We start from the raw sequence: 46,103 nt of genomic DNA, 5'->3' as shown, positions 1-46,103 counted from the left end.
TAACGATGCAGAGCCCCAATTCGCAAAACTGCTCCTGCGGAGCGTTCCTTTTGCTCATTGAGGCTTGCTCGCCAAAGAACTATTGCCATATGCTCTTACGAATGCTAGCATCTGATAATCCCAGTAACGATGCAGAGCCCCAATTCGCAAAACTGCTCCTGCGGAGCGTTCCTTTTGCTCATTGAGGCTTGCTCGCCAAAGAACTATTGTCATATGCTCTTACGAATGCTAGCATTCGACGAGCATCCGGCAAGGTTCATGGCTCTGCATCGTTACAACTTTACATAAATTTTACATTCACTGGTAACGAATTTTACATAAGCAAGATAAAGTGTAGATAGAAACCAAAAATGTAAAGTATGTTATGCAAAATGAGAGGATTAGAGTATGAGCTTTTTTGATTTACTGAAGATGGTAGGAGGACTTGCATTATTCCTGTATGGAATGAATCTGTTGGGTGACGGACTGTCCCGGGCATCTGGCGGACGATTAGAACGCATTCTGGAGAAACTGACCAACAACCCGTTAAAGGCAGTGCTCATGGGTGCGGTGGTCACCGGTGTGATCCAGTCCTCCTCCGCTACCACTGTTATGGTAGTCGGATTTGTCAATTCCGGTATTATGAGTCTGAAACAGGCAGTAGGTATCATCATGGGTGCCAACATCGGTACCACGGTGACCTCCTGGATCTTAAGTCTGACGGGCATTGAGAGCGATGCTTTCTGGATCCGTATGCTCAAGCCCAGTTCTTTTTCGCCGATTCTGGCAATCGTGGGTGTGGGTATTTTACTGTTTTCCCATAAAGACAAATTAAAAAATGCGGCAACCATCCTGGCGGGCTTTGCAATTCTGATGTTTGGCATGGATTCCATGAGCGCAGCAGTTTCACCGCTGGCAGAGGTACCGGAGTTTACCAATCTGCTGATCGAGTTCCAAAATCCCGTATTCGGTGTGCTGGCAGGACTCATTCTCACAGCGGTGATCCAGTCTTCTTCCGCATCCGTAGGTATTTTGCAGGCACTGTGCATGACTGGAGCGGTAAGCTTTGGCGCAGCAGTTCCCATTATCATGGGACAGAATATCGGTACCTGTGTTACCGCCATGATCTCCGGTATCGGTGCTTCCCGCAATGCAAAACGTGCGGCTCTGATTCATCTGTATTTTAATATTATCGGAACGATCCTGTTCCTTGGAGTGTTCTATACGGTCAATGCCATTCATCCATTTGCTTTTCTGGGAGAAGTGGCAACACCTTTTGGAATCGCAGTAGTTCACAGCTGCTTCAATATCGCGGCTACGCTGGTATTGCTTCCCTTCTCCAATGGTCTGGTGAAGCTGGCCTGCCTGACGCTGCCGACCCATGAGGACGTGAAGGAAATGTCCGAGACAGACAAGACTTTAAGCTTACTGGATGTACGTTTCCTGGAGAAGCCTGCCTATGCCGTAGAGCAGAGCAGACTGGTGGCTTCTGTGATGGCGGATAAGTCCAGGGAAGCCATGGATCTGGCTATGGAGCTGCTGCATAATTTCGATGAGGCGAAAGCAGAGCAGGTGGCACAGATGGAGACGGATGTGGACCGCTTCGAGGATGAACTGGGAACCTATCTGGTGAAATTGAGTTCCAAACAGCTTTCCAATAAGGATAGTGAGACTTTAAATACGATTCTGCACTGCATCGGCGATTTTGAGAGAATTTCCGATCATGCCCGCAACATCAAGGAAGCGGCACAGGAGATGCATGACAAGCAGCTGGTATTCTCCGAGAAGGCGCAGGAGGAACTGAAGGTATTCGAGAGAGCGGTACACGATGTGCTGGATCTTACCATGACCAGTTTTAAGAACGGAGATCTGAATCTGGCAAGACAGGTGGAGCCGTTGGAGGAAGTCATCGATGGACTGAGCCTGGATGTGAAGCAGCGCCATGTACGCAGACTCCGTAAGGGAAAATGTACCATTGAACTGGGCTTCATCTTATCCGATGTCATTACGAACTTTGAGCGTGTCAGCGACCACTGCTCCAATATTGCAGTCTGTCTGGTACAGGTGAATGAGGATGAATTCGATACCCACGCTTACCTGGATGAACTGCGCCAGGAAGATAACAAGGACTTCCAGAGCAAAGTGCTGGCATGCCGTGAGAAATACCAGTTACCGCCCACAAAGCAGGAACGTCTTGCGGAAAAGAATGCAAAACTGCTTGCGGAGTGAGGATTTACCGAGGTATAGTTAAGAAGAGAAAGCACAGTCAGAGAGGAGTGCTGTGAGATGGCTTTGATCTATGTAGTAGAGGATGACAAAAATATTCAGGAGATCGAGACCTTTGCCCTGGCCAATGTGGGCTATGATGTAAAAGGTTTTGATTCCGCCATGGATTTCTATGAGGCGCTGAATGATACCACACCGGATCTGATTTTATTAGACATCATGCTGCCGGACGAGGATGGTCTGAGCATTGTGAAAAAGCTGCGTACCAGACAGGACACGGTGCTGGTGCCGGTGATCATGGTCACGGCGAAGACCACGGAGATCGACAAGGTCAAGGGACTGGATCTGGGGGCAGATGATTATATTACGAAGCCCTTCGGTGTCATGGAACTGATTTCCCGGGTAAAGGCAATGCTCAGGAGAAGTCAGAAGAGTCAGGAAAAAGATAAGGTGCTGAAGCTGGGGAACATTGTGCTGGACCGAGAGAAACATTCTGTCACGGTAGGCAAGGAGCCTGTGGAGTTGACCTACAAAGAATATGAGCTGTTAAAGCTTCTGATGACCAATGCGGGCATTGTGACCACCAGAGAACTGATCCTGGACCGCGTCTGGGGAATCGATTTTGAGGGAGAATCCCGGACGTTGGACATGCATATCAAGACGCTGCGGCAGAAACTGAAGGAAGAGGGCAGTCTGATCAAGACCGTGCGTAATGTGGGATACATTATGAACGGCGAGAAAGCGTAACAGAAGATGAAGAAAAAGATTAACAAAATGATGATCCTCATTGCCACGGTAACGATTTTGCTTACCATGGTACTGATCACAGTCGTGTATTATGATCTGTTCCGCAGACAGGTGCTGGAGGATCTGAAAAGCTATGGTTCCCTGTTAAAAAGCTGTTCTTCGGTAGAAGAGATCAAGGAAAACGGAGTGCCGGTGGAATCGGATCTGCGATTGACGCTGATCGGCAGTGACGGACAGGTATTGTATGATAATGAGGCAGATTCTGTGGCCATGGGGAATCACGCTTCCCGTCCGGAGATTCAGGAAGCCATGCGGGACGGCGAAGGTGAAGCAGTCCGGAATTCCGAGACCTTGTCCCAGTCCACCTTTTATTATGCCATCCGTCTGGAAGATGGCAGCATCCTGCGACTGTCCAAGGATGCCAGAAGCATTTACAGCATTTTCAGTCAGGCGCTGCCCATGATGGTGGGGATCTTTGTGGTGCTGCTGGTGCTGTGCATGGTGGCGGCCAGAGTGCTGACCACGAAGCTGGTGGCTCCCATTGAGAAGCTGGCACAGAATATCGGGGAATGTACAGAGATGCAGACCTATGAGGAACTGACACCGTTCATGACCATGATCCGCAAACAGCATGAGGACATTATGAAAAATGCCAGAATGCGTCAGGAATTCAGTGCAAATGTGTCCCATGAACTGAAGACCCCGTTGACATCCATTTCCGGCTATGCGGAGCTGATCGAGACCGGCATGGCTTCGGAGCAGGATACGGTGCGTTTTGCTCACGGGATTCATAACAGCGCAAATCGTCTACTTACATTGATCAATGATATTATTCGTTTGTCGGAGCTGGACGGAACGGAAGAGGAAGCGGATACGGAGCTTTTGAATCTTCATGAAATGGCGCAGAATTGTGTGGAAATGCTGAAAATGAGTGCAGAGAAACACAAGGTGACCATAGCGCTGAACGGCACGGAATGCTATGTGACGGCCAATCGCCAGATGATGGAAGAACTTTTATATAATCTGTGTGATAACGCAATCCGGTATAACAATCCGGGAGGAAGTGTGGATGTGCAGACCTATGCCAGAGAGGGGCATACCTATCTGGTGGTAAAAGACACCGGCATCGGCATCTCCAAGGAGCATCAGGAGAGGATCTTCGAGCGCTTCTACCGTGTGGACAAGAGCCGCTCCAAATCCACCGGCGGCACGGGACTGGGCCTTGCTATCGTAAAACATATCATCGCCAAGAGCCACGCTGAACTGGAACTGGAAAGTGAACCCGGAAAAGGAACGACGATACGGGTGATTTTCTGAGAACTTCGAGTTCAAATTTTCTAAGACTTCATTCGAGAGAGTGGAGTCTTTTTTACGCATGATATTCCGCCAGCAGCTGTTTCGCATAAGCAACACAGTCTCTGTGCAGAGCAAATTTTTTGCCATCGCACATGATGACTTTGCGGAAGCCCAGCTTCTCCATGTATCTGCCGTTAAGGATCGTCTTGACGGTGGGAGCGAAGAAGGTAGGGTGATTCTCTATCTGAGAGAACAAATTGATAGCGGTGGTGGCTACTTTTACGGTGCGGCCGTCCTTCAGGGTGACGATGACATTCCGGCCTTCTTCTTCGGCGTAGAGGATGTCCGGTTCGGTGACATAGACGGTATCTTCATCCTCTCGAAGCTCTATGAGAGGAACTGCCTTAGACATAATATCCAGAGCATGGTCAATACTCTGTCCCAGTTCCGCTACTTTGATGGGCTTGTCCAGAAAAATAACATTTTCCGGATAGGACTGTGCTCTGTAATTGATCTTGGAACAGCACAGCACGATGGGTGCGTTGACCCCCTGGGCAATCAGCGCATTTGCCACTTCTGTACCGGTGATGCCTTCCGTCAGACACATATCAATATAGAAGGCATCGTATTGCATGGGATTGGACAGCAGTGAGGTAGAATTACCGAAAGAATCGGTATAAATGATACCCGTAGACGCTGCTCTTTTGTCGGATTCCCGCTTTAACAGACGCTCCAGCTGCTTTCTGTCGGCTACATTATCATCACACACTGCTATATGCATATCGATACCTCCCGGACTTTATCTCATATAAAGATGCCAGGGTCAAAAGGTCTAAGCCCACATGAGCTTGCTCATAGGTGGGTGAAAGACCTTAGGACCCGCCCCGATATGAGCATAAAAGTGGGATGATAATCCCACGATATGCGAATATTGGGTAGGATTGTGGGAGTGCGTAGCACGGAACAATCCGTAGGCATCAAAGTCGGGGGCTTTTGACCCCGACATCATATAAAAGAAGTATAGCATATTTCCTATTTGAATAAAAGGGCAAAAAGCAGTACCTGTACCACCAGGATCGCCGGCATTCCGTACTTGAAATACCAGTGCTTCGTCTTATGACGGAAGTGCTGCATTCCCAGAATACATCCCAGACTGCCACCCAAAAGCGCCGTGAAAAAAAGAGAAGCCTCCGAGATGCGCCAGGCACCCCGGATGGCTCTTTTTTTATCGACACCCATGATCACATATCCTACAACATTGATGATCACCAGATACAGGATCACCACAGTAATTATAGTCTGTGCAGTTATCATAGACACCTCATTGTTTTAATTCTTAGTTACCAAGTTTCTTCTCGTTCTCCTGTAACTTCATGGCACGAACCTTCAGAGACAGACCGAACAGATTGATGAAGCCTTCTGCATCGTGATGATCGTACAGATCACCGGTGGTGAAGGAAGCCAGGTTCTCATTGTACAGAGAGTAAGGAGAAGTGGTTCCGGCCTTGATGATGTTGCCCTTGTAGAGCTTGAACTTTACTTCACCGGTCACATATTCCTGGGTTTTCTCGATGAATGCCTGCTCTGCCTCACGAAGAGGAGTGAACCATTTGCCTTCGTATACCAGACTGGCGAATTTTGCACCCATTTCCTTCTCGAATGCATAGGTATCGCGATCCAGGATCAGCTCTTCCAGCTGCTGGTGAGCCTCCATCAGGATGGTACCGCCGGGAGTCTCATAGACACCACGGGACTTCATGCCAACGACACGGTTCTCTACGATATCTACGATACCGATACCGTGCTTGCCGCCCAGCTTGTTCAGGGTACGGATGATATCGGAGACCTTCATCTTCTCACCGTTAACGGAAGTGGGAACACCCTTTTCAAAGGTCATGGTCACATATTCACCCTCATCGGGAGCCTTCTCGGGAGTCACACCAAGTACCAGCAGATGCTCGTAGTTAGGCTCGTTGCCGGGATCTTCCAGTTCCAGACCTTCGTGGCTGATGTGCCAGATGTTACGGTCACGGCTGTAGGAAGAATCGGTGGAGAAAGGAAGATGAATGCCATGAGCCTTGCAGTATTCGATCTCGGATTCACGGGAGTCCATGTTCCATTTGTCGCTTCTCCAGGGAGCAATGATCTTGATATCGGGAGCCAGAGCCTTGATGCCCAGCTCGAAACGGATCTGGTCGTTACCTTTACCGGTTGCACCGTGGCAGATGGCTACAGCGCCTTCTTTTCTGGCAATCTCTACCAGTTTCTTGGCGATCAGGGGTCTTGCCATGGAAGTACCTAACAGATACTTGTTCTCGTATACGGCATGAGCCTGTACACAGGGAACAATATAATCATCACAGAATTCATCGATAACGTCTTCAATATACAGCTTGGAAGCGCCGCAAGCCTTTGCTCTCTCTTCCAGACCGTCCAGCTCCTCTGCCTGTCCGCAGTTTACGCAGACGCAGATAACTTCATAGTCAAAATTCTCCTTCAGCCAGGGAATGATAGCGGTAGTATCCAGACCGCCGGAATAAGCCAAAACTACTTTTTCCTTCATGATAAAATCCTCCGTTTTATAGTGTGTATGATGCCAGGGGCAAAAGCCCTGAAAATGCGATGTGCAAAGCACGAAGCAATCTGTAAGTATCAGATGCCAGGATCGTGTGTTACGCTCTGACAATTACTATACAACATTATAATCGCAAAAGCAAGCAGAAAAGTTGCATAAATAAATCAAAAATATGAATAAAACAAATTAAAATATGCACATAAATGCATAGAATGAAAAATATACAGTATATTTATGCATAAAATATGCTATCTGATGCATAGTACGGTAACGACCATATAAGATGCGCCGGAATCGTCAAAAGTCAGTCGCTGATCTTTTCAATTCCGGAGATATCACTGTCGATCATCAGAGAGTAGTTCGTATAATAGACCACGAAGCCAGGCTTGGCACCGGCCGGCTTTTTGACCTGTTTTTTCTGGACATAGTCGATCTCCACCTTTTCCTGCTCCCTGCCCTTAGAATAGTAGGCAGCAAGCCGGCCGGCCTCTTCAAAAGTCCGGTCCGGCAGTTCCTTCCCTTCGGTCTTTACCACTACATGGGAGCCGGGAATACCTTTGGCATGGAACCACCAGTCATTTCCGTTGGCGAATTTGAAGGTCAGTTCATCGTTCTGGAAATTATTTTTTCCCACATAAATATGAAATCCGTCGCTGCTCAGATAATGGAAGGGCTTGCTGGTGATCTTTGCTTTTTTCGTGCCGCCCTTTCTGCGGATGTAGCCGCTCTGGGTCAGTTCCTCCTTGATCTCCACCAGATCTTCCTCTTTCAGGGCGATATCCAGGGCCGTGCTGATGGTCTCCAAGTGGTCGATCTCTTCTTTTACCTGAGTAGTCAGTTCGGACAATGCTTCATAAGTACGCTTTAGCTTTCCGTATTTGTCAAAATATTTCTTCGCATTTTCCGTAGCGGAAAGAGTAGGATCCAGGGGGATCGTCACCGGTTCGTTGGTATAGTAATTTACCGCCGTGAGAGATTTGTCACCGGGCTTTGCACTGTAACCGTAAGTATTCAACAGTTCTCCGTAGATCCGGTATTTTTCCCGCTTCTCCGTATCCTTCATCTGGGCCAGCTGCAGATCGTATTTTTTAATATCCCGTTCCAGAGCGGTCTGCACGATACGGCGCAGGTCAGAAGATTTCTGACGGATCCTGGTCAGGGTATTTTTCTCCGCATAAAAATGCTCCAACAGGGCGGACATGGAGGTGTAGGATTCCAGATGATCCGCTCCGGTGCTGTACATGGTCAGGGGAACCGCCGCGTATTCCACGGGGCGGGTGCCGGTGTAAGCGATGCAGGGGGAGAAAGTTTCTTCCTTGATAGAAGTGACCATTTTGGAGAAAACTTCATACAGGGCATGATGATTCTCTGCCGTCAATGCCGCGGTAGGGCGTTCCCCGTCGATGCCTGCCTCGTGGCACAGTTCCTGTGCCAGTACCGGGGAGATACCGGTGAAGCTTCCGTAGATTGCCTTGAAGACCGATTGAGGCTTGGCGGCAAGGGTTTCCCGGAAAGTAGTCTCGTCGCAGGTCAGGGCATCCAGTTTATCCTGGGTGTGGGCGATGAAGTAGGGCTTGCCGGGCAGGACTTCCCGGACACTGCTGACTGCGGCGGATACCCGCTTGATACTGTCGATGATGGTATTGTCATCGTTGCAGAAGATCAGGTTGCTGTGTTTGCCCATCAGCTCCATGACCAGCGTCTTGTGGCGCAGATCCCCCATTTCATCCAGATGCTCAATATCGATATGCACGATACGCTCCAGCCCCGGCTGGGAAATGTTCACGATACGGCCGTTCTGTAAGTGCTTGCGCAGCAGCATACAGAAGTTGGGGGCCGTCATGGGACTGGGTTTGTTGCTCTCCGTCAGATAGATCAGGGGCAGGGAAGCGCTGGCGGACAGAAGCAGTCTCTTTTGTCCGGTGGGCTGCTTGATGGTCAACAGCAGTTCGTCGTTTTCCGGCTGGGCGATCTTATATAATCGTCCGCCGATGAGTTCTTTTTTTAATTCTGATATTACACAGGCAATGGTAACGCCGTCAAAAGCCATAATTTCCTCATTTCTGCTCTTTGAATCCGGGAAAAACAGAACATAAAGAGCCACAAAATAGATATGCTGCAAACGAAAGCACAGCATAGTTATTGTAACAGATTTTTATAGGAAAGAAAAGTATGCGGAAAACAGAATGAATATTATTCCACCATAATGCATAAAACCATAAAAATAGTATGAATATATGCATAAATATACACAACAATCCGAGAAATGTGCATAAAAATGAAAAAAGTAGTAGACATTTAGACAAAAAGTGGTATCATGGTGTCAGGGTCAAAAGGTCGAAAAGCCGTTCATGCTTGCATGATAAGGCTTTTGAACTTGTGACCCGCTAAACATGAGGAAGTAGCGATTTGCGTAGCAAATCAGCGGATTCCGAATGTTTACAGAATTGCGTGAGCAGCTTGCTGCGAAGCAATTCGTTGACACAAGTATGGCGGCGACAGAAGCAATTCGTTGACACAAGTATCGCGGTGACAGAAATAAAAAACGATGACATAAACAAGAGAGGTAGAAAAATGATCAGAGTAGGAATCATCGGAGCAACCGGTTATGCCGGAGGAGAACTGGTAAGGATCCTGTTAAACCACAAGGATGCCAAAATCGTATGGTACGGTTCCCGAAGCTATATAGATAAGAAGTATTATCAGGTATACCAGAACATGTTCCAGCTGGTGGAGGATATCTGCAAGGATGACAATCTGGAAGAACTGGCGAAGCAGGTAGATGTGATCTTTACCGCAACCCCTCAGGGATTTCTGGCGGGCCTTTTGACAGAGGAGATTCTCTCTCAGGTGAAGATCGTGGATCTGTCTGCTGATTACCGGATCAAGGATGTGGCCACCTATGAAAAATGGTACGGCATCGAGCACAAATCTCCTCAGTTCATTGAGGAAGCAGTATACGGACTCTGCGAGATCAATCGTGACAAGATCACGGAGAAGACCAGATTGGTAGCCAACCCCGGCTGCTACACTACCTGTTCGATCCTGACGGCCTATCCCATGGTCAAGGAAGGCATGATTGATGTGAACACCCTGATCGTGGATGCCAAGTCCGGTACCTCCGGTGCAGGAAGAGGCGCCAAGGTGCCCAACCTGTTCTGCGAAGTGAACGAGAACATGAAAGCCTACGGAGTGGCAAGCCACAGACATACCCCCGAGATCGAGGAGCAGTTAGGCTATGCGGGCAACTGCCAGGTGACCATTAATTTTACCCCGCACCTCGTACCCATGAACAGAGGAATTCTGGCAACCGAGTATGCAACACTGAAGAGAAAACCGGACGGTACACTTCCTACCTATGAGGAAGTAAAAGCTGTCTATGATAAATATTATGCAAACGAGAAATTCGTCCGTGTGCTGGATAAGGGCAGCTGCCCCGAGACCAAGTGGGTGGAAGGCAGCAACTACGTGGACATCAATTTTGTCATTGATGAGCGTACCGGCCGTATCATTATGATGGGTGCACTGGATAACCTCGTAAAGGGTGCCGCAGGACAGGCGGTACAGAACATGAACCTGCTGTTCGGGCTTCCTGAGAGCGAAGGCCTGGAGCTGGTTCCCTGCTTCCCTTAAAGCAGCTACGGAAAGGATTAGAAAGGATAAAATACATACATGAACAAACAGTTTACGATCAAACCCATGACCATAGAAGATTATGACGGTCTGCATGCCCTCTGGATGACCATTCACGGTTTCGGTATCCGGAGCATCGATGATTCCAGAGAAGGTGTGGAACGTTTTATCAACCGGAATCCCGGCACCAGTGTGGTAGCCATCGGGGAGGATGGAGTCGTAGTGGGCGGCATCCTCTGCGGCCATGACGGACGACGAGGCTGTCTGTACCATGTATGTGTCAGAGAAGATTACCGAAGACTTGGCATTGGCAAAGCCATGGTCGTCCACTGCATGAATGCTCTGAAAGCGGAACATATCAACAAGGTCAGCCTGATCGCTTTTACCCAGAATGACATCGGAAACGCTTTCTGGAAATGCATTGGATGGACAAAGCGGGAAGACTTGAACTACTACGACTTTACTTTGAATGAAGAGAACATTACGGCGTTTAATAAATAGATGCCAGGATTGTGGAAGTGCGTAGCACGAAGCAATCCGTAGGCATCAAAGTCGGGGGCTTTTGACCCAGACATCATAAATAAAACGGAAGCGAAAGGAGATTATTCCAACATGAAACAGATCCAGGGCGGTGTGACCGCAGCAAAAGGCTTTGAGGCAGCAGGTGTGGAGGCTGCCATTAAATATCAGAATCGTAAGGATATGGCACTGATCGTAAGTAAGGCACCTTGTACCGTAGCTGGTACATTTACCTCCAATGTGGTAAAGGCGGCTCCTGTACTGTGGGATAAGCAGATCGTGGAACATTCTGCATTTGCACAGGCAGTGGTAGTCAATTCGGGAATCGCCAATGCCTGCACCGGCAAACAGGGGCTGGACTGCTGTGAAGCAGAAGCAAAATGTGCCGGAGAACTGTTGGGCGTGCCCACCGATGCCGTACTGGTTGCATCCACCGGTGTCATCGGTATGCAGATTCCCGTAGACAAGATCACCGCTGGCATCGAGAAACTGGTGGCAGCCAAGGCAGATACTCTGGAGGCTGGCTCCGATGCAGCCCATGCCATTATGACCACCGATACCATTTCCAAAGAGATCGCCATCGAGACACAGATCGGTGGCAAGACTGTGACTCTGGGCGGTATGTGCAAGGGTTCCGGTATGATCCATCCGAATATGTGCACGATGTTAGGTTTTGTAACCACAGATGTGAAAATTTCCAAGGAGATGCTGCAGAAGTGCGTCAGCGCAGATGTAGTGGATTCCTTCAACATGATCTCCGTGGATGGAGATACTTCCACCAATGATACACTGCTGGTGCTGGCCAACGGCATGGCTGGCAACGAGGAGATTACCGCAGAGGGCGAGGATTACGACAACTTCTGCAAGGCACTGCATGAGATCACCACATTCCTGGCAAAGAAAATGGCAGGAGATGGCGAAGGCGCCACAGCACTGTTCGAGACCAAAGTAATAAATGCAGTCAGCAAGGAAGATGCCAGAACTCTGGCAAAATCCGTGATCTGTTCTTCTCTGACCAAGGCAGCTATCTTCGGACATGATGCCAACTGGGGACGTATCCTCTGTGCACTGGGTTATTCCGGAGCCAAATTCGACCCGGAAAATGTGGATCTGTATTTTGAGAGCAAGAGCGGCAAGATTCATATCTTCGGTAATGGTGTGGCATGTGATTACAGCGAGGAAGAGGCCACGAAGATCCTCTCCGATCCGGAAGTTACCGCACTGGTGGATATGCATATGGGTGAGGCAGAAGCTACCGCATGGGGCTGTGATTTAAGCTATGATTATGTGAAGATCAATGCGGACTATCGTTCCTAAAAAAGAACGACCGGAAAGATAAATGACAGGCGGATCACGGTATCTGCGGAAATGAGGATAAAAATGGAAAAAGATATGGAACAGGTAATGAAAAAAGCAGAGGTGCTGATCGAGGCGCTTCCTTACATACAGAAATTCAACCGTAAGATCATCGTGGTAAAATACGGCGGCAGCGCCATGAGCAATGAGGAACTGCAGAAAAACGTCATCAAGGACGTAACGCTGTTGAAACTGGTAGGTTTCAAGCCCATCATCGTTCACGGCGGCGGTAAGGAGATCAGCCGCTGGGTCGGCAAGGTCGGAAAAGAGGCAAAGTTCGTCAACGGTCTGCGTGTCACCGATGAGGAGACCATGGAGATCGCGGAAATGGTACTGAACAAGGTAAATAAGAGCCTTGTGACCATGGTGGAAGAGCTGGGCGTGAAAGCAGTAGGTGTCAGCGGTAAAGACGGCGGCCTGCTTCAGGTAGAGAAAAAATATTCCGACGGTCAGGACATCGGGTATGTGGGTGAGATCACCGGCGTGAATCCGGATATTCTCTTTGACATGCTGGAGAAGGATTACCTGCCCATCATCGCTCCCATTGGACTGGACAAGGATTATCACACCTACAATATCAATGCGGATGATGCGGCCTGCGCTATCGCAAAAGCAGTACATGCGGAGAAACTGGCATTTCTGACGGATATCGAGGGATTGTACAAGGACATCAATGACAAGTCCACATTTATTTCCAGATTGACAGCTTCCGAGGCAGAGGGACTGATCCACGACGGTTACATCGGCGGTGGTATGCTGCCGAAGCTGAACAACTGTACTTCTGCGATCCGCAACGGTGTAAACCGTGTGCATATTCTGGATGGACGTCTGGCACACTGCCTGTTGTTGGAGATCTTCACCAATCAGGGTATCGGAACTGCGATCGTATCCGATGAGGAGTGAAAAAAGTGTGCAGAATAAGCCTGGCAGCTTATTCCGCACCCGGCTATTTGTGCCGCAGGCGTCACAAAGTAGCCATTATCGCAAAACCAAATTAGAAATTTGGTTTGCGTTTCCTTGACGAAAAGAACGTCTGCGGAATGGAGAGGAAAAATGAGCGACACCATGAAAGAATATATTGCAGAGGCGGAAAAAGACCTGCTGCATACCTATAACCGGTATCAGATCGTTCTGGATAAGGGCGAAGGCGTACATCTGTATGACACCGATGGGAAAAAATATCTGGATTTCGTAGCGGGAATCGCTGTATTTGCCCTGGGCTATCAGAACAAGGCATACAACGATGCGCTGAAAGCACAGATCGACAAGGTGATCCACACCTCCAATTATTATTACAACGTGCCTGCCATCGAGGCGGCTCGTAAGATCAAAAAAGTATCCGGCATGGATCGTGTCTTTTTCACCAATTCCGGTGCGGAAGCAGTGGAAGGTGCCATTAAGGCTGCCAGAAAATATGCGTATCTGAAGGATGGCTGTACCGACCATGAGATCATTGCCATGAATCACTCCTTCCACGGCAGAACCATGGGAGCTTTGTCAGTAACGGGCAACCCCAAGTATCGTGAGGCGTTCCAGCCCATGATCGGACATATCAAATTTGCAGAACTGAATGATTTCCAGAGTGTGCTGGATCAGGTGACAGACAAGACCTGTGCCATCATTATGGAGACTGTACAGGGCGAGGGCGGACTGCGTCCCGCTAATGAAGAATTCTTAAAACAGGTTCGTGATCTGTGCGATGAGCGGGATATCCTGCTGATTCTGGATGAGATCCAGTGCGGCATGGGACGTACCGGTTACATGTATGCATGGCAGCGTTTCGGCGTGAAGCCGGACATCATGACTTCTGCCAAGGCACTGGGCTGCGGTGTACCGGTAGGTGCATTTATGATGACGGAGAAAGTAGCACAGCATTCTCTGACAGCGGGAGATCACGGAACCACCTACGGCGGTAACCCCTTAGCCTGCGCAGCAGTGGAAAAAGTGCTTGATTTATTCGAAGAGGACCATATAATAGAACATGTGAGAGAGGTGGCTCCCTATCTGGAACAGCGTCTGAACGAACTGGCAGACAAGTATGACTGTATCAAAGAACGCCGTGGTGTGGGACTGATGCAGGGACTGGTATTTGACCATCCGGTAGGAGACATTATTAACAGAGCATTGGAGAAGGGATTAATTCTGATCAATGCCGGTGCGGACATTATCCGCTTCGTACCGCCTCTCGTGATTACCCGGGAAAATGTGGACGAAATGATTGCTATTTTGGACACCTGTATCGAATAAGAGGTTTAGGTGAATTTATGTTTTTGAAAAAAAGAATTATCGCTACAGCAGCTGTGATAGCCATGGCTGCTGCAGCTGTTTACGGAAGTACGCAGGAGATGAGTCAGACACAGGAGAGCGGAAGCGGACTGCAGCTGTTTCGAGGAAAGGAGACAATCTATTGCTGGTATTCCGATGAGGCATTGTCCGGTTATATCAATGCGGCAGCAGTATCCTTCGGAGAACAGAACAATGGAGTCCGTGTGATTCCCGTACTTACTTCTGACAGTGAATATCTGGAAGCTATCAATCAGGAGACCCTGCATTCCGATCAGATACCGGATATCTACCTGTTGAGCAGTGACTCTCTGGAAAAGGCTTATCTGGCAGGACTGGCATCGAAAGTGCCTGACACTGTGGGAATCTGCAATACAGACCATTTTTCCCAGGCGGCTCTGTCTGCGGTAACCTATGATCAGAAGCTGATCGGTTACCCGGTTTATTTTGATACCAGTGCGTTGGTATATAATGAAGATTATCTTCGAACCTGGGCAACCCAGCAGGCGGAGAAAGAACTGGCGGGAAGCAGTGAGAATGATGAACCCATAGGGGAAGGAGAAGAGATCATCGAGGAAGATTCTCTTCCGGAAGACCAGACCACGGAACAGGTGACAGCGGATGAGGCAGCGGTAAATGCGCTGGCAGAGCAGTATTTCGCGGAAGCACTTCCCTCCACAGTGGATGATCTGCTGAATATTGCAGATACCTTTGATGCACCGGAAGGTGTGGAAGGTGTCATGAAATGGGACGTGAACAATATTTTCTACAACTACTGGATCGTAGGCAACTACATGATCGTAGGCGGTGATCCCGGGGATGACAGAAATGATATTGATATCAATAATCCGGAGACCATTCAGTGTCTGGAAGTGTACAAGGCACTGAACCAGTTCTTCTTTATTGAATCCGATACGGTGACTTATGATTCTGTGATCCAGGACTTTATCGATGGCAAGACCATGTTCACCATCGGAACCACGGATGTGGTCAAACGGCTGGAAGAGGCAAAAGCGGACGGCAGCCTTGCATTTAATTACGGAATTGCCCGTATGCCGGATGTCAGCGCCGAACTGCAGAGCAGATCTTTGTCTGTTACGGGAGCGGCAGTCATCAACGGCTATTCGGAACACAAGGAACTGGCGGACTGCTTCGCAGCGTATCTGGCAGAAGGATATGCGGACGGCCTGTATGAACGCTCCGGCAAAATGCCGGCAAGTCTTCAGGCGGCAGAGAATGCAGACAACGGTGCACTTATGATCTTTGCCGATGAGTATGCGGACAGTGTGTCATTGCCGAAGATGCTAGAGACGGGAAATTTCTGGATGCAGCTGGAAGTACTGTTTTCCAAGGTATGGAACGGTGACGACGTGACTACTCTGGTACAGCAGCTGGACGAGACCATAGCCGGACAGGTAGGTGGTACAGAGAACTAAAACCGTTACAATAAAATATGAATGAACGAACCGGTCACAGGATAGACTACTACTAAAAAGAAAAGGTGGTAGAATTCTATGATCGGTTTTTTGATTGCTTTAGTTTCCGGTGCGCTGATGAGCATCCAGGGAGTGTTCAACACCCAGGTGACGAAATCCACCGGCATCTGGACCGCCAGTGCATTTGTGCAGTTTACAGCATTGCTGGTATGTCTGGGGGCATGGCTGTGTACGGAGCGGACTTCATTCTTGAAGATAGCGCAGGTGGAGCCCAGATATATGCTTTTGGGAGGGGCCATCGGAGCCTTTATCACCTACACTGTGATCCGCAGTATGGATGCCCTGGGACCGGCCAAAGCGGTAATGCTTATTGTGGTCGCTCAGCTTGCTGTAGCATATATTATCGAACTGTTCGGATGGTTCGGTGTGGAGAAGCAGCCCTGGGAGTGGCGGAAAGCCATCGGCATGGCCGTGGCGATTGTGGGTATTGTGATTTTCAAGTGGAAATGATCCAGAGCTATCCGCGTAGCGGCAATTTTGCGAAGGGGTTCTGAATCGTTACCACAAATGCGAAAACGGCTTGTAAATTCCGTGCGATTCCAGTAAAATGAAAGTTAACAGCATAGAGAGGCAATCCCCTGAAATTTTGTGAAGGAATCAGGAAAATGGAAAGGGGACTATGATGTTTTCGATAAGGTTTTTTAAAACAAAATATGCAGGTTTGATCGGAATGTTTTTCAGTCTGGTGATGTTCATGACCGGCTGTCAGAGGAAGGATGAGGCCATTGTGCTGATTCCATCCGGAGAAGATGTGGCGGAATTTCCCTCACTGGAAGCGGTGGAACAGGCAGCGGAGCCTGCAGGCAGCAGCGTGACAGTGCAGGAACCGGCAAAGGCTGAACCGCAGATGATATATGTCTATGTCTGTGGCGCAGTGCGGGATCCCGGAGTCGTGGAAGTGCCGGAGGGCAGCAGAGCGGAGGAAGCCCTGCGACTGGTCGGAGGTATGACAGCGGAGGCGGATCCTTTTTATGTGAATCTGGCGGAAACAGTGACGGATGGTCAGAAGCTGTATTTTCCAACGTTGGAGGAAGCGGAGACTCTGGAAGCCGAGGTAAAAGCGACGGCGGAGGGACTTGTGAATATCAACACGGCATCTGCGGAGGAATTGTGTGCGCTGCCGGGGATCGGAGCTTCCCGGGCGGCAGATATTGTGCGCTATCGGGAGCAAAACGGAGCCTTTCAGACGAAGGAAGACATTATGAAGGTATCCGGGATCAAACAGAACGCGTATGACAAATTGTGTGATAAGATCACGGTACAATGAGGGCTTATGCCGGGACCGTGAAGAGAAAAGTAAGGGATAGAGAGGTTAAGGAAAGATGGCAGGCAAGAAAGTGCTGGTAGTGGATGATGAGAAGCTGATCGTGAAGGGAATCCGTTTCAGTCTGGAACAGGACAACATGGAAGTGGATTGTGCTTATGACGGTGAGGAAGCATTGCAGATGGCGCATAACAAGGAATATGACATCATATTACTGGACGTCATGCTGCCGAAGCTGACCGGCTTTGAGGTCTGCCAGCAGATCCGCGAATTTTCCAATGTACCGGTGATCATGTTGACCGCCAAGGGTGATGACATGGATAAGATCCTGGGACTGGAATACGGCGCGGACGATTACATAACCAAGCCTTTTAACATTCTGGAAGTGAAAGCCCGGATCAAAGCTATCTTCCGCAGAATGGAGCCGAAAAAAGGAACCACAGAGAACACCGGTATTCTGGAAAGCGGCGATATGAAGCTGGATCGTGACGGCAAAAGAGCCTACATCCAGGGCAGGGAGATCGGACTGACGGCCAAGGAGTTCGAAGTGCTGGAACTTCTGATGCTGAATCCCGACAAGGTATACAGCAGGGAGAATTTGTTGAAGCTGGTATGGGGTACGGATTATCCCGGTGATGTGCGTACAGTGGATGTACATATCCGGAGACTGCGTGAGAAGATCGAGTCCAATCCCAGCGAGCCCAGATACGTGCATACCAAATGGGGTGTCGGGTACTACTTTAATAATAAGTGAGACTATGAGAACCGGCAAAGATAAGAGGAAATGATTCGCCATGCTTGCATGTAAGAATCAATTTCTCTTATCTTTGAAGGTGGCTCGAATAGAGCCACCGCCACGCAAATGAACAAAAGTAGCTGCGAAGCAGCGGAGAGCACGATTTATCGTGCGGTTTTGTGAATGGCGTGGAGAGGTTCGGAACTGAGGTTTTTATACTGTGAAAAAATGGAATAAAGAACGTTTTGCAACTATATGGGAAAAGCTGGAGAGCATGATCGCGCTTCGAAGTCTGCGGGCGAGGATCTTCCTGCTGACGCTGGTGATCGGCCTGGTGCCTTGTATTGCCATGCGCCACGGCATCGTGAGCAATTACGAGGATCTGGCGGTGGAACAGCGGACCACAGTGGTACAGAACCAGTTGATGATCCTGGCCAATCATCTGATCAGCAACAATTATTTAAGCAGCCATGGTGTCAGAGAGGACACCGGCAATTCCAGAGAAGTCATCAATGCGGAACTGGAGATGCTGTCCAATCTGTATGAAGGCCGCGTTATGATCATCAACAAGAATTTCAAGGTGGAAAAAGATACCTACGGCATCAGTGAAGGAAAGACCATCATTTCCGAGGAGGTCATCAAATGTTTTCAGGGGGAAAACATTTCCCATTATGACCCGGAGCACGGTTACATAGAAATGACCACTCCCATCATGGATACCACGGCAAACACTACGGACGAAAACGGAAAAAGGAATCCGGATGCCATCCGGGGCGTTATGCTGACCAGCATTTCCAATGACAGTATCGTAAATGCCAAGGAAGTGCTGAATCGTAAGGCGTACATTCTGGAAGTGATCATGATGGTGGCAATCCTGGCACTGGCTATCATACTGTCCAGAGCTTTGACGAGACCTTTCAACAGAGTCACACAGGCCATCAATGCGGTAAAGGAAGGCTTCAGTGATGAGACGATCTCTGTGCCAGATTATGTGGAAACCGTACATATCGTAGATGCGTTTAACCAGCTGTTGAAGCGGATGAAGGCATTGGACGATTCCCGACAGGAATTTGTGGCAAATGTGTCCCACGAGTTGAAAACACCCATGACATCCATCAAGGTATTGTCGGATTCCCTGCTAGCACAGGAAAATGTACCGGCGGAGCTGTATCGAGAATTCATGGAAGACATTGCTTCCGAGATTGACAGAGAGAACCAGATCATTACGGATCTGCTGGCACTGGTAAAAATGGATAAAAAGGTACAGGATCTGAATATTGTATCGTTGAACATCAATGATCTGACGGAACTGATCTTAAAGAGACTGCGGCCCATCGCCCGGAAGAAGGATGTGGAAGTGGTATTTGAAAGCGTCCGTCCTGTGGTGGCAGAGGTGGATGAAGTCAAGATGACCCTGATCATGACGAATCTGGTGGAGAATGCCATCAAATACAATAAGGATCATGGCTGGGTGAAGGTGATACTGGATGCGGATCATCAGTATTTTACCTTTGAAGTCAGTGATTCCGGAATCGGTATACCGGAGGAGGCTCTGGCACATATCTGCGAGAGATTCTATCGTGTGGACAAGTCTCATTCCAGAGAGATCGGCGGAACGGGACTGGGACTGGCGATCACCAAGAGCGCCGTCCTGATGCACAAGGGATCCCTTACGGTGACGAGTACCGAGGGGCAGGGCTCCTGTTTCCTGGTGAAGATCCCGCTGACATATATCGCCTCTTAGACGGAGCTGTTGTAAGAAAGATTGTGTAGTTATGAAGAGAGTTAAAAAATATGTTTTGACCGGTATGCTTCTGATGTTGCTGGCAGTCCTGACCGGCTGTGGCACGAGAGAGCCGGAGACCGGCAAAAAGATATCGGTGTATTATGTAAATACCGCAGAGACGAAGGTTGAGGTTCATGACCAGTATCTAAACACCAAGACACCGCAGGAACAGTTGGAAGAGACCATGACATTTCTCTCCACCACCCCGGAAAAGCTGGAATATAAGGCGCCTTTTGACATGGGATTTCAGGTTCTGGATTATGAAGTGGAAGACGGAAAACTTGTGATCAATGTGGATAAGGCATATTCCGAACTTTCGGTCACCACAGAAGTACTGGTGCGGGCGGCCGTTGTAAGGACACTGACGCAGCTGTCCAATGTGAAATATGTGACGATTACCGTGGAAGGCAGTCAGTTATATGACAATGCAGGGGAATTGGTAGGCTGGATGAATGCCGAGCAGTTCATCAATAATGACGGTAACGAGATCAACACCTATGAACTGGTGAAGGTAAAGCTGTATTTTGCCAATGCAGACGGTGATAAGCTGATCGCGGCCTACAGAGAAAAGCATTATTCCACCAATACTCCGTTGGAGCGATTCGTGGTGGAGGAACTGATCGCGGGACCCAGCGGACAGATTGAGGGTCTGTACCCGGTGATCAATCCGGAGACCAAGATCATCAATATCCTGACCAAAGATGGCATCTGCTATGTGAATCTGGATTCCAGCTTCCTGACCGTGGTGAACAATGTTTCCACGGAGGTAGCAGTTTACTCCATCGTGAATTCCCTGGTGGAACTGGATAATATCAATAAAGTACAGATCCTGGTCAACGGCGAAGTGCCATCTACCTTCAGCAATTCCACTTTTGAACGGAATCTGGATTATGTAACGACTTTGGAACAGTAAATTTTGAATTTATGCGGGACAGGACTGTTTTTGCGTTGGACTGTCGGAACAGTCCTGACTGTGGGCAGGCGGGATTGCCTGCGGAAGGGAGCTTAATGAGACGACCGCTTTTTATGGCGTGTCTGTGTCTCGTGATAGTGCTCGCCATAGGAAGAATACTGACGGGGGCAGACACCGGGGATGCCGGCGTACTGCCGCCTGACGGAAGTCCGGTGAGGATCACGGGACGGATAGACACAAGAACTTCTGAAACGATTATTCTGAAATCAATTTCTATTATTCAAAACGATCTAAAATATTCCTATTCTGGAAAATTACAATGTGAGTTGACAAACACACAGGAGGTACAGAGCCTGAGACTGGGCCAGCATATTGTTCTGGAAGGCGTTTTTTCGCACTTCGATGCTGCGACCAATCACGGGGAATTTGACGTGCGGGCCTATTCTGCGGGAAAGGGCATCGGTGGCAGAGTGCGGAAAGCACAGGTTCTGGCAGCGGAGGAGGACTATAGCTTTTTGAGAGAAAAGTTGTTTGCCTTTCGAAGGAGATTACACGACAGACTGGCAAAGGTATTCCCGGAGAAAGAGGCTTCCGTTATGCAGACATTACTGCTGGGGGAGAAGGAAGAACTGGATGCGGAGGTAAAGGCGCTGTACCAGAGGAATGGGATCGCCCATATCTTAAGCATTTCAGGGCTGCATATTACTTTGCTGGGGATGGGATGCTACCGGCTGCTTAAGAGACTGGGGGCTCCGGTCAGAGTGGCAGCAGCGGGAGGTGCCATGACACTGCTTCTGTACGGTATGATGGTGGGCATGAGTGTATCCGCCAGCCGTGCCATAGGAATGTATCTGCTGCAGATGTTGGGGATATTCGTGGGAAGGACTTACGATATACTGACAGGTGTGGGGCTGTTGGCGGCATTGCTGGTGTTGCAGCAACCGGAGCGGCTTGGGGATGTGAGCTTTTTGATGTCTTTTGGGGCGGTGCTGGGGATCTGCTTGTTGACACCGGTGTTTGCCGGGGATGGTAGGGAAGATAATGTCGGTGTGGAAACGGCCAGTGGTGTGGTGGCAGGGCTTGAAGAGAAAAAGAGGGCCGACGGGAAGCGCGGACTTGGTGAGGCATTAGGCTTTGCAGAGAAAAAGAGGACTGATGGGAAGAGCGGATTTGGTGAGAGGTCTGACTTTGACACGGAACAGAGGAGACTGGGAAACGGGGGGAACGGTTTTAGAGTACCGGCATGGCTTCTGACCGTGACAGATATTCTGGGTGATTCCGCTTACGAGAGGAACAAGTACCGGGAAGGCTGGCGGAAGGTGGTGTATGAAAGGCTTTGGCGCATGGTGTCAGCACTTAAAAGCGGTTTTGCCGCCAGTGCCGGAGTTATTCTTTTTACGCTGCCCATACAGCTCTGGTTTTTTTATGAGATCCCTGTCTACTCGGTATTATTGAACCTGCTGGTGTTGCCCTTTATGAGTGTGGTGATGGCAGGGGGAATCCTGTCACTGATCCCGGGACTGGGAATTGCAGGGACGGTGGATTGTCTGATCCTGTGGTGGTATGAATGGATCTGCGAACGGTTCGGAGAACTGCCGGGAGCGGTATGGTGCGTGGGCCGCCCGGCAAAGTGGCAGATGGTCGTTTATTATAGTGGGCTATTTGTATTGATCATTGGCAGGAATTATGCGGAAAAATGGAAGCGACAAAGACTTTATGCAGCTTATGTGGCGGAAAATAATCATGGAGACGGACACCACGCTGAAAGAGAAAGGCAGCGTAGGGAAACACGCGGAGTGGATGATAGCGTTAGGGGTAGAAAAAGAGAGAGCAACAGAAAAAAGATGCAGCATTCTGACAGGTACTCTGAAATATGTCCCACCAGATGGCGGCATGTTTTAGCAAATTTTTGGTATACATGGCAGGGAGTGATGACATATAGGAACGGAGTTATGTGCCGAATTGTAGCCGCAATGATTTTAGTATTAATAGTTGGTTTACTGACCGGCAATTTTGATCGGGGAAGCCGTGTGACTTTTCTGGACGTGGGACAGGGAGACGGTATCGTGGTGGAGACCGGGCAGGGGGCATATCTTTTTGACTGCGGCAGTACCAGTCGGAGGAAAATCGGTGAATATGTGTTGAAGCCTTATCTCAAAAGTCGGGGAATCCAGTCTCTACGCGGTGTGTTTGTATCGCACCCAGATGAAGACCATATGAATGGCATATTGGAACTGCTGGAGAACGGTGGAGAATGGGGAATTACCGTGGAGCAGATGTTTCTGCCTGCGATTACGGAAGCGGAGCGCAGGGAGGCTTTTGAAAAATTGCTTGTTGCCGCGGAATATGCCGGAGTACCGGTAAGTTACATAAAATGTGGCGATGAGATCAGGGATAGTCGACTCCGGCTGCGGTGTCTGCACCCGGAGGAGAATACGACCCTTGCGGATGCCAATGCCTATTCGGAATGCTTCTACGTGGAGGTATTTGCGAAAGCAGTGAAGTGGGGCGCGGCAGAGGGGATAGAAGCAAGTGGAGAGGGCGGAAGAGCTGCTAGCGAAGTTTACGGTGAGAACGGCAGCTTTGCTGTCGGAGTTACTGGTGAGAGAACCGGTCATGGTGATATCGGTGAAAGGAAAAACTTCGGCGTGGGTGCCGGGAAGCTAAGCATTCTCCTGACAGGGGATGTGGAAGGCGAAGGGGAGCAGCAGCTGACACAGGAATTGCAGACGTTGAAGACGTTACAGGAAGCGAAGACGTTACGGGTAGCGCAGGAATCACAGGCTTTGCAGAATGCGCGGAAATTGCAGGAATCGCAGGAACCGCGAGAACAGCAGGAGTTGTGGGAATCACGGAGACAAGGGGGCTTCAAGGTAGACATCCTGAAGGTAGCGCATCACGGCTCAGGCTATTCCACCAGTTCTGAGTTCCTTGCCGCCGCCGGCCCCGCTGCCGCCATTATCTCCTGTGGTCGTAACAATTCCTATGGCCATCCCCATGCTGCGACGCTACAGCGCCTGGAAGATGCTAAGGTCCCCTGGTACCTCACCACTGACTATGGAGCCCTGACAGTAACCGTCGACAGTCACGGAAACCGGCTGCAAGGGTATCTGAGAAGAAAATAAGCCGTTGGGGTTCTAGGTAGTTGGGGCGTGAGAGGAAGAAAAGTAAGAATAAGCCCCGGGGAAGTCAAGAAGCTGGGCGTAGGAAAAAGAAAAGTAGAAATAAGCCCCGGAGAAGTCAAGAAGCCGGGGCGTGAGAGGAAGAAAAGTAAGAACAAGCCCCGGAGAAGTCAAGAAGCCGGGGCGTAGGAAAAAGAAAAGTAGAAATAAGCCCCGGGGAAGTCAAGAAGCCGGGGCGTAGGAGGAAGAAAAGTAAGAATAAGCCCCGGAGAAGTCAAGAAGCTGGGGCGTAGGAGAAAGAAAAATAAGAATAAGCCCCGGAGAAGTCAAGAAGCTGGGGCGTAGGAAAAAGAAAAGTAGAAATAAGCCCCGGAGAAGTCAAGAAGCCGGGGCGTAGGAGAAAGAAAAGTAAGAATAAGCCCCGGAGAAGTCAAGAAGCCGGGGCGTGAGAGAAGGAAAAGTAGAAATAAGCCCCGGGGAAGTCAAGAAGCCGGGGCGTAGGAGAAAGAAAAATAAGAATAAGCCCCGGAGAAGTCAAGAAGCCGGGGCGTAGGAGAAAGAAAAATAAGAATAAGCCCTGGGGAAGTCAAGAAGCCGGGGCGTGAGAGGAAGAAAAGTAAGAATAAGCCCCGGAGAAGTCAAGAAGCTGGGGCGTAGGAGAAAGAAAAGTAAGAATAAGCCCCGGGGAAGTCAAGAAGCCGGGGCGTAGGAGAAAGAAAAGTAAGAATAAGCCCCGGGGAAGTCAAGAAGCCGGGGCGTAGGAGAAAGAAAAGTAAGAATAAGCCCCGGAGAAGTCAAGAAGCCGGGGCGTAGGAGAAAGAAAAGTAAGAATAAGCCCCGGGGAAATCAAGAAGCCAGTGTGCAGAAGGAGGAAAAGTGAAAACTACACGCGAAAATATACAAAACAGAATAGAAGAAATTAATAAGGAATTAGAAAAGATAACAAAATTGGACAAAAAATTTCCGCAAGGAGAATTGCAATGCTTCAAAAATGAAAACCGCTACAAATGGAAAGTAAAAGAGGAAAATGGAATACGCTATCTTCCGAAAACCGAAAGAAATCAGGCAGAAATACTGGCATTGAAGAAATACTATGAGTATAGAAAAAAGGAATTGGAGAGTGAAGCAGCGGGATGGGAAGCCTACTTGAAGAAGACAGACAAGATTAAAATAAACTCCGAACATCTATTAAATCATCCGGAATATGGAAAATTGCTGGCTAAGAATTTCAGACCATTGGATAAGGAACTAGAGCGGTGGCAGGAGGAACCCTATGAAAAATGTACAAAGCATCCGGAAAATTTATTGGTACAAGGAACGCATGGGAAGATGTTGCGGTCTAAATCAGAAGCAATTATTGACAGAGCACTATATCAAAACAAAATACCATTCCACTATGAAGAAAAACTGATTTTGGATGGAATAATGTTATATCCGGACTTCGTGATGCGACATCCCTTTACGGGACAATATTTCTATTGGGAGCACTTTGGGATGATGGATAATCCGGATTATTGCAATCATGCTTGTGACAAAATAAAGCTATATTGCCGACATGGTATCATTCCTTCGGTAAATCTGATTCTCACCTATGAAACAAAGCAGTGTCCTCTGAATGCAGACAAAGTAGAAATGATCTTGCAGGAATATTTTGGTTGTAGCAAATGGGATGCCGTGGTAGGATAAAACATATCAGTAATAGTAAAATAAGGGGGATATGCAAAATGAAGCACCTGATCATTGTAAAATTTAAAGAGAATATATGGAACCGGGAGGATGCGGCGAGCAGGGAGATGCTTGCGGACATCAAGAAGATCTTCAATCGGACGAAGCAGATAGAAGGCGTTCATACGGTGAACATTTATGAAAATGTGACGCCGAGACCGAACCGTCATGACCTGATGATCGAAATGGAGATGGATCCGGAGGCGCTGCCTGTGTACGATGCTTCTGCGACCCATCAGGAATGGAAGGCAAGGTACGGGAAGTATATTCAGACTAAGACCATTTTTGATTACGAATAAAAGTATATAATTTTATGAAATGGTGAAAACCAGAATAAAAGAAAATCAGCATGAAAGAATACCAACATCTGATCGGCAGGATAATCATTGTGGCAGCTATTGTGATTGCGGAAGATTGACCGCACATGCGCTGGAGCAGCTGGATGGAAGTATTGGTGCAGGTTTTAATACGATTGCAAGTCAGATCTATTAACAGATGACAGAAGGGCTGGAGGCAGCTATGGAAGAATTTGATATCAGAGAAGCTACGCCGGAAGATGCGGAGAAGATCATCGCATATTTAGCGCAGGTAGGTGGAGAGACAGATTATCTGTCCTTTGGAAAAGAAGGGCTTCCTATTTCGACAGAAGAGGAAGAGAAATTTATACAGAATATAAATAAGGAGGAACATTCCGTTCTCTATGTAGTATGGAAAAATGGAGAGATTATCGGAGATGCCAGTCTAAGCGGATTTTCCAGAAGGATGAGCCACCGCGCCGAATTCGGAATCTCTGTGGTCAAGTCGGAATGGGGGCAGGGAATTGGCAGTGCTCTATTGCAAAAGATTATTGATTATGCAAAAGAACATACGATAGAACTGATCAATCTGGAAGTTAGAAGCGATAATATACGAGCTATTCATGTCTATGAGAAATATGGCTTCCGGAAAATCGGGACCTCGCCGGCGTATTTTAAGATCGACGGGGAATACTACGATTTTGATCTGATGGTATTAGATCTTAGATAGGAAAGCTACAAAGAAACACAAAGGAGCCATAACACCATGGAATTTTTTGACATCGTAGATGAAAAAGGCATTCCCACAGGGGAGAGCATAGAACGCACACAGGCACATAAAAAGGGTATCCGTCACAGAACTGCCCATATCTGGATCATAAGAGAACAGGATGGGAAGGCACAGTTGTTATTGCAGAAACGCTCTGCAGAAAAAGACAGCTTTCCGGGGAGGTTCGATACTTCTTCCGCCGGACATATTCAGGCGGGGGACGAGCCGGAGGAATCTGCAATACGGGAACTTTACGAAGAACTGGGAATCCAGGCATCTAAAGAGGAGCTGCAATTCGCCGGATGCTTTGATATTCAATACGAAAAGGAATTTCATGGAAAAATGTTTCGGGACAACGAGGTTGCATTCGTCTATATGTACACTAAGCCGGTAGATGTTGCGAAGCTTATCCTGCAAAAAGAGGAAGTGGAGAGTGTGGAGTGGTTCGATATGGAGGAACTGGATGCCGCATTGCAGCCGCCTAGAGATCAGCGATTCTGCGTTCCCATGGAGGGATTCCAAATCGCGAAACAATGGCTGGAGAGCAGAAAATAAAGGCTGATCACTTCGCATAGATAGTAGAGCCAGAGAAGGAGATCGCTGAGACGCTGATGGAGGCAGAAGAATTCCGACAGGCAGAGAGAAGATAGGTATGCGCAGGTGTACCTGGCAACAGATAAGTAAAGCATATAAGTGGACAATAAAAAAGAACTGTCTTCCTGGGAAGCCAGTTCTTTTTATTGTCAATATAGCTTAATATCTGATGAAATTACTTCACAGTCACGGAAGTGATGTGAGGGTTCACACCTTCGTACCAGTACAGGAAACCTTCCATATCGATGGTGTCACCGATCTTTAAGTTCTTTACTGCGTTGTAAACATCGGTGGTGTTGTCGCACAGATAAGACTCAACGGTGAAGGTATAGGTCTGACCATTCAGAGAAACGTTGAAGTACAGGTCGTTACCGTCTTCACCGGAACCATCGTAGTTGTACAGGAAAGCAACATCGTTGCCGTCAGCATCCTGACCTGCAGCTTCTACAGTCATACCCTTGAAAGCTACGAACTGGTTCTGGTAGTTGATCAGATCATCGGTGCCTAACAGATCGGTCACATCGGTAACGGGAGCGATGTAGCTGCCCTCTTCGATCTCGAAGGTAGCACCTTCAGCAATCTCTACTTCACCGGACCACTCGGTCTTATAACCGGTTACTTTGATCTTGGTACCGGGTACCAGCTTAGCATAATCCTCTTCGGAACATACGGAATTGTAGATGAAGTAAGCACCATCCTGATCCTGGGTGTACAGGGTAGCCTTATCTTCCCACCAGGACTGTTTAGCCTGAACATAAGCCTCGATCACAACTTCGGAATCGAGATCAGCAGCCATGTACTCTTCGTAGGTCATAACACCCTCGGATTTCTCATCAGCAACAGCTTCAGCAGCCTCGGTAGAAGCTTCGGTAGCAGCGGCTTCGGTAGTAGCGGCTTCGGTAGTAGCAGCCTCGGTGGTGGCAGCAGCGGTAGATTCAGCAGCAACGTCTGCATTGCTGTTTCCACATGCAGCGAGAGACAGAACCAGAGCCATAGCCATGGTTAATGCAAGTGTCTTCTTTTTCATAATAATCCTCCATTCCTGCGCTTGTGGCGCATATGGGTCTGTGCAGATACACAGACATCTCCTCAATTTATCCGGCGCATTCAGACACCGAACAGTTCCATTATACCTGAAATGCAAGATAAATCAAGATTTTTTGCAAAAAGAGCCCCATGCGCAGGATAATACCACCAGATATTATCTTACGAATGGGGCTGAAAAATTACTTCTTTCTGTTTTTTAAATATTCCCGCCCTACATACAGGAGGATCAGAAGCCAGGTGACTGCAAGTGTGCTTAACAGGATCACGGAAGCCCGGGGCATGGCACCCAGTTCCTTTTTGCCGAAGGAGGCATCACTTCCCTGACCGAGACGGTACAGGCTTTCTACATCGCTGTAAAGCTTTTGCATGTAGGTATCATCCACAGTCTCTTTTCTGCGGGTGGACTTCACCACGTTTTCAATCAACTGTCCGGAGGCATCACGTAAGGATGCGGAACCGTTAAATACCGGTGTAACGAAGGTGTTGTCTACGTTGTTAAGCAACAGTTTGGAAGCCTCAATTTTCACCGCATAATGCGTACTGTTATCCGCACCGCATTCGGACAGATAATCCTGATACTCTGCGGAGTTCTGTGCCTTAGAGGTTACAGGTACATAGCCTTCTGTCTCGGAATAAGCAATCTGCACATCGTTGGTGAGCAGATACTGGGCAAACAGCCAGGATGCCAGTACTTCCTGAGAGTCTGATTTATTGAAGACGCAGACGGAAGGACCCTGAGAGATCATTTCGGGATGCTCCGGGTCAAACTGGGGAATCATCCGCACGGCGGTCTCAAACTGCACCAGAGAATCCTCGCTGATATCCGACAGCGGAGCGTCCGTACCCATCCAGGTGGCTCCGGCGGTGGAATCAATGGCGAAAATACATTGCCCGGCATTCAGGAAGTTCGCAGGATAACCGGAGATCTTGAAGGTGGAAAAGGCACCGCTTTTTACATGTCCGGCAATATCGTACAGGAGATCCGTGGTGGTATCGTTGAAAAGTTCAATGCTGCCGTCAGCGGTGGAATATCCCGCGTTCTTTTGCTTTAACATCTGGATCATCATGTTGTCGGTGGACTTATAGATAAACGGGATCAGTACATTCTGCCCGTTGACCACATAGGTGCCGTCCGCATTTTGGGCGGTGGCAGCCTCGGAGACTTCCCAGATGAAGTCCCAGGTCAGTACATCCGGCAGAGTATATCCAAGATTTTCCACGTAGGTCTTATTCACGTAGCAGGCCTCGGTGGAACGCATGTAAGGAACGGCATAGTAATGACCGTCGATGGAGCATTCATTCAAAAACTGAGGAATGACTTCTTCTCTGGCAGGACCGTCATAGGCAAGCTCCGTGCCGCCCAGACCGTATTTTTCATCGGCAAACAGGTCATCCAGAGGAACTACGGTATTCTGCCCGGTGAGGTAGGTGGCAATGTGATCCGGGTAGGTGATACAGACATTGGGTGTCGTATTGGTGGAAATATTGGTAATGACATCGTTGTAAATTTTGCCGTAATCCGTGTATAGATTCAGGTTCACCGTGATATTGGGATACAGGGCTTCAAAATCCGCAATGGCTTTCTTGTAGATTTCCGTCTGGGTTTTGTTGGTATCATTTTTCGCCCAGAAGGTGATCTCATAGTTCCTGGAAGTATCGAACTCCTCAGGAACAGTGAATTCCGGCAGGCCTTTCGAACCATGGCAGCCGGTCAGGGACAGAGACAGAGTGCCCACGGCACATAATAATGCCAGTTTTTTGCTGAATCGACTCATCCTTTGGTACCTCCTCTGGCAACGCCTGCCATGACTTTTTTACGGAATACGAGGAACAACACCACCAGAGGAACGGAAATCACGACCACCGCAGCCATCATGGCGGGGATGTTCTCTCTGCCGAAACCATTCTCACGGATCTCCTGGATGCCGTTGGATACCAGATAGTAATCCGGATCATCGGTGATCAGTCTGGGCCACACATAGGAGTTCCAGCATTCAATCACCTTTAGGATCACGATGGTGATCAGCGTGGGCTTGCAGATGGGCACCATGACCTTGCGCAGATATCGCAGATCGGAAGTACCGTCTACCTTGGCGGCATAATACAGCTCGTCCGGAATCTGTGCGAAATTCTCCCGCAGCAGATAGATATAAAATACGCTGGTCACGGAAGGCAGGATCAGACCGGTGAAGGTATTGCGCAGATCCAGATTCGTGATGGTGGTGAAATTCGTAATGACCACCAGTTCATTGGGAATCATCATCAGAGATAAAAATAACGTAAAGATCAGATCTTTTCCGGCAAAGTTCAACCTTGCAAAAGCGAAGGCTGCCAGGGTGATGACCACCAGCATGATGGCAGTGGTGACCACGGTGAAAAACAAGGTGTTCCACAGGTATCTTCCCAGAGAAACAGTGGTAAAAGCGTCCACGTAGTTCTGCAAAGTGGGAGACAGGGTGAAAAACTTCGGAATATATTCTGCATTATAGGAGCCGTAGCTTTTTACGGAGGTCAGTACCATCCAGTAAAAAGGGAACAGTACGATCAGTGCCCACAGACACAGAAAAAGGTAGACGATCCCATTGCGGATATTGCCGCGGATCCGGGTGCGTTTCTCGATTTTTTCATAATCAGATGTAACATCAGACATCACAAAGACCTCCTTTCTTATACATAGTGGACATGCTTTTTGCTGACCAGCAGATTGATGCAGGTGATGGTCAGGACGATGGCAAACAGCAGGATCGCCGCTGCGGAAGCATAGGAAGGATAGCCGCCGCTGTCACCGTAGAGCATATCGTAGACGTAGCCGACAATGGTATTCATCTCTGCGGCATTTAAGTTCGTGCCGAACAGCGCCACGGCATCACTGTAGGCTTTGAATGCGCCGATAAAGCCGGTGATGATCAGGTAGAATACCATGGGGGAGATCATGGGCAGTGTGATCTTGGTGAACATTCGGAAACGGGAAGTGCCGTCCACTCTTGCCGCATTGTAGTACATGGGGTTCACACTGGCGAGAGCACTGGTCAGGATCAGAATCTTAAAAGGCATAACGATCCAGATGGTGTAAAAGCACAGCACGAACATTTTCGCCCAGTAGGGTCCGTCGATGAAATCCACGGAGCTGCCGCCGAAAAACTGGATCAGCAGATTGATAAGACCGTCGGAGTAAGGGGTCTTTTTGAAAAGAATCATGAAGACCAGACCGACCGCCAGAGTATTGGTCACATAGGGCAGGAAAAATATGGTCTGGAACAGATCCCGCAGCGGTTTAATGGAGCTTAAGGCAGCGGAGATCAAAAGCGCCAGTCCGGTGGAGACCGGAACGGTGATGATGACCAGAATGAAGGTATTTTTCAATGCCTGTAAAAAGTACGGATCGTGGAGCACATAGGAGTAGTTGTACATTCCTACGCCGTAAAAGGTTTGGGATGCGGAATTGTAACCCTCTTCAAAGGAGTACACGAATACGTCGATCAGAGGATAGATCATAAAAGCACCCAGAAACAGGAATGCCGGCAATAGATAGAGCCAGGCTTTCAGATTTTGTTTTTCCATAAGAAACCTCAATTCTTTCTGCAGCCCATGAATAGCGCCGGACTACAGAATCGGATAAAATATTAAAAGCGGATGCGTTCTTCGGTGTCGGTGCAAAAGAGGAATACTTTTGCGGGTTTTAAGGCGAAATGCACTTTTCCGGTGGGAAGATATTTCCCTTCGTCGGCATCAATGATGGAACGGATGGTAGCGTTCTGGGACTTTTCATGGGTGGAAACAATGCTCACATCCCGGCCCATGACCTCCAGACGCACCAGATCGCAGGAGAGCGGTCCGTCCTCTTTTAATACAAAACCTTCCGGACGAATGCCGACATGCACAGTCTGATTCGCTACCCCGGGAGCAGGCAGAACAGCTTCGGAGCCGATGTATAACTGTCCGCTCTTCACTTCACCGTCAAAGACATTGATGGGAGGTGTGCCGAGGAACTTCGCAACGAACAGGTTCACGGGATCGTCGTATACGTTCTGGGGCTTGCCGATCTGCTGCACGATACCGTCCTTCATTACGACGATCATATCGGAGATGCTCATGGCTTCGTCCTGATCGTGGGTAACGAAGATGGTGGTAATCTGAGTCTCCTGCTGGATCCGGCGGATCTCTTCTCTGGTCTGGAGACGAAGTCTGGCATCCAGATTGGAAAGAGGCTCGTCCAAAAGCAGGACTCTGGGGAGCTTGACCAAGGCTCTGGCAATGGCCACACGCTGTTGCTGACCGCCGGAGAGTTCGTTGGGTTTGCGCTCCAACAGGTGGTCGATCTGCACCAGTTTTGCCGCTTCCAGCACTCGCTTGCTCATTTCCTCTTTGGAAAGCTTGTCGGCACCCTTCAGATTCTCTAAGGGGAACTGAATATTTTTCTCCACAGTGAGGTGGGGGTAGAGGGCATAGTTCTGGAACACCATGCCGACACCGCGGTTCTCGGGAGGAAGTCCGGTGACATCATCTTCTCCGAAAAAGATCTTGCCCTCGGTGGGCTTCAGCAGACCGCAGATCAGATTCAGTGCCGTACTTTTGCCACAGCCAGAGGGACCTAAGAGTCCGATCAGCTTGCCGTCGGGGATCTCGAAGTCGAAGTCATTCACGGCAATGACATCCTCACGGTTCTTCCTGCCGCGGACAGGACCGCGGGCGGGGAATTTCTTGGTCAGATGCTGTAATACGATTTTCATGTGTATATTTCCTTTCTTAATTAATGAATCTAAATCCCATAGGAGTCCTTCAAAATCGCAAATGATTTTCAGATTCCATAGGAATCTTTCAAATCGCTGGATATATGATCCAGGTCGGGGTATACGAAGCTCTCGGAGATGCCGAATACCCGCAGACTTTCAATAAAGTATTGTTTCCGCCCGGAGGGAATAATGATCTTATACAGCATATTTTCATCGCAGATATCTTCCAGACGTTCCAGAGAGTTATGTACGGTGAAGTTGGAGTACTGGGAGTACATGCGGAGGTTGTTCTCCGTGGAGCTGCAAGCCAGGATCTTGTTTTTCAATTCCGGATTGTGGTGGTTGTGTTTGAAGGCGGGCAGAAGCATTTCCTGTGTGGTGTCCGCATCAATGGGATAGATGCAGTTGCCGAAGCCTTCCTTCTCGTTCAACAGACCCGGTGTCAGTACCCAGACGCAGGCATCGGTGTCCGGAGTCTCCCGGTAAGTCTCCGTGGCGAAAAATACGGCGATCAGGGGAGACTGGGTCCAGTCTAACATTCTCGTGGGCAGACCGTAGTGCTGCATCAGGGAGACCCAGCTGGCGTAATTGTGTTTGTCGGGAGGATTGTCCAGGATCTGTCTCGCCCGGATATAGAAATCATTGGCAATATAGCGTTCGGAGTCCAGCCTTTTCTGGCTTCGTTGGATGGAAGGGATCAAAGTCAGATCCGCATTCTCTTCCCCGCGGAACCAGAGGCGGACGCCGTGCTTTTGGCGTAACGTACTGACGAACTGCAGGAGTTCATCGATGGTGCTTACTTTTTGTGTTAACATGATAGACCTCGTTCTTATTTTCTTATGCTTCCGTTTTATGCTCATATCGGGGCATCAAGCTACTTTATTATAGATGTTTTTTCGTAGTTGTACAAGTAGCCATTCCGTGGTATGTTAAAAGAAAGTAACGGAAAACGTTTTTACAATAAAAATAAAGCATACAGGAAGGAGTACACTATGGCAAAGTGGCTTGATAATGCAATCTTTTATGAAATTTATCCCCAGTCTTTTCTGGATACTAACGGTGACGGTATCGGCGATTTTCAGGGTATCATAGAAAGACTGGATTATATTAAGAAACTGGGATGCAATGCAATCTGGATGAACCCCTGTTTTGCATCACCCTTCGGAGACGCAGGCTATGATGTGGCGGACTACTATCAGGCAGCTCCCAGATACGGCACCAATGCGGATCTGAAGCGTCTGTTTCACGAAGTACACAAGCGGGACATGCATATCCTGTTAGATCTGGTGCCGGGACATACCTCCGTGGCACATCCCTGGTTCAAGGAGTCCTGTAAGGCAGACCGCAATGAATTTACCGACCGTTATATCTGGACCGACAGCACCTGGGGACAGCTTGAGAACATGGGAAGTCTGTGCGGTATCTCCGAGAGAGAGGGCTCTGTGATCGTGAACTTTTTCGCACACCAGCCGGCACTCAATTACGGATTTTATAAAAAGACACAGGGCTGGCAGCAGGATCCCGATGATCCGGGGCCTAAGGCAACGCTTGCAGAGATGGAAAATGTCATGCGGTTCTGGATCGGCATGGGCTGTGACGGTTTCCGCGTGGATATGGCAGGTTCTCTGGTGAAAAACGATGAGGACGGCAAGGGAAACATTGCTCTGTGGAGAAAGGTAAGAACGTTCCTGGATGCGGAGTTCCCCGAGGCAGTGCTGGTATCTGAATGGGGAGAACCGGACAAGTCCCTGCAGGGCGGCTTTCATATGGACTTTTTACTACATTTCGGACCGTCTCATTATAACGATCTGTTCCGCTGCGAGGAGCCTTTCTTCTCCGGAAGAGGTAAGGGTGATGTGGCAGCCTTCGTAGAGAAATACAAGGAAAATTATGAAAAGGCACAGCGCAAAGGTCTGATCTGTATTCCCTCCGGCAACCACGATATGGATCGTCTGGCGAGAAGCATTCATGGGGAGGAGTTAAAGGTGGCATTTGCATTCCTCCTGTCCATGCCCGGTGCACCTTTCTTATATTATGGCGATGAGATCGGTATGCGCTATGTGGAAAAACTGCATTCTGTAGAGGGCGGTTACGGACGTACCGGTTCCCGCTCGCCCATGCAGTGGGATCATACCACCAATGCCGGTTTCAGTGCGGCACCGAAGGAAAAGCTCTATGTCAAACAGGATGAGTCCGCAGACCGTCCCACGGTAGAGGCGCAGATGGCAGATCCGGATTCCCTGTACCATGAGATTCAGAAGTTAATTAACATCCGTCAGGCTCACAGCGCATTGCAGAGCCGCGGAGAGATCGAGTTTGTCTATGCCGAGGAAAAACAATATCCTCTGGCGTATCTGCGCAGTGATGACAAGGAGAAGATCCTGGTCATCATCAATCCGGCGGACAGAGAGGTCAGCTTCGACGGAAACTATGCGGTAAGGGAAGCTTTGTATACCTTCGGCGGGGAAGCTGTATTTACAGGCGGAAAGGTTACCGTGCCCGGGGGCAGCGCCGGATTTTATCTGTTGTAATTGTGTGAATGTGCCTTGTGAAAATGGATGATCTGTCCGGCATAGTGGATGATTTGCGTAAAAAATATTGCGGATTGTCCGGTGAAGTATGCTATAATGAGCGCAGGCAATGGGCACTGCGAGAGTATTGCCGGAAAGAGAACCGTATGAACCAGGTAAATTATCAGAAAGAATTAGAGAAAATTTTAAATACCTTACAGGAGAAGGGCGAGGCAGCGCCGGATTACCGGCCGCCCCGCCTGTTTCTGCATAGCTGCTGCGCACCCTGCAGCAGTTATTGTCTGGAATATCTGTGCCGTTATTTTTTGATTACGGTATTTTATTATAATCCCAATATTTCCTTTTCGGAAGAATATCGAAAGCGCGTGGCGGAGCAGAAGCGTCTGATCGCAGCTTATAATAAAGAAGAAAAGGGCTGGCCCATCGACATCGTGGAGGGAGATTATGAACCGGAGCGTTTTTATGAGATGGCGAAGGGGTATGAGAACTGCCCCGAGGGAGGAGAGCGGTGTTTCCGCTGCTTCGATCTGCGACTGCGTAAGACCGCGGAACTGGCACAGGCCGGCGGATATGACTATTTTGCCACGACCCTGACTATCAGCCCCTTGAAAAATGCGGCGAAGATCAATGAGATCGGGCAGGCAATTTCCGGGGAATATGCGATTTCCTGGCTGCCTTCGGATTTCAAGAAAAAGAACGGTTATAAGAGATCCATCGAATTGTCCGCGGAGTATGAGCTGTACCGGCAGAATTACTGCGGTTGTGCCTTTTCCAAGGCGGAGCGGGAAGCACAGATCGCAAATGCGTAATTGCGTCTTGCGGGATGAGGAATTTTAGGATATAGTAGAAATATTGAAAACAGCGCAGAAGCGTGAGAGATAGAAATTGTGACTGCACAAGATATTCCGGTACATTACAGGAAGTAACGGAATACCAGCAGATTACTGAAAGGTATGAGGATTGACTGACATGAAGAAATTTTTAGAAATGCTGACAGAGGAAATGCAGCAGGCATTTACCGCAGCAGGCTATGACGGAAGCTTAGGAAAAGTAATGCTTTCCAACCGTCCTGACCTGTGCGAATATCAGTGTAACGGCGCCATGGCGGGAGCCAAGCTGTATAAAAAAGCCCCCATCATGATCGCAAACGACGTGGCAGAGCAGTTAAAAGACAGCAAGGTATTTTCCGAAGTGGTGGCAGTAGCCCCCGGATTCCTGAACCTGAAGGTCAGTGAGGCATTTTTGCTCACCTATTTACAGGGCATGGAGGCAAATGAAAAATTCGGTCTGGAGAAGCCCGAACATCCCAAGAAGATCATTATCGACTACGGCGGCCCCAACGTGGCAAAACCTCTGCATGTGGGACATTTACGTTCCGCAGTGATCGGTGAGAGCGTAAAACGCATCAGCCGCTATGTGGGACATGAGGTTATCGGTGATGTGCATCTGGGTGACTGGGGATTACAGATGGGTCTGGTCATCACCGGTTTACAGGAGAGACAGCCGGAACTGGTATATTTTGATGAGAACTTCGCCGGGGAATATCCCGAGGAAGCTCCGTTTACCATCAGTGAACTGGAGGAAATCTATCCCGCAGCCAGCGCCAAGTCCAAGGAAGATCCCGAGTACAAGGCAAAGGCCATGGAAGCAACCTTCAAATTACAGAGCGGTGTCAGAGGATATCGTGCTCTGTGGAAGCACATTATCAATGTGTCTGTGAACGACCTGAAGAAGAATTATTCCAAATTAAACGTAGAATTCGATCTGTGGAAGGGAGAGAGCGATGTCCATGACATCATCCCGGAGATGGTCGCTTATATGAAGGACAACGGCTATGCACACTTAAGTGAGGGTGCGTTGGTAGTGGATGTCAAGGAAGATACCGACACCAAGGAGATCCCTCCCTGCATGATCTTAAAGTCCGACGGGGCCTCTCTGTACAATACCACAGACCTGGCTACTATTATGGAGCGTATGAAGCTGTATCATCCCGACGAGCTGATCTACGTGGTGGACAAGCGTCAGGAATTGTACTTCGAGCAGGTATTCCGCTGTGCCCGCAAGACGAAATTGGTAGAACCCGAGACCGAGCTGAAGTTCTTGGGCTTCGGTACCATGAACGGCAAGGATGGCAAACCCTTCAAGACCAGACAGGGCGGTGTTATGCGTCTCGAGAACCTGATCAAGGATACCCAGGATGAGATGTACAAAAAGATCAAGGAAGGCCGCGATATGGAAGATGCCGAGGCGAGAAAGGTAGCGGACGTGGTAGCTATCTCCGCGTTAAAATACGGTGATCTGTCCAATCAGGCATCCAAGGATTATGTTTTTGATATCGACCGTTTCACCTCCTTCGAGGGAGATACCGGCCCCTACATCCTGTATACCATTGTGCGAATCAAGTCTATTTTGAATAAATACAAGGAGCAGGGCGGAGACCTGACCGCTGTAAAATTACAGCAGCCCGGTAATGCGTCCGAGAAAGAGCTTGCCATGGAACTGGCACAGTTCAATACCATGATCGCTACCGCTGGAGAAGAACTGGCACCCCATAAGGTATGTGCCTATATTTACGATCTTGCCAATGCGTTCAACCACTTCTACCATGAGACCAAGATCTTAGGTGAAGAGAATGAGGAGCGTAAGCAGGGACTGGTAGCACTTTTAGTGCTGACCAGAGATATCCTGGAGACCTGTATTGATATGCTGGGATTCGAAGCTCCGGAGAAAATGTAATAAAAATAATATCTATTTAGTAAACCCGCTGAAAAACGGGGACACAAAGCCAGATGGGTCTAAGGTCTGAACATAGAGAAAAATCAGACTATGACAGCCGGTTGCAGCAGATTCCTGAGTGTAGGGGAGTATGTTTATCGTGAGCCGTCTGTCAGTGCACATTTTTGGCAGACGGCTTTTATTGTGCCGTAGAAGGGGAAAACGATGTCTTTAAACTATGAGCAGAACGAAAATGACATCCTGAATAAATTATTGCCGGAATATAGACAGCATTCTGTACAAAGAAAAAGCAATCCAGAAGCAGTTACAGGACACATTGGAGAAAGTGAAGCTGAGTAACGAGATCATTTCCTCCATCGCCAGAACTTACCAGTATATTTCACGGATCGATATTCAGGCAGATTATTTCGAAGAGATCAATAACCGGGATACCGAGCATCTGAAGTTCACGAAATCGGGAAAGCTGTCGGAAAGCAATGAAAAGGTATGCAGACAATACGTGGCGGAGGAGTATCAGGAGGCATTTTTCAAATTTGTGGATCTGAAGACCCTGCCGGAACGCATGAAGAATGAAGAGACGTTAGTCCTAGAATACCGGATGAAGGATGGCGACTGGCACAGACTCCGTTTTGTGGAAAAAAAGAGAGACGAAAACGGTGTACTGACCCATGTGCTCTGCCTGATCCGCAGCATCAGCGATACCAAGAAGTGGGAACATGAACTGATGTATCAGGTGGAGGAAGCCAGGAAGGCAGCAGCTTTGAAGGCCCGTTTCCTGTCAAATATGAGTCATGATATCCGGACACCCATGAATGGCATTATCGGCACGCTGAATCTGGCAAACCGTTATCCGGATGATCTGGAGGTACAGAGAAAGTGCCGGGAACAGATCATGACTTCATCGAAGTATCTGGTCTCTATCGTGAATGATATTCTGGATATGAACAAACTGGAGTCGGGAGGTGTAGTGGAACAGGAGATTCCGTTTAATCTGGCAGAACTGCTGAACCGGGTTAACCTCGGCAAGCAGAAGCAGGCGGCAGAAAAGAATGTGGAATATATTGTTGACTGGGAACAGAGTGATATCCGCCATATGGATCTGGCAGGGAATCCAATCTATGTGGAGAGACTGCTGACCAATATTTCTGATAATGCGGTTAAATTTACCGGACCGGGCGGCAGTGTGCGTGTCTGGTGTGCAGAAAAATATGCGGACGAGGAGCGGGTAGTCTATGAATTCGGCTGTGCCGATACTGGTATCGGCATGAGTGAAACCTTTCTGGAACATGCTTTTGAACCGTTCACGCAGGAGAATGAGACCAGCAGATCCAGGTACGAAGGCACAGGACTGGGACTTGCCATTGCAAAGAAAATCGTGGACAGGCTGGATGGAGACATTGCCATAGAGAGTAAAAAAGGCGTCGGAACTACTGTGACCATGACACTTCCGTTCAAAATCGGGGAACCGGTGGAGAAGGAGAAGAACGTAAACTATGAGGAAATCCCGGTGGAAGGTCTGCGGGCGCTGTTAGCAGAGGACAATGAACTCAACATGGAGATCGCAAAATTCATGCTGGAGGATTACGGGATCCACGTAGAGTGCGCTGCAGACGGAGAAGAGGCGGTACAAAAGTTCAAAAATCTGAGCTGGGATATTACGATGTGATCTTCATGGACATTATGATGCCGAAGCTAAATGGCTGGGATGCCACCCGCAGGATCCGGTCCATGAAACGGTCGGATGCCGGAAATGTCCCCATCATTGCCATGAGCGCCAATGCCTTTGCGGAAGACATTATCAACAGCCGATGGATGAAAAGAAGCTGTTGGAAACAGTGAAGGAATGCATTATGTTCCGGGACCATTCCTGAAGAAACAGCATAGAAACAGCCTAGAAAAGGGCAGAGGATATCCTCTGTCCTTTTCCTATATTAGGATGACTTATCGTGCAACATTACGTACTGAAAATGGTGGGACAACCGGATATAATAGCTACAAAGACAGGAGTTTTTTCTGTGAAGCATGTGGCCTACATTATGGAAAGGAGAAAAATTATGATTTCATTTATATTGTGTCTGTTGCTGTTAACCATTTTATTCGGAATCGCATATAAGATTACCGGGGCAATTTTAAAGGCCTGTGTGTGGCTGCTGATCCTGTTGCCCATCGGCCTCATCCTGTCGGGCGTGGGAGTGATCTTCTGCTGTACAATCATTTTAATACCGGTAGGGATCGGAATTATCAAGGCCGGGATCCGGATGATATTGCCGGGGTAAAGAAATAAAATGATAACAGACTGCCTGATGTGTGGTAAAATAAAGTTATCGCATATCAGGCAGTTTCATTATTATTGATATATAGTATTGATAAATCAGGAAAGGTGATGGCATATGGAGATCAAAAGTATACTGATCAAAGATACAACGAGAGAAGAGCGGATCCGCATTATACAGGAGGGTTTGAACCAGTGCGGTGGAGCCTGTGACTTCTGCAACGGTTGTGATAATCTGGGCGGTGGTTCCGTGGATACATTTTATGAACCGTACATTAACGGGGAGAAGGAACTGCGGCAGCTGAATGAGGAATACAGAAGCAACATGGGACTGGTGAGATAGGAGACGGGCTATGTTTTTCATACCGTGTATTAAGTGGAATAAGCACTATTATGTGCGGACAAGCTGCTGTAATACGCTGTATGAACTGGATCCGGAGATGGGAAAGGCCATTGCCCGGGGAGAGCAGGTACTGATTCGCCCGGAGCATTTGCAGAGAATTTCAAAAGTGACCTATGGGTATAACTATAAACATTGCAATTACTGTGGGTATGAGACAGCAGAAAATTTTGAGTATTGCCCAAAGTGCGGTAAGAAATTTTAAAAGCGAGAGGGGACGTGAATCTGTCTCGATTTCAAAAGGGAGTGTTACTCACAAGGACCATTGTCTTTCCAGGCACCTTTCCATTTTGGTTTTTCTGTGGAACGTTTTGGTAGATTCATAGTGTTCATCAGGCGGTCCACTCTGCCGAGACTGATGTTTATGCCATAATCACGTTCTAATACACGACGGATCTTGTAAGCACCAAGAGAGTTATCGTAATCAGTATAGATTTGTAAAAGGTGCTTACGAATCAACGGATTTTCTTTTGTACGAGGTGCTAAATCTGAATAAAAGTGCTTGTAATAAGTACTGCGATTTATGCGAAGAACTCGACAAAGAGTTTTGATATCGTATTGATGACGCAGCTTATGCACGGCATCTAATCGTTGCTTGAGTGTGGCGTGAATATGGCAATCGCTTTTTTTAGTATTTGGTTTTCTTCTTCCAGCTGAGCCATACGTTTTTGAAGCTCTTTCACCTGCTTTGCAGTAAGAACTTCACCGTCATCAGTTTCAACAGTTGAATACTGTTTGACCCATCTGGAAAGAGCAGTTTGAGATACGCCGTACTCTTTGATAAGAGAGGCCTGAGTTTTACCATTGTGGTAAAGCTCAACGAGGGTTCGTTTGAAATCCTCATCGTAATGTTGTTTTGTGGACATAAAAGATACCTCCTTTTGGTGTCTATGTTAATAGTAAGTCTATTTAACCAATGTGTCCACTTTTATAAGTATAATGCAGGTAGTACACATGATAAGAATTGCTGTTTGTGATGATGAAAATGTAATTGTGAATCAGATAGAGCATATAATTTCTGAAGTATGCAAGCGGGAAAGCATTCCCGTGAATATTGATGTTTTTTACAGTGGTAGGGAACTCAAAAGGCAGGTTACATCAGGAACAAAGTATGACATCATCTTTTTGGATATTCAGATGAAGGGTGGCGATGGCATCATTGCGGCTGAAAATATACGGAAGGTGGATGATAATGTACTTCTGATTTATGTATCAGGCTATGATAAATATATGATGGAATTGTTCCGGTTGGATGTATTTGGATTTATAAAGAAACCAATCGATGAGGAGATATTGACAAAGACATTTCTGGAAACTTATCAGAGAGTCTGCAGTAAAATGGTCTATTTTACCTTTTCTTATAAGCATGAAGAATATAAAATTCTATGTAAAGAGATTTTATACTTTGAAAGCAATGCCAGGAAAGTTACAATATATACGCAAAACGGGGAGCATTACACATTTAACGGGAAACTGTCAGAGATAGAACAAAAAATGTCAGATGGAAAAATACCTTTTTTGAGAGTACATCAGTCTTATCTGGTAAATTATTATTTGATTAGATCAAGGACAAAAATAGAAATAACGTTGGTAAATGGGAAGAAACTGCCTATAAGCGAAGAACGGCAGAAATACTTTAACCAACAATACAGCCATCTTCTGGGAGGGGAAATCAATGTATAATCAAATAGAAGATATTCTATTAAATATTTCTATTGTTATCGCAACCGTATGGATTGTAAAAAGATTTTGGGGAAGCTTTTTTGAAGAAAAGCAGAATAGTATACTTTCTGTTTCTCTGTGGATTGTTTATTGCATATTCCAATTTTTCTTTGGTTATCATAATGGGCGCCTGCAAATTTTTGCAACCATTCTGAACATTTTACTGATTCTGTCCATAGCGATGGTTGCCTACCAAAGCCGTGGAAAGGAAAAATACTTTTTATTGGCTACATTCTATGCAGGCTGGTCGTTGATTGAGGTCTTTGTCTTTTCCCTAATCAATAGCTTTGACATAGGGGAAAGCCAGCAAAGGGATATTATTGGGTTGGTATTATCGAACATCCTGATGATCCTTTCTGTATATGCACTGTCGATGGTGGCAGAAAAAAGAAAGGAGAGTCCGGTACCGGGAAAATATTATTTTTTTCTCCTGTTGGTGCCAGTGGGAAGCATAGTCATTGCGATCAATGAATTTTGCTCAGAAGGAAAGTCCTTTTTTGCTGTTATCACTATCAGCATTCTTATCTTATTTAATGTCATTATTTTTGAATTGTATGTAAAAATAAATAAAGTTTTTGCTTATGAAAAAGAACATACAGTTTATGCCCAGCAATTTGATATGATCGAAAAAATTACGGTATCGCAAAAAAAGATGTTGGAGGAATTTTATGAGGACAGGCACAATCTGCTGAATAAACTTATTGTTTTAAAAAACAGCGTTGAAAACAGTGATAAAGAGTCTGTAATCAGAAACCTGAATCAGATTATCAAAAACAGCAATATTTCCGAAAACATTTCCAATACCGGCAACAGTACCATTGATTGTCTGATTAATTTCAAATATGCCGTTGCTAAGGAATACGGGATTACATTTCAGTTAAAAATATTTATTCCAGAGGAGCTTTCCATGGAACCATGTGATATTGGCATAGCACTGGGAAATGCACTGGATAATGCAATAGAAGCTGTCCGGGACTGCAGGCAGCACCAAAAGGTGATAGAAATATCCATGGGAGTGAAAAAGCAGGCGCTGGTCATGCTGATAAAGAATCCATATGAGCATGTCTTAAAAAACGACAGAAGCGGAAAATATCAATCCACAAAAACAGAAAGCGGCAGACATGGATATGGATTAAATTCCATAGCAAGAATTGCAGAAAAGTACCAGGGCGAAATTCTAGTGGAAGCACAGGATTCTGTATTTTGCCTGACCGTTGTTATGAATTTGCCGGAAAATTGACAGCTATTGCCGTATTTTTGACATATTAGGGATTATTTTGAGGGGAATATGATACCTGACTTTGGGAGTTGAATCTTAAAATATGGTGCTAAGCCACGGATTAAAACCTGTGGCTTAGCATTTTTTCTGATGTCTCCGTCGTTTAAAAAGTAGGAACTTAACGGCAGGCCGATAAGTGCTGAAAATTCTTTTATAAATTTAGAACCCCGTGCAAGGTTGATATACTTTCGGTCTGATATTTTACAACTCGGAACTCATGGATAAAATTAAAGATATCCTAAAGACGGATGACCGTTGTCATGAATCTACTGGAAAATTGACAGCTATTGCCGTATTTTTGACATATTAGTGATTATCTTGCGGGGAATATGATATGATTACAAAAATAGTTCATTAAGGGGGTATACATAATGAAGAAAAATGAAAAGAAAACTGTATTAGCAAAAGCATTAACATCCGTTGCTGATGGAATGTTATCAAAAGCTGCAAACAGCAGATGTGCACTCATATACCATCAGCCTAAACAGCCGGAAGAAGTGAGGAAATTCAGGAAAAACAAATAAATGAGAAAAGTAGCAAAGTTGTTGACAGATTATGTTATCAAAAAGAGCATGGTTGATGAAGCAGATCGGGAAGTCTATGAATATGGATTTGTCATAACCTTGGAAGTTGGGTTATTTTTGGTTGCAAGCTTGTTCATCGCACTGAAACTCGATATGGTCTTAGAAGGGATATTTTTCTTTGTGATTTTCTCACCATTGCGTTCCTATGCAGGTGGTTTGCATTTGGAAAAATTCTGGATATGCTTTGTTTTGTCATGCTTAACATATATTACTACTCTGCTTGTAGTTAAGAATCTCTGTTTACATGAATTTGTTTCACTTATTGTATTATTCGCCCTGGAAGTATTTGTGTATGTGTTATATCCAGTTGAGAACAGAAACAGGGAGATAAACGAAGAAGAGAACAAGTGTTTTAAAATAAAGCTGATGAAATATTTATGCTTGGATTTTTTTATCGGAATAGTTTGCACTATATTTGAAAAGGATAGCTACTTCTTGGAGCTAAATATAATATTTTTAATAGTTGTAATCACAATGCTGATAGGGAAATGCAGAAATCATTTGAAAAATGTATGTAAAAGCTATGTTCCAGGAAAAGGTCTCTGGTAGCTGGGTCAATGTGGAATCATGGGAAGATTCGAGCAATACCATAACAGCATCTGGCTTGGAAATATATCTGGTTTCCAGAGGTACATATCGAGTTACAATGACGTGTAGTGTTAATGGAGAAATTAAAACGGCAACATCGGCAGAAAAGAATTATCAGTTTGTAGAAAAATGTAATGTGTATTGCAGGTGGGGAAATCTGCTTTGCAACTATGGATGGGAGTGGTGCCCATGAAGAGTCTATAATGGCGAGAAATTTGAGAAGTGAAACGGAGGAGATTTTGAATGAAAATATTGACAAAAGTTATGGATTTACTTGCATTATCGGTTATCTTGTCTTTTATGATTTTGATGTTTTCAGGATGCCAGATGGCTTCCGGTACTCTTTCCGAAAAGGAAATTACTGTGTTTAACACAGAATTTTTCAATGGTGACATAACGAACATGAACAATATGCTGTTATCCAGCGAGTATAGTCAACCAGATGAAATTAACTTGTTTGAGTTATTTTATAATGGCGTTGGAGGAGCGTTTGGCGAAGTATCGGAGGATGAACTGTCAATGCTGACAGAGTTATGTAGTGATGCCCCGTATTTGGATATCATAAAAATCACGGCAAATGAAATGGATGCTTTTTTGCAGGAAAAAATGGGAATAAGTCTGGCGGAGACAAAAAAGACAGGCTTGGACAGTTTCTATTATTTGGAGCAATATGACAGTTACTATCTGATTATGGGAGACTCGAATTTTGATTGGTGTATGGTTACTTCCGGAACTTGGGAGTCAAATAACAAACTCATACTGAAATACGAAAAAGAGTATGAGGGGGGGCAATGGGTGGTCATTTTACAAAAGACGGATGATGGTTATTTGTTTATTTCTAACCAGAAGGCAGATTAAACAAGTTCAGACGAGAAAGAGAGGTATTTTATGAAGAG

Annotated in this window: 46 protein-coding genes, 1 pseudogene and 1 riboswitch (1 of these 48 only partly in view); of the genes and pseudogenes, 34 read left to right on the top strand and 13 right to left on the bottom strand. The window is 47.3% G+C overall.

The features are described from left to right. Positions 1-387: 387 nt before the first annotated feature. From OCV96_RS09970 to OCV96_RS09960, 3 genes are read left to right on the top strand one after another with little or no spacing between them, the layout of a single operon-like run. Positions 388-2,208: a Na/Pi cotransporter family protein gene (locus tag OCV96_RS09970; protein WP_262594408.1), complete on the top strand. Its 1,821-nt coding sequence runs from the start codon at positions 388-390 to the stop codon at positions 2,206-2,208. Positions 2,209-2,265: 57 nt separating this feature from the next. Next, positions 2,266-2,952, top strand: a complete 687-nt coding sequence (locus OCV96_RS09965; protein WP_118538324.1) for a response regulator transcription factor — start codon at positions 2,266-2,268, stop codon at positions 2,950-2,952. 6 nt (positions 2,953-2,958) lie between these two features. Further along, positions 2,959-4,269: a sensor histidine kinase gene (locus OCV96_RS09960; protein ID WP_118504102.1), complete on the top strand. Its 1,311-nt coding sequence runs from the start codon at positions 2,959-2,961 to the stop codon at positions 4,267-4,269. Positions 4,270-4,321: 52 nt separating this feature from the next. On the opposite strand, the gene OCV96_RS09955 is transcribed toward OCV96_RS09960, so the two are convergent. From OCV96_RS09955 to OCV96_RS09940, 4 genes are all read right to left on the bottom strand, one after another. Next, positions 4,322-5,029 carry a hypothetical protein gene (locus OCV96_RS09955; RefSeq protein WP_262594407.1) on the bottom strand — a complete coding sequence of 236 codons (708 nt, stop codon included), beginning with the start codon at positions 5,027-5,029 and terminating at the stop codon, positions 4,322-4,324. Positions 5,030-5,280: 251 nt separating this feature from the next. After that, positions 5,281-5,562: a DUF1294 domain-containing protein gene (locus tag OCV96_RS09950; protein ID WP_118504098.1), complete on the bottom strand. Its 282-nt coding sequence runs from the start codon at positions 5,560-5,562 to the stop codon at positions 5,281-5,283. A gap of 22 nt (positions 5,563-5,584) precedes the next feature. Then, positions 5,585-6,811, bottom strand: coding sequence for an argininosuccinate synthase (locus OCV96_RS09945; protein ID WP_022153415.1), 1,227 nt, complete (start codon positions 6,809-6,811; stop codon positions 5,585-5,587). Positions 6,812-7,127: 316 nt separating this feature from the next. Continuing rightward, positions 7,128-8,873: an Rqc2 family fibronectin-binding protein gene (locus tag OCV96_RS09940; RefSeq protein ID WP_118504129.1), complete on the bottom strand. Its 1,746-nt coding sequence runs from the start codon at positions 8,871-8,873 to the stop codon at positions 7,128-7,130. A 524-nt stretch (positions 8,874-9,397) separates the two neighbouring features. Between OCV96_RS09940 and argC the strand changes: the two genes are divergently transcribed. The 16 genes from argC (at position 9,398) to OCV96_RS09860 (ending at position 27,276) form a co-directional block, all read left to right on the top strand. Then, positions 9,398-10,456 (top strand): N-acetyl-gamma-glutamyl-phosphate reductase, encoded by a 1,059-nt coding sequence (argC, locus tag OCV96_RS09935; protein ID WP_022312418.1) that lies wholly within the window; start codon positions 9,398-9,400, stop codon positions 10,454-10,456. A 39-nt stretch (positions 10,457-10,495) separates the two neighbouring features. After that, positions 10,496-10,957 carry a GNAT family N-acetyltransferase gene (locus OCV96_RS09930; RefSeq protein WP_262594406.1) on the top strand — a complete coding sequence of 154 codons (462 nt, stop codon included), beginning with the start codon at positions 10,496-10,498 and terminating at the stop codon, positions 10,955-10,957. 111 nt (positions 10,958-11,068) lie between these two features. Further along, a complete protein-coding gene (gene argJ / locus OCV96_RS09925; RefSeq protein ID WP_022312416.1) occupies positions 11,069-12,292 on the top strand; it encodes a bifunctional glutamate N-acetyltransferase/amino-acid acetyltransferase ArgJ in 1,224 nt (407 codons plus the stop codon). Positions 12,293-12,355: 63 nt separating this feature from the next. After that, a complete protein-coding gene (gene argB, locus OCV96_RS09920; RefSeq protein WP_118538334.1) occupies positions 12,356-13,234 on the top strand; it encodes an acetylglutamate kinase in 879 nt (292 codons plus the stop codon). A gap of 150 nt (positions 13,235-13,384) precedes the next feature. After that, the gene (locus OCV96_RS09915; RefSeq protein ID WP_172594713.1) at positions 13,385-14,578 is read left to right on the top strand and encodes an aspartate aminotransferase family protein; all 1,194 of its coding nucleotides are present in this window, start codon (positions 13,385-13,387) and stop codon (positions 14,576-14,578) included. 17 nt (positions 14,579-14,595) lie between these two features. Further along, positions 14,596-16,050 (top strand): sugar ABC transporter substrate-binding protein, encoded by a 1,455-nt coding sequence (locus OCV96_RS09910; protein WP_022312413.1) that lies wholly within the window; start codon positions 14,596-14,598, stop codon positions 16,048-16,050. Positions 16,051-16,128: 78 nt separating this feature from the next. Beyond that, entirely contained in the window at positions 16,129-16,560 is a 432-nt protein-coding gene (locus OCV96_RS09905) for a DMT family transporter (protein ID WP_022312412.1), read from the top strand. A gap of 220 nt (positions 16,561-16,780) precedes the next feature. Next, the gene (locus OCV96_RS09900; protein WP_181968755.1) at positions 16,781-17,377 is read left to right on the top strand and encodes a helix-hairpin-helix domain-containing protein; all 597 of its coding nucleotides are present in this window, start codon (positions 16,781-16,783) and stop codon (positions 17,375-17,377) included. A gap of 55 nt (positions 17,378-17,432) precedes the next feature. Beyond that, positions 17,433-18,128 carry a response regulator transcription factor gene (locus tag OCV96_RS09895; protein ID WP_022312410.1) on the top strand — a complete coding sequence of 232 codons (696 nt, stop codon included), beginning with the start codon at positions 17,433-17,435 and terminating at the stop codon, positions 18,126-18,128. Positions 18,129-18,330: 202 nt separating this feature from the next. After that, positions 18,331-19,854 carry a sensor histidine kinase gene (locus OCV96_RS09890; protein WP_022312409.1) on the top strand — a complete coding sequence of 508 codons (1,524 nt, stop codon included), beginning with the start codon at positions 18,331-18,333 and terminating at the stop codon, positions 19,852-19,854. 31 nt (positions 19,855-19,885) lie between these two features. Further along, positions 19,886-20,809, top strand: coding sequence for a GerMN domain-containing protein (locus OCV96_RS09885; protein WP_262594405.1), 924 nt, complete (start codon positions 19,886-19,888; stop codon positions 20,807-20,809). 95 nt (positions 20,810-20,904) lie between these two features. Continuing rightward, positions 20,905-23,934 carry a ComEC/Rec2 family competence protein gene (locus OCV96_RS09880; RefSeq protein WP_262594404.1) on the top strand — a complete coding sequence of 1,010 codons (3,030 nt, stop codon included), beginning with the start codon at positions 20,905-20,907 and terminating at the stop codon, positions 23,932-23,934. A 945-nt stretch (positions 23,935-24,879) separates the two neighbouring features. Beyond that, positions 24,880-25,617 (top strand): ATPase, encoded by a 738-nt coding sequence (locus tag OCV96_RS09875; RefSeq protein WP_119623504.1) that lies wholly within the window; start codon positions 24,880-24,882, stop codon positions 25,615-25,617. A 38-nt stretch (positions 25,618-25,655) separates the two neighbouring features. After that, positions 25,656-25,955 (top strand): Dabb family protein, encoded by a 300-nt coding sequence (locus OCV96_RS09870; RefSeq protein WP_172594715.1) that lies wholly within the window; start codon positions 25,656-25,658, stop codon positions 25,953-25,955. A 220-nt stretch (positions 25,956-26,175) separates the two neighbouring features. After that, the gene (locus tag OCV96_RS09865) at positions 26,176-26,682 is read left to right on the top strand and encodes a GNAT family N-acetyltransferase (protein WP_118538402.1); all 507 of its coding nucleotides are present in this window, start codon (positions 26,176-26,178) and stop codon (positions 26,680-26,682) included. Between the two features lie 36 nt (positions 26,683-26,718). Next, the gene (locus OCV96_RS09860; RefSeq protein WP_119623505.1) at positions 26,719-27,276 is read left to right on the top strand and encodes an NUDIX hydrolase; all 558 of its coding nucleotides are present in this window, start codon (positions 26,719-26,721) and stop codon (positions 27,274-27,276) included. 214 nt (positions 27,277-27,490) lie between these two features. On the opposite strand, the gene OCV96_RS09855 is transcribed toward OCV96_RS09860, so the two are convergent. The 6 genes from OCV96_RS09855 to OCV96_RS09830 all read right to left on the bottom strand — a co-directional run bounded on the left by OCV96_RS09855 (position 27,491) and on the right by OCV96_RS09830 (position 33,910). After that, a complete protein-coding gene (locus OCV96_RS09855) occupies positions 27,491-28,342 on the bottom strand; it encodes a hypothetical protein (protein ID WP_227733536.1) in 852 nt (283 codons plus the stop codon). A 199-nt stretch (positions 28,343-28,541) separates the two neighbouring features. Continuing rightward, a complete protein-coding gene (locus OCV96_RS09850) occupies positions 28,542-30,137 on the bottom strand; it encodes an ABC transporter substrate-binding protein (RefSeq protein ID WP_262594403.1) in 1,596 nt (531 codons plus the stop codon). Continuing rightward, positions 30,134-31,012 (bottom strand): carbohydrate ABC transporter permease, encoded by an 879-nt coding sequence (locus OCV96_RS09845; RefSeq protein WP_118504078.1) that lies wholly within the window; start codon positions 31,010-31,012, stop codon positions 30,134-30,136. Before OCV96_RS09845 ends, OCV96_RS09850 begins: the two co-directional genes overlap by 4 nt. Positions 31,013-31,029: 17 nt before the next feature. Further along, positions 31,030-31,923 carry a carbohydrate ABC transporter permease gene (locus OCV96_RS09840; RefSeq protein WP_118669485.1) on the bottom strand — a complete coding sequence of 298 codons (894 nt, stop codon included), beginning with the start codon at positions 31,921-31,923 and terminating at the stop codon, positions 31,030-31,032. Between the two features lie 62 nt (positions 31,924-31,985). Then, positions 31,986-33,092 (bottom strand): ABC transporter ATP-binding protein, encoded by a 1,107-nt coding sequence (locus OCV96_RS09835; protein ID WP_262594402.1) that lies wholly within the window; start codon positions 33,090-33,092, stop codon positions 31,986-31,988. A 68-nt stretch (positions 33,093-33,160) separates the two neighbouring features. Then, positions 33,161-33,910, bottom strand: a complete 750-nt coding sequence (locus OCV96_RS09830) for an FRG domain-containing protein (RefSeq protein WP_262594401.1) — start codon at positions 33,908-33,910, stop codon at positions 33,161-33,163. A 177-nt stretch (positions 33,911-34,087) separates the two neighbouring features. On the opposite strand from OCV96_RS09830, the gene OCV96_RS09825 reads away from it, so the two are divergent. From OCV96_RS09825 to OCV96_RS09785, 9 genes are all read left to right on the top strand, one after another. Continuing rightward, the gene (locus OCV96_RS09825; RefSeq protein WP_262594400.1) at positions 34,088-35,626 is read left to right on the top strand and encodes an alpha-amylase family glycosyl hydrolase; all 1,539 of its coding nucleotides are present in this window, start codon (positions 34,088-34,090) and stop codon (positions 35,624-35,626) included. Positions 35,627-35,772: 146 nt separating this feature from the next. After that, positions 35,773-36,435 (top strand): epoxyqueuosine reductase QueH, encoded by a 663-nt coding sequence (locus OCV96_RS09820; protein ID WP_262594460.1) that lies wholly within the window; start codon positions 35,773-35,775, stop codon positions 36,433-36,435. Between the two features lie 160 nt (positions 36,436-36,595). Next, complete coding sequence (gene argS / locus OCV96_RS09815; protein ID WP_262594399.1) at positions 36,596-38,362, top strand: arginine--tRNA ligase; 1,767 nt, start codon at positions 36,596-36,598, stop codon at positions 38,360-38,362. Positions 38,363-38,370: 8 nt separating this feature from the next. Next, positions 38,371-38,471: riboswitch (cyclic di-GMP riboswitch) on the top strand. A 95-nt stretch (positions 38,472-38,566) separates the two neighbouring features. Beyond that, entirely contained in the window at positions 38,567-38,701 is a 135-nt protein-coding gene (locus OCV96_RS09810; protein ID WP_255713338.1) for a hypothetical protein, read from the top strand. Next, a complete protein-coding gene (locus OCV96_RS09805) occupies positions 38,688-40,028 on the top strand; it encodes an ATP-binding response regulator (RefSeq protein ID WP_227061968.1) in 1,341 nt (446 codons plus the stop codon). The genes OCV96_RS09810 and OCV96_RS09805 overlap by 14 nt, the downstream gene beginning before the upstream one ends. Before the next feature lie 5 nt (positions 40,029-40,033). Beyond that, entirely contained in the window at positions 40,034-40,201 is a 168-nt protein-coding gene (locus OCV96_RS09800) for a response regulator (protein ID WP_145985593.1), read from the top strand. Between the two features lie 215 nt (positions 40,202-40,416). Next, complete coding sequence (locus OCV96_RS09795; protein ID WP_117466689.1) at positions 40,417-40,638, top strand: hypothetical protein; 222 nt, start codon at positions 40,417-40,419, stop codon at positions 40,636-40,638. A gap of 114 nt (positions 40,639-40,752) precedes the next feature. After that, entirely contained in the window at positions 40,753-40,977 is a 225-nt protein-coding gene (locus OCV96_RS09790) for a hypothetical protein (protein WP_022153385.1), read from the top strand. A gap of 10 nt (positions 40,978-40,987) precedes the next feature. Beyond that, the gene (locus tag OCV96_RS09785; RefSeq protein WP_117466691.1) at positions 40,988-41,239 is read left to right on the top strand and encodes a zinc-ribbon domain-containing protein; all 252 of its coding nucleotides are present in this window, start codon (positions 40,988-40,990) and stop codon (positions 41,237-41,239) included. A 44-nt stretch (positions 41,240-41,283) separates the two neighbouring features. Here the strand turns inward: OCV96_RS09785 and OCV96_RS19620 are convergent, their stop codons facing one another. Continuing rightward, entirely contained in the window at positions 41,284-41,613 is a 330-nt protein-coding gene (locus OCV96_RS19620) for an IS3 family transposase (protein ID WP_227061970.1), read from the bottom strand. Between the two features lie 5 nt (positions 41,614-41,618). Beyond that, the gene (locus tag OCV96_RS09775) at positions 41,619-41,900 is read right to left on the bottom strand and encodes an IS3 family transposase (protein ID WP_022153383.1); all 282 of its coding nucleotides are present in this window, start codon (positions 41,898-41,900) and stop codon (positions 41,619-41,621) included. Positions 41,901-41,988: 88 nt separating this feature from the next. Between OCV96_RS09775 and OCV96_RS09770 the strand changes: the two genes are divergently transcribed. Together OCV96_RS09770 and OCV96_RS09765 are read left to right on the top strand one after the other, a co-directional pair. Beyond that, positions 41,989-42,717 (top strand): LytR/AlgR family response regulator transcription factor, encoded by a 729-nt coding sequence (locus tag OCV96_RS09770; protein WP_118538360.1) that lies wholly within the window; start codon positions 41,989-41,991, stop codon positions 42,715-42,717. Next, positions 42,710-43,996: a sensor histidine kinase gene (locus OCV96_RS09765; protein WP_118545576.1), complete on the top strand. Its 1,287-nt coding sequence runs from the start codon at positions 42,710-42,712 to the stop codon at positions 43,994-43,996. The genes OCV96_RS09770 and OCV96_RS09765 overlap by 8 nt, the downstream gene beginning before the upstream one ends. Positions 43,997-44,096: 100 nt before the next feature. Here the strand turns inward: OCV96_RS09765 and OCV96_RS19715 are convergent. After that, positions 44,097-44,273: pseudogene (locus tag OCV96_RS19715) on the bottom strand (IS1634 family transposase); the annotation flags it as partial. A gap of 133 nt (positions 44,274-44,406) precedes the next feature. On the opposite strand from OCV96_RS19715, the gene OCV96_RS09760 reads away from it, so the two are divergent. The 4 genes from OCV96_RS09760 to OCV96_RS09745 all read left to right on the top strand — a co-directional run. Continuing rightward, positions 44,407-44,559 (top strand): cyclic lactone autoinducer peptide, encoded by a 153-nt coding sequence (locus OCV96_RS09760; RefSeq protein WP_117466699.1) that lies wholly within the window; start codon positions 44,407-44,409, stop codon positions 44,557-44,559. Then, positions 44,560-45,168: an accessory gene regulator B family protein gene (locus tag OCV96_RS09755; protein ID WP_117466701.1), complete on the top strand. Its 609-nt coding sequence runs from the start codon at positions 44,560-44,562 to the stop codon at positions 45,166-45,168. 282 nt (positions 45,169-45,450) lie between these two features. Continuing rightward, a complete protein-coding gene (locus OCV96_RS09750; protein WP_117466703.1) occupies positions 45,451-46,065 on the top strand; it encodes a hypothetical protein in 615 nt (204 codons plus the stop codon). A gap of 30 nt (positions 46,066-46,095) precedes the next feature. Beyond that, on the top strand, positions 46,096-46,103 hold the beginning of the coding sequence (locus OCV96_RS09745) for a hypothetical protein (RefSeq protein WP_227733678.1). 130 nt of this gene lie beyond the right edge of the window; only the first 8 of its 138 coding nucleotides appear in the window; its start codon is at positions 46,096-46,098; its stop codon lies off the right edge, out of view.

It is taken from the genome of Waltera acetigignens (genome assembly GCF_025567015.1).
Taxonomy (GTDB): Bacteria; Bacillota; Clostridia; order Lachnospirales; family Lachnospiraceae; genus Acetatifactor; species Acetatifactor acetigignens.
Note: the sequence above shows the minus strand (reverse complement) of the source record. Positions and strands in the feature narration are given on the sequence as shown.

Coding starts and splice junctions, on each gene's coding strand:
- OCV96_RS09885 (WP_262594405.1), top strand. CDS start 19,886: ATGAAGAGAGTTAAAAAATATGTTTTGACCGGTATGCTTCTGATGTTG.
- OCV96_RS09825 (WP_262594400.1), top strand. CDS start 34,088: ATGGCAAAGTGGCTTGATAATGCAATCTTTTATGAAATTTATCCCCAG.
- OCV96_RS09770 (WP_118538360.1), top strand. CDS start 41,989: ATGATAAGAATTGCTGTTTGTGATGATGAAAATGTAATTGTGAATCAG.
- OCV96_RS09800 (WP_145985593.1), top strand. CDS start 40,034: ATGGACATTATGATGCCGAAGCTAAATGGCTGGGATGCCACCCGCAGG.
- OCV96_RS09900 (WP_181968755.1), top strand. CDS start 16,781: ATGTTTTTCAGTCTGGTGATGTTCATGACCGGCTGTCAGAGGAAGGAT.
- OCV96_RS09820 (WP_262594460.1), top strand. CDS start 35,773: ATGAACCAGGTAAATTATCAGAAAGAATTAGAGAAAATTTTAAATACC.
- OCV96_RS09775 (WP_022153383.1), bottom strand. CDS start 41,900: ATGTCCACAAAACAACATTACGATGAGGATTTCAAACGAACCCTCGTT.
- argS (WP_262594399.1), top strand. CDS start 36,596: ATGAAGAAATTTTTAGAAATGCTGACAGAGGAAATGCAGCAGGCATTT.
- OCV96_RS09755 (WP_117466701.1), top strand. CDS start 44,560: ATGAGAAAAGTAGCAAAGTTGTTGACAGATTATGTTATCAAAAAGAGC.
- OCV96_RS09760 (WP_117466699.1), top strand. CDS start 44,407: ATGAAGAAAAATGAAAAGAAAACTGTATTAGCAAAAGCATTAACATCC.
- argJ (WP_022312416.1), top strand. CDS start 11,069: ATGAAACAGATCCAGGGCGGTGTGACCGCAGCAAAAGGCTTTGAGGCA.
- OCV96_RS09945 (WP_022153415.1), bottom strand. CDS start 6,811: ATGAAGGAAAAAGTAGTTTTGGCTTATTCCGGCGGTCTGGATACTACC.
- OCV96_RS09855 (WP_227733536.1), bottom strand. CDS start 28,342: ATGAAAAAGAAGACACTTGCATTAACCATGGCTATGGCTCTGGTTCTG.
- OCV96_RS09965 (WP_118538324.1), top strand. CDS start 2,266: ATGGCTTTGATCTATGTAGTAGAGGATGACAAAAATATTCAGGAGATC.
- OCV96_RS09845 (WP_118504078.1), bottom strand. CDS start 31,012: ATGTCTGATGTTACATCTGATTATGAAAAAATCGAGAAACGCACCCGG.
- OCV96_RS09970 (WP_262594408.1), top strand. CDS start 388: ATGAGCTTTTTTGATTTACTGAAGATGGTAGGAGGACTTGCATTATTC.
- OCV96_RS09790 (WP_022153385.1), top strand. CDS start 40,753: ATGGAGATCAAAAGTATACTGATCAAAGATACAACGAGAGAAGAGCGG.
- OCV96_RS09940 (WP_118504129.1), bottom strand. CDS start 8,873: ATGGCTTTTGACGGCGTTACCATTGCCTGTGTAATATCAGAATTAAAA.
- OCV96_RS09955 (WP_262594407.1), bottom strand. CDS start 5,029: ATGCATATAGCAGTGTGTGATGATAATGTAGCCGACAGAAAGCAGCTG.
- argC (WP_022312418.1), top strand. CDS start 9,398: ATGATCAGAGTAGGAATCATCGGAGCAACCGGTTATGCCGGAGGAGAA.
- OCV96_RS09810 (WP_255713338.1), top strand. CDS start 38,567: ATGTCTTTAAACTATGAGCAGAACGAAAATGACATCCTGAATAAATTA.
- OCV96_RS09910 (WP_022312413.1), top strand. CDS start 14,596: ATGTTTTTGAAAAAAAGAATTATCGCTACAGCAGCTGTGATAGCCATG.
- OCV96_RS09880 (WP_262594404.1), top strand. CDS start 20,905: ATGAGACGACCGCTTTTTATGGCGTGTCTGTGTCTCGTGATAGTGCTC.
- OCV96_RS09915 (WP_172594713.1), top strand. CDS start 13,385: ATGAGCGACACCATGAAAGAATATATTGCAGAGGCGGAAAAAGACCTG.
- OCV96_RS09895 (WP_022312410.1), top strand. CDS start 17,433: ATGGCAGGCAAGAAAGTGCTGGTAGTGGATGATGAGAAGCTGATCGTG.
- OCV96_RS09960 (WP_118504102.1), top strand. CDS start 2,959: ATGAAGAAAAAGATTAACAAAATGATGATCCTCATTGCCACGGTAACG.
- OCV96_RS09830 (WP_262594401.1), bottom strand. CDS start 33,910: ATGTTAACACAAAAAGTAAGCACCATCGATGAACTCCTGCAGTTCGTC.
- OCV96_RS09785 (WP_117466691.1), top strand. CDS start 40,988: ATGTTTTTCATACCGTGTATTAAGTGGAATAAGCACTATTATGTGCGG.
- OCV96_RS09860 (WP_119623505.1), top strand. CDS start 26,719: ATGGAATTTTTTGACATCGTAGATGAAAAAGGCATTCCCACAGGGGAG.
- OCV96_RS09865 (WP_118538402.1), top strand. CDS start 26,176: ATGGAAGAATTTGATATCAGAGAAGCTACGCCGGAAGATGCGGAGAAG.
- argB (WP_118538334.1), top strand. CDS start 12,356: ATGGAAAAAGATATGGAACAGGTAATGAAAAAAGCAGAGGTGCTGATC.
- OCV96_RS09795 (WP_117466689.1), top strand. CDS start 40,417: ATGATTTCATTTATATTGTGTCTGTTGCTGTTAACCATTTTATTCGGA.
- OCV96_RS09950 (WP_118504098.1), bottom strand. CDS start 5,562: ATGATAACTGCACAGACTATAATTACTGTGGTGATCCTGTATCTGGTG.
- OCV96_RS09905 (WP_022312412.1), top strand. CDS start 16,129: ATGATCGGTTTTTTGATTGCTTTAGTTTCCGGTGCGCTGATGAGCATC.
- OCV96_RS09750 (WP_117466703.1), top strand. CDS start 45,451: ATGAAAATATTGACAAAAGTTATGGATTTACTTGCATTATCGGTTATC.
- OCV96_RS09765 (WP_118545576.1), top strand. CDS start 42,710: ATGTATAATCAAATAGAAGATATTCTATTAAATATTTCTATTGTTATC.
- OCV96_RS09840 (WP_118669485.1), bottom strand. CDS start 31,923: ATGGAAAAACAAAATCTGAAAGCCTGGCTCTATCTATTGCCGGCATTC.
- OCV96_RS09930 (WP_262594406.1), top strand. CDS start 10,496: ATGAACAAACAGTTTACGATCAAACCCATGACCATAGAAGATTATGAC.
- OCV96_RS09870 (WP_172594715.1), top strand. CDS start 25,656: ATGAAGCACCTGATCATTGTAAAATTTAAAGAGAATATATGGAACCGG.
- OCV96_RS09835 (WP_262594402.1), bottom strand. CDS start 33,092: ATGAAAATCGTATTACAGCATCTGACCAAGAAATTCCCCGCCCGCGGT.
- OCV96_RS09850 (WP_262594403.1), bottom strand. CDS start 30,137: ATGAGTCGATTCAGCAAAAAACTGGCATTATTATGTGCCGTGGGCACT.